A 57,546-nucleotide genomic window follows, 5' to 3' on the forward strand; every position below is an offset into this window, starting at 1 on the left:
GGCCTCCTCCTACTCGATTCGGAGAGACGACTTTCTATTTCAAGTGAGAAAGAAAATCAGCATTTACCCGGTTTACAGTTAGTAGTCAGATTAGCCTAGTAGCCAGATCCGCCCTGCAACTCAATATCACCAATAAGCGAAAGTATGTTGAAAATAGAACCCATTACTCCTCACATCGGCGCTCGTATTCACGAACTAGAGCTTTCTACATGCAGTGCTGATGAACTAGATAAGGTGTATCAGGCACTTATTGCCCATCAAGTGATCTTTCTCGACGGGCAGACTTTGTCTCCAGAACAACACTTGATGATTGCACAGCGCTTTGGAACGTTAGAACTTGCACATCCTTTCTTCCCTCGCGTGGAAAGTGCGCCACAGGTGAGTGTGATTGAAACAACCCGTGGCAATGCGCCAAAGGAAAGTTATTGGCATACCGACTTAACGTGGCGCAGCTTGCCGTCGAAAGCTTCCCTGTTGCATGCTCAACACATTCCAAGCATTGGTGGTGACACTATCTGGTGTTCTATGACTGCGGTTTTTGAATCTCTACATGAAGATATGAAAGCTAAGTTGAGAGGGTTGTCGGCGACTCATTCGCTTGTGGCCTTTGAAGGTATAGAATCAGAAGACATTGATCTCGATTGGCACAAATCCTTGATTAAAACAGCACAGGAGAATCCGCCAGTGGTTCACTCTGTTGTTCAAGTTCATCCTGAAACGGATAAAGAAACGCTCTGTATCAATGAACAGTTTACTCGTTATATCAACGAACTCGACCGCAAAGAGAGTGATGTTTTACTCAGCCAACTGTTTGAAATTGCGAGACGCCCTGAGTTTCAAGTTCGTTTCAAATGGGACAACGGCTCAATGGCGATCTGGGATAACAGGATAACGCAACATTACGCAGTGATAGATTACGGGGATACTCCAAGAAAAATGCATCGAGTAACAGTGACATAGCGGTAAGCTGAACACAGTTATCAAAAGAACACCGCGCATGCCCATCCCTGAACCAAGCACTCGTACTTAAATTTAAGCGTCAGCAGGGTGCATCATTCATCTACGCTTAATAATAAAAACAAATGCGTTGGTACATATTTGATTGAAACCTCACTGCTCGGACGTGATGTGTAATATAATCGGCGCCAAAATATAAGTATAAAAACCAAATCATAGAATTAATAAACGTCAGGGCTTAGAGAGCAAAGTATTTCGTATGAACGCGATTCGTAAAGTTTACCAGTACGCAGAACCGAATTTAACCCTCGTGGGTTGGATGGGCTTTGTCGGCTTCCCAATTTACTACATTGTGTGGGAGTTTTTGTTCCCGCAACCCTACGAAAACTTAGCGCTTCGCCTGTTTTGCTCGGTATTGTTCTTTGGCATTATATTTCGCAATCGCGTCCCATTTGAATGGCGAAAATACCTTCCGGCTTATTATCAAGTTGCCGTAACTATCTGTTTGCCAGGTTTCTTCTTCTACATGCTGCTAATGAATAATTGGTCCAACGTTTGGGTTATGTCATTCATGTCGGCTATTTTCCTCCATATTTTATTGGTGCACGTGACGAGAGTGATGTTTGCACAAACCTTTGCCGGTATTGGGATTGCTACCTTGTGCGCTTGGATTGCACAAGGCTTCTACCTCGAACTCACAATGGATTGGACGCATGTGCCAATCTTTTTGTTTATCTACTTATTCGGCAACTTGTTCTACTTCCGCAATCAGGTGGAACATGAAAACAAGGTGTCATTGGCGAAGTCTTTTGGTGCGGGTATTGCCCATGAGATGCGAAACCCTCTAAGCGGATTACTTACCTCTATTGATGTCATGCAGTCCATATTGCCGAACCCTAAAAGTGGCGATCAAAAAGGGCAATATGCGTTAAGCAATGAAGAAGTGATTCAGTTGCGTGAAGTGGGCGATGAAGCGATGGAGATCATTCATTCCGGTAACGAAACGATAGATCTGTTACTGACTTCAATTGATGAAAACCGAGTCTCTCGATCTACGTTTAAGAAGCATTCAGCGCAAGCGGTGGTTGAGGATGCGATAGACAGTTTCAATTACAAGCGCTCTGCTGATAAATCAGCAATCTCTTTAGACGTACAGAGTAACTTTGATTTCTTGGGTAGCGACACTTTGTTGAAGTACGTGATGTATAACTTGTTCAAGAACGCATTCCACCATCGCAGCCCTGAAGATTTTCATATTCATGTCACCATGTGTAGTGATGAAGTGGCCAATCAAATAATGGTTACCGATAACGGATCAGGCATCTCAAATGATGTGATTCGACGCATTTTTCAGGACTTTTATACTACTGGCCAATCGGGTAATTACGGCTTAGGTTTGCCATTTTGTCAGAAGGTAATGCGCTCGTTTGGTGGTGAAATTAAATGTCAGTCTGAAGTGGATCAATGGACACAGTTCACGATGACTTTTCCGTCTTTGTCTTCCCATTCGGTGAAAGAAATCAAGAATGAACTGACTAAACTTAAGACTGTGCTAATGGTGAGTGACCAGAAAGTTCTCACCAATAAAATGACTGAGGTAGCCCGTTTTATGGGGTTTGAGCTCACGGTGTTGGATGTAGCATCAGCGCTTAAAAATAAGGAATACCAGTTCGAATTCGACTTGATATTCGTTGACATGGAGAGCTTGGATTTAAGAGCAAGTTGCCTCGATAGGGTTGAATCGTTACTTTCATTCACTGAAGCTCGAATCATCTATTTGTATGAACATCACCCAATTAAACGTGTCCGAAACGTTGCTTTTGAACCTATTTGGGTGGAAACACAAGTTTGGCTACTGAATACCAAGGCGACCATCGAACGCTTACTTTTCGACTCCAACTATGTGATGCCATCAGTTTCTGTAAAACCGTTAGAGGCTATCAATAAGCGCACGATCATGGTGGTCGATGATAACGAATCTCTGCGCCGATTTACCGCGATGTTATTGGAAAAGCAGGGTTTTGATGTCGTGCAGAAAGAAGATGGGCAACAAGCCTTAGACGCGTTGGACAGCGATGATATTGATTTAATTCTGATGGATATCGAGATGCCAATCATGGACGGTGTTGAAGCTTCTCGTCGAATTCGAAGCGCTAACAAAGCATACTCTTCAGTGCCAATTATTGCTCACACGGGTGACAGTTCTCCTGTGACATTGGAAAAAATGGAATCATCAGGCATGTCAGATTTTATCGTGAAACCTGCCGACAAGAACCGACTATTCGATAAAATTGCTCACTGGATTTAGTGGATGTAATAGTCAGAAGTTCACGGCCATTGGGTAGACATAGATACAAGAAAGAGCTCAGCGAATGGCTGGGCTCTTTTTGTATCGCGACATGATAGCGTCCATTCAGTCCTGCCGTTGGTGTTGGTTATAAATATGGTTTGAACAAGGTTACACGAACTCTAACTCGGGGTGATGGTACGCTTCGTGACAAACCGTGAGCACATGGTCAATGTCTCTTGGCGTCATGTCGGCATTCACTGAAAAACGGATGATGTTTTTGTTCTTGCCAGTCGCAGGGCGGCAGAATACTGCACCGAACACATCACGCTGCTCTAGGAAGTCACGCACACGTTCAGTGTTTCTTTCATTGCCGCACTCTAGCGCTACAATTTGAGACTCACTGCGGATATTAAAGCCAATTCGCTTTAGCCCCGTAGTCAGCGATTTTGCCCGATTGAATAAGGCTTCTCGTTTGTCTTCCGCACCTTTGATCACCTCCAACGTTTTCTCTAAACGAACCACTTCTTGTGGTAACACTGTTGAGCTAAAAATCGCAGGGTACGCCACAAACGGCAAGGTTTTAGACAGTTGTTTAGGGCCAAGGATTGCCCCGGCGCGATAAGCAAAGGTTTTTGCCAAGCTAACGGTGATGAAGTCGACTTGGTTGGTGAGCCCCAATGCTTGCACTAAGCCTGCACCATTCTCTCCATGTGTACCCAGTGAATGGGATTCATCAACGACGACCGCACAATCAAACTCTTGCGCCATTTCGTAGATGTCGCGCAGTGGGGCAATGGTGCCTATTGTGCTGTAAACCGAGTCGACAACAATGACACCTGAGCCGTGGCGCTCTAACTGTTTGCGTAGGTGATTCATATTGTTATGCATAAACGGATGGGCAACTGCGCCGGCAGCCCGAATCCCTTCCCATAGCGACATGTGTGCAAGGAAATCAATATACACAGGTGTGCCCGGTGGGCAGATGGTTTGCAATAGCCCAATATTGGCCGCCCAGCCCGATTGAGAAAGCAAACAGCTCTCCATTCCAACATAGTTCGCAAGCTCAGTTTCGAACGCAGGTTTAGACTGATCATCTTGTAAGAAAATGGCAGACATCACCACGTTGTCATCGTGCTCACAGATCGCCGCTTGATGGGCTTGTTGGATCTGTTTGTTGTGTGACAGCGCTAAGTAATCATTGCTCTGCATCACAACGGAATTACGCTGGGGGCGTTTACCCAATACTAAATGCTTCTGGCTTTGGTTCTGGGTAATCAGGTCTTGAATATAGAAGTTCAAGCGTTCTTCGATAAAGGAAGGTAGTGGTTTGTTTTTTGTTTTATCACTCATAATAGTTCTCTTCAAATACAGGAAAACGCCAGCGCTGACGGCTGTATATTGACGATAAAAAGTGATGTGTCATTAGCCAAGTTGCATAATTTTGTGGGTGCTTGCAAACTCAGCATTTAAGGGTTTTGAGGCGAGTGGGTTTCCTTACGGTTCGGGGCTTTACCCGAATTAAGATAGGAATAATAGCCTTCTTTTTTATGACAAAAGGCTATTAGAATTCGGTATTCGAAGGCATTTAAAAAAGCGGATTTTGAAAGGCTACGTGCTACGTGCTACGTGCTACGTGCTGTTAGCTGTGAATATGGATAAGCTCGATTAAGGCATCCAATTGCTGCTTGGCTCCACCCTCTAACGAATACCCAATATTGATGCGTAAGCAATTGCTGTAAAGGTCGAGAGTGCTGAACAGGTGTCCAAGCCTAATATCAATGTTCTTCTCGGTAATGCCCTGAGCAAAGGCTGACTGGTTCAAGCTTGGGGTTTGCAGCCAAAGCACCATGCCACCTTGTGGATTACTTATCTTCACATCTTGAGGAAGGTGCTGAGCCAAATAACTTAGGTATTGTTGGCGCAAAGACAAGATCTGAGTGCACCTTCTCCTCACGTGCTTAGCGTATTGGCCAGATCCAATAAAGTCAGCAACCGCAAGCTGAGTGGGCAGGGCAACGCCGTAGCTCGCAGCTGAGAACTGAGCCTTGTATTCGTTGATAAACCTGCCCGGCAAGCACCATCCCAAACGGTAACTCGGTGACAAACTTTTCGATACGGATCCACACCATAAGACAAAACCGCCTTTGTCGTAGTATTTCGCGGGGAGCGGCGTGTGTGAGGAGTAGGACAGTTCCAGATACACATCATCTTCTTCAATGATCGGCACTCGATAATGATTCGCTAATTCAGCCAGTTTCTGCTTTTGAGTGGCTGACATGTTGATCCCTTGAGGGTTCATATGAGAGGTACAAAAGATCGCGGCATCGACTTGTTTATTTTTCAAATGCGCTTCTAGCTGTTGCAAGTCGACACCATCATCGAGCGATGGGATCTCGATGATTTTTCGCGACATTTGTCCGAGCAATTCCAGAATACCGTTAAAACATGGCGAGCTAATAGCGATGGTGTCGCCTTCTTTAGTGCAAGATTCAAGTGCGGCCTTAATCGCAGACATACAGCCAGCCGTAATCACCATCTCTTCAGGTGAAAAGTGCACATCGAGCTTGGCAAAATGAGTGGATAATGCCTGTCGTAAAATCGGCTCACCTTGTGTATCTGGGTAATGGTTAAGCCTGTTGCTCATACGCCTAATAGCGCGACGAAAACTTCGTTCCAGTTCAACGATCGACTGCTCATCATTAGTGGTGCTCGAAACCCCTAAAGGCCCATTGATTGAGTTGTGAGTCGATGAGGTTTGCCTAACGCTGGACACCTTACTCTCAAACTGTGCCCACTCTGGGGTTGAGTGAGCAGGTTTATGAGGAGAAACAAAATATCCCGCTTGCGGTCGAGAATGAATCCAACCTTGTGATTCCAGTTTTTGGTAGCAGCTCACCACGGTCGACATGCTGATCGCCTGTTGCTTGGCGCTACTTAGTCAGTTATGGCTTTGTGTTCGGTGTGGGTATTTGGGGGATGGCTTCATGGTCGATCACTGCTGGTTTATCGTCTGGGCTTTCATCGGTCTTACTTTCAACCAACGTATTAATCGGCATGGCGGTTGGCGTGTGGGTGTTCAAGGAGAGTGCTTCCGTTCGTAAGTTATTGGGTGCGATGCTAGCCATGTGTGCGTTGGCGGTATTGGTATCAGCAGCTACGGGTAATGTCACCGTTAATGGCGTGATCTTGATTATGATTGCGGCGTGCAGTTGGACCTTGATGGGCGTGATTGTTAAGGCATCGAAAACCACTCAAGCATTTGCATTTAATGTCTGGGGGATGTTGTTTGCTCCGGTGCCATTAGTGTTATTTGCCGTGATGTTACATGGTGACCAAATTATCTGGCAGGGCATCGAACAATGGGATTGGAACACGACGATTGCGGTGCTGTTTCAGGCTTACCCAACCACGCTATTTGGTTATTGGGTATGGAATAAGCTGCTAATCCAATACCCTTTAAGCACGACCGCGCCGTTAACCTTGTTAGTGCCTATCTTCGCATTGATTAGCGGTTACTTTATGTATGATGAGGTGCTGTCTGTGGCTCAGGTTGTTGCATCAATACTGTTTCTTGTCGGAATTGGTTTGATTGTGAAACCTGCGAATGTAACGAATACCAAAGCGACACAAACACTTGCTGAACAAAAATGATTGAAGAAAGCTGATATTGCATGAGCAGCTTTGAATGACAAATAAGACCTCGCACTTGTGAGGTCTTATTCTATGTCGAAGAAGTGAAGTTATTTAAATAACCAACTTACTAAGCAATCAACTAACCATACACGCAAGTAACTGGCTCTCAAGATCATCGTCTATTTCTAGACCGATCATTTCTATTCTGATTTCGATACACTCATCGAGTTCTGATTCCGTCAAGCCATCCTCTGTTAAGTTGTAACCGAAAACCTCAAAAGAACATAGGCTTTTATAAGTGAATTCGAATTAAATTCTGAAATGATACAAATCTTATATTTAATAACGCTTATTTAGTAACCTCTGTTGAGTCCCATATCAAATCAAGTGGCTGATTTTATTGGGTATCGGAGAAAAGTCTCAAAAATTATTATTTAGTTCGCTAAAGTTTTAAATTCTATTAATGGTTGTTTGTATGGAATATAACGCCATTTCGTTACTGTTGAGTAGATGGTTTTTAGCTATATATGTGAAATTTGAAGCGAGTTATCTTTCTGATTTGAAAGAATAATTAAATAGTTAAGATAAAAAAGTTGGCGAAAATCAGAAGCTTGGCATACACTTTCCTAGTAAATGACCTTATCTCATTGATTGAATAGGGTAAATGCTTTGGCGCTACTGGCGATGGTAGCAATGTTTAACATAGCTTTGAGGAAAGTTTTATGGCACTCACGAAGGCCGATTTGGCTGAGAACCTGTTTGAGACACTCGGATACAGCAAGCGGGATGCCAAGGAAACGGTGGAAGTGTTTTTCGAAGAAGTTCGTAAAGCGCTCGAAAATGGCGAACAGGTAAAACTGTCTGGTTTTGGTAATTTTGATCTTCGCGAGAAAAACGAGCGACCTGGTCGTAACCCGAAAACAGGTGAAGACATTCCAATTTCTGCTCGACGTGTTGTTACTTTTAGACCGGGACAAAAACTAAAGGCCCGTGTCGAAAATATTAAAATCGAGAAGTAGCCAAGCAATAGACCACGCCTAGCGTGGTCTTTTTGTATCTGCATAGAGTTTAAGCTAAACGCATTTCTTTAATTTTTAGTAACCTTTCTCAAACTCCATCTATTTACTGTCCGGTAAGAACTTGCTTTAGATGCGAAAACAGAGGCTAGGCCTCTGACTTTGAATCTTCACTCTAAAGGGCTTGTTGAACCTTACTTGCGATGTCTTCAGACACCCAAGGCTTCCATACCTGTGGTGAGCTTTCTAGAAAGTAATACATGGCTTCTTCGGCGTCGGCTTGGTTGTCTTCCATCCAGGCCAGCAACTCACTCATTTGTTTATTGGTAAAACCACGCTTTTCAAAGTATTGGTAGGCAAGAGGTTCGTTATTAGCAAAGGCTTCTGTGGTGATTGTGTGAACCGGTGCTGGTGGATACATGGTCACTTTAGGAGATTCACAATCAGGTTGTGTCGTACAGTTACGGAATTCCTCAATGTCAGTACCACTTCCGAAATCAACCTTCACCATTTCATACTTACCTAGCACAGGCGTAGGCGACCAGTAATATCCAAACCATGCTTTTTTGCGTTCGTAAGCTTTCGCTATCGTACCTGCTAAAGCGGCGCCTGAGCCGGGGTCAACCATTTCAAAATTGTGATCTTCTAACTTAAGCGCATCGAACAGGTGACCGGAGGTAATCTGACAAGTCCAACCCGCAGGGCAGCTATAAAACGCAAACTTCTCATCATCTTCTGGGTGTTCAAACAGCTTTGCGTTTTTAATCACACCTTCAATGGTTGTAAGCTCTGGGTACTGTTCAACAAGGTAGTTTGGTACCCAGAAACCTTCTTCACCGCCGTTGACCAAAGACTTGCCCGCGTAACGTAGACGCTTATCCGCAACACCCTTATCCAACGCTTCTTTGATGCCATTAGTCCAAAGCTCTGGCGCAACATCAGGTTGACCTTTTTCGATCATTGACGTGCCCGTAGGGACGCTATCACCGGGGATTAAGTCCGCTTCACAGCCGTAGCCGTTATTCAAAATGAATTGGTCGACATGAGCAATAAGGCTCGCCGAGTTCCAGTTCATGTCTGCAATGGTGATCTTTCCGCATTCGTCAGCACTAGCGTGTACAGAAAACGCAGCAAGTAGCGCGATGGAAAGCATGGATTTGTTATTCTGCATTGACGTAATTCCTTTTCTTGTCAGAAGCTTATTCGCTATAGAAACAGAAATGTTCGACGGAGAAAAGAGACTGAGATCTAAATTTAAACGATCTGATTATTTGGGATAGGAAGTGGAGAGGCTACTCAACAAGTACTAAAAAGGGCTGCGAGTGCAGCCCTTGTGATGTTTATTGGAATAGCCTATCTATGTGTTAAGCCGCTTTAATGTGCGTTGTAATGTACGGTTGCCATGCTTGTTGGTAAAGCTCTAAAGATTGGCGTCGTAGGCTATTGATTTGTGCCGCTTCGATATCGTTGATTGGGCGATGTTCTGCAATTGCGTGACGCTCAATGCCTTGGATAATTTCGTACAGCTCGTGCTCAGGACCACTTTTCACGTCAGCAATCGCTTTTAAGTGAAGTTGAACCTCTGCAATGATGTTGGTTTTAGGTAAACGAACCAACAAGTTAAGGTCACGGTAACCAGAGTCAGCCGGCGATTTAAACTTATTTTTCAGCTTAACAACGTCTGCTTCACGGCTTAGCGCTTCGTAAACTTCAACCAAGCTCTCTACATCGTTCGCGATGATAGTTGCACGGGCTAAGTCGGTAATTTTTGTCACATCACCATCAAGCTCAAGGGCGATTTTTTCTTCTGCGCGAGCTTGAGATTTAACGCCAGCAAATAGCGCTTCAGAATTGGTGAGTAGGGCAGTACTTTTACAGATAGTTTCTAGTTCAGCTTGGCCTTGATGCGCTTTGCTGTACAAAATATCGAAGTCGGTGTAAGGCTGAGTCGGGCGTGAGTCGAAGGCTTTGATGCCGTAAAGGCCGCTCAAACTATGACGGAATACGTTTGAAGATACTTGGTTTTGCGCAGGAGTGCGCGTTTGATCTGTTGAACTTGTTGAAACAGGTGCTGCTGCGAATGCAGGCGCTCGGCTCAATACCAAAAGCATTAGGGCCGTCGTACGGAGAAATACACTCATTAAAACTCCAAAATACAAGGTTACAAAAAACGGGTAGTCAAAAGGGGTAACCAGTAACGCACAAGAGTAAAAACAGCTTAACTAAACTCACTACATATTTAATGGGGCTAGCTAAGACAGAAACCAACTCTAACGTTTAATATTGCTTTAAAATGTGAAGATATAGACAAATAATCCAACCGTTAGTTCCGCAATTATCAGAACTTTGAACTTAGCCAGTTTCTGATTTTATCGAAATCAATTTAGTACTTTAAACCAAGCTAAGGTTGCTCTTACCTCTCTATACTGTACCCTTGCATTATGACTGTTTAACATGAACGAAAGATGAATAATCCTGAATTTTGGCACAATAAATGGGCAGCCAACCAAATTGGTTTCCACCTCGAAGATGTAAACCCACTTCTGATTAAATTTTGGGAAAATACTGAGCCTAGCTACGAGAAGAGTGTGTTTGTTCCACTTTGTGGCAAAAGTGAAGATCTGATTTGGCTAGCTTCAAAGCATGAAGATGTTCAAGGTGTCGAGTTAAGCCAGATTGCGGTTCGCGCATTTTTTGCAGAGCACCTTTATACCCCGACTGTGACTCAAATTAGCGGTCAGCACGAGCTCTACCAATTCGATGAATTGAGTGTTTACACGGGAGACTACTTCACAGCGCCTATTCAGCCTGTTGACATTATTTATGACCGAGCTTCTTTAGTGGCATTGCCTGAAGAGATGCGAGTGCAGTATGTCGAGCGTTTGAAACAACTACTGAAACCGGGTGGTAAGATTCTTTTGGTAACACTGGATTACGACCAAAACGAAATGGCTGGGCCTCCGTTTAGCGTGCCTAAGCTAGAAATCGATCAGTTGTTCGCAGGTTATAAGATCACATTGTTGAATCAGGACATCGCAGACGATGAACATCCGAAGATTGCTAAGAAAGGTTTGTCTCGCTTCTGTGAAGAAGTGTATTTGATTGAGTCAGACGCTTAAGTTCAGTCTGCTTAGTTAAGCCAACAGATAACACCAACAAAAAGACGGGCTCGATAGCCCGTCTTTTTTATTGTTCAGATTTGAACTCGTGATTGTTCAGAATTGAATAGCAGGTTAGTAAATCACTTTTACTTTTGACGCGCTCTCAATTGCATCTTCAATCGCTGTCTCAGTGCTGTTGCGACGAGTAAGCGCCACACCAAGACGACGGCGACCATCGATATCAGGCTTACCAAACAAGCGAACTTGCGTTTGTGGTGCGTCTAGCGCTTCTGCAAGGCCTTCAAAGCGAATGTTGGTTGAAGTACCTTGGCCAAGGATAACCGCTGATGCACAAGGGCCGTATTGCGTGATTGATTTGATCGGCATACCAGTAAATGCGCGTACGTGCAGTGCGAATTCCGATGAGTCTTGAGACATCAATGTTACTAGGCCTGTATCGTGTGGGCGAGGGGATACTTCGTTGAAGATAACGTGATCGCCTTTAACAAATAGCTCGACACCAAAGATACCGTGGCCACCTAGTGCATTAACCACTTGTTCAGCCGTGTATTGCACGGCTTTAAGTGCGTTGTCTGACATCACTTGTGGCTGCCATGATTCGCGGTAATCACCGTCTTCTTGGCGGTGACCGATAGGCGCACAGAAGTGAACACCGTCGACTGCGCGAACGGTAAGTAGCGTAATTTCGTAATCGAAGTCGATGAAGCCTTCAACGATTACACGACCCGCGCCAGTACGACCGCCTTCTTGTGCGTAGTCCCAAGACTTCTGAATGTCTTCCTCTGTTTTGATAACGCTTTGGCCTTTACCTGAAGAGCTCATTACTGGCTTAACAACGCAAGGCATGCCCACGAATTCAACAGCGGAAGCGAAGTCTTCAAAGGTGTCTGCAAAGCGGTAAGGTGAAGTGCTCAGTTTGAGTTCTTCTGCGGCTAGACGACGGATACCTTCGCGGTTCATCGTTAGCTTGGTCGCATTCGCAGTTGGAACGAGATTTAAGCCTTGCGCTTCTAGCTCTACCAACTTGCTGGTGGCAATAGCTTCAATTTCAGGAACCACATAATCTGGTTTTTCTAGCTCAATGATAGCTTGTAGCGCATCACCATCTAACATGTCTAATACATGGCTACGGTGCGCAACTTGCATTGCGGGTGCGTCTGCGTAACGGTCACATGCAATAACTTCCAAGCCTAAACGTTGGCACTCGATAGCAACTTCTTTGCCGAGTTCACCTGAACCTAATAGAAGTACACGAGTAGCATTTTCACGAGTAGCAGTACCAAACATAGAAATTCCTTCCGATCTTTTGAACGATTGATTGAAAACGGGGTGATCATACTTATTTCAATGATAAAAGCAAACGTTTGCGCAAGTTGTTGCGTTAATTACAGGTATAAAAAAAGCAGCCCCGTTAAATAGGGCTGCTTATTTAAAATTTTGTTAATTAGATGTACTTAGATTGCTAAGTAAGTCACTGGAATGTCGGGATTAATCGCTTCTAATGTAGACTGCGTATCCGCTAGGTGACTGATACTACCTTCGGCAATTTCAACCAACGCTGCACTTTCAATCTGTTCAAAATCGAAGCTAGCCAGTTTAAGTTGAATCAACGCCACTTGTAGAGGAGGTAAGCTCGGGTTGAACGCTGCGTTTTCAGCGTAAGCACCGGTGAAAATCTCACCCGACGTCAATTGCAGTGAAACACCACTTAGGTTTTTGGTGTAAGGAGCATGGCTGCGGTTTAGTGCTGCTAGCGCTTCTACAACAATAGGCGTTGTTTCTTCAGTCGTGTGCTTATGATCAAGCTTAGTCATTAGGCCAGTCGTCACACCTAAGTCGGCAGGGCCGAATGAGTCTGGTAGGTACTCTTGCAGAGACATTTCATCACGTTGTGGAAGCTGAACTTTAAGTTCTTTTGCTGTGGTCAGTTCGTTCATGAATTGACGACAGTGACCACAAGGGCTGAAATTGATTGTGATATCAGAGATACCTTGCTCGCCTTTCATCCAAGCGTGGCTGATTGCAGATTGCTCAGCGTGAACGGTTTGACCAAGTTGAGCACCAGCGATTTCAAGGTTTGCACCAAAATACAGAGTACCAGACAAACCACGCACGATTGCACCAACATAAAAGTCAGATAACGGAGCGTAAGAATACGCTGCGGCAAAAGGAAGTAGCGCAATACGTAGTTCGTCATCCGCTAGACCACTTGCTTGCAGTAGGCTAGCAAATTGTTCTGGAGACAATGTCGCGTCAAAGTTGTCTGCTAATACGATGTCACTCAAAAGCGCTTTCATTGATGATGGAGCACTTTCCAGCGCCAGGGTAATACGACTGTTCATGTTGAATCCTTAATTGACCTTAGGCTTTAAGTTTATGCAATGCTCAGGAATTTTCTGTGATAAAGATCACTATTGAATTGTTGTTGTTACATTGGTTTGCATAATTAGAGTGAGGTCACACTTGAAATCGATTACAAGCGCCATTTATACAGCTGATATCGCACTTATTGCTCGTAAAAGACCGTGACTTGACTGCTATTGCTAAATAATTGCGAATAAAAAGCCCAAACAGACACTGTAATAAACAGCATTCTGGTTGGGCTGAATCGCGTAGTGATCGTTTAGGTTAAGAATAGAACCAAACCACGAGCGAAAATATACTCGGTGCGATGATTGAGGTAATGACGCCACAAAGCACAAGAGCCAAAGAACTGAATGCTGCATCTTCCTGATTCTTTTCCGCACAAGTCGCGGTGCCTAAAGCGTGAGACACGGTACCCATGGTTAAACCACGGGCGATCGGGCTCTTAATACCAATGAGGTTGTAGATTGGGTAAGCAAAAATTGCCCCAAATAGACCCACAATCAATACCAGTATTGCCGCAATCGCTGCTTCACCACCTAAATGGCTCGATACTTCCATTGCAATTGGCGTGGTGACTGATTTGCCTAACAAGCTCGCAATCAAAGTTAAGTCCGCTTTAAATGCTACTGCGATCACTGCCGTTGTTGTCATCGACATCACACTGCCTAGCGTGCACGCAAAGGTAATGATGCGCCAGTTGGCTCTGATTTGAGGTAGCTGCTCATAAAGTGGGTAAGCAAGTGCAACAACCGCAGGCTGCAGCATGTAGGTAATCCAAGTGTTGTCAGCATAGTAAGTCTCAAACGGTACTCTAAAGAACGTGAGAATCGGAATGATGATACCAATGCTGATAAGCAGGGGGTTACACAGCGGCGAGTTTACTTTTTGACTTACCCAGCGAGCAAATAGGAATACCACGATGGTGAGTAGAATCCACATGATCAGTTACCTCTCGAAAGCAAGCGGTCTAAGAACCATGATAAGGATACTAACACCAATAATGTGCCACCAACGGCGCTCGCCATAATTGGCAATGCGTTCGCGATGAGCATGTCGAAGTGATCCATCAACCCAACACTGATCGGAACAAACAGTAAGATCATTAGGCGGATAATCAAGCTTGCGCCGGGTTGTACCCAGTGCGAAGGAACAATACCAATCACCATGGCGGCAAACAGAATCAACATGCCAAAAATACTGCCAGGGATTGAGGTATCCAAAAAGTGCTGTAACGCGTTACCTGCTGTAAGTGCACCTATGATTAAGGTGAAGGAGATTAAGCAGTAAACCAGTTGGATCAATCTTTCTTTCAAAGTGTTACGTCTCTTGATAATGGAATTAGCTAGCTAACTTTTCTACGTACTGATAAACCGCCTTCAAGATAGCCATTTTCTTCTCGTCGCTTTCATGTTCGTGCGCGAGGTTTTCAAGGTTGAGCATGTACTCTTCTAAACGGCACTCATAAAACTCACGACAATGGTTCGCCCATTTCAATTGCTCAGCTTCGTCGAGCGTCCATGGGAAGTTACGCGCACGGTAACGGAACAGTAACGGTTTAATTCGTTCGTCACTGAAGGTGATATCCAAAGCCGCCAAGTTGTTCGGGTCAGTTTCGCGAATGATGTTCATCGCTGTTTTATCAGCAGGTGAAAAGAAACCGTCGTAAAGGTGTGTATCAACATCATCACTCTTTTCGTACTCGCGCTCTTGTGAATACAGGCCGATCAGTTTTTCGCGGATCTCTGGGTGTTCGCGCAGCAGTGCCAAGTTTTTCAGGCATTGTTGGCGATCGATACCGATGGTTTCAGCATTTTCAGCCGTTAGCGTTTTGGCTGGAGCAAGAATAGGGCACTTGTTTAGCTGAACCAATTTGATGGGTACGGGTAGTTCGTCTTCACCCAGTTCACTGCGTTTGGTATAGAGCCTTTCTCTGAGTTCATCAGCGTCCAGTTCTAACAGTGGGCTTGGATCTTTGGCTAAATCAACCACGATAACCGCATTTTGATTGGTTGGGTGCCAAGCCATAGGCACAATCCAGCTGGTGTAGTTGCAGTCACGGCCAAACATGCCTGAAACGTGCATTAATGGTGTCATGTTTACGATATCAACCAGATCATTCAGCTTACGCTTATGACGCATGTTGTAAAGGTAATCGAACATCTTAGGTTGCGCAGCTTTCAGCTTCTTCGCTAACTCGATGGTCGCAATAACATCGGCCATCGCATCGTGCGCGTTCTCATGTTCAATGCCGTTTGCCACAGATAGGTGTTCCAGTTTGAAGCTTGGATAACCTTCTTCGTTCTCTGGCCAAACAATGCCTTCAGGGCGCAGTGCGTGAACAGCGCGCATTACATCTAATAAATCCCAACGCGAGTTGCCGTTCTGCCAACTCCACGCATATGGGTCGATGAAGTTTCGGTAGCAGGTGTAACGCGTTACCTCGTCATCGAATCGAATACTGTTGTAGCCAAGGCTTGTGGTGTTAGGTTTCGCTAACTCAGCATGGATCTTAGCGATAAACTCTGGCTCAGGGAGACCTTGTGAAGCCGCTTTTTGTGGTGTGATACGGGTGATCAGTGCAGCTTCAGGCGCAGGGAGGTAATCAGCGGGAGGTTGGCAATAGATAACCAGAGGCTCTCCAATAACATTGAAATCTTGGTCGGTACGAACACCCGCAAACTGACTCGGACGGTCTTTTGCTGGGCTAACGCCCCATGTTTCGTAATCGAAAAAGAAGTAGGTTGGCTGATTATCTGAACTCATTAAATTTCCTGAACAGCAAGCGCGGAACGTTTACTGTGGCTGAAGGTTAGTTTTGTTCAGTATCTGATAGTATGCGGTACGCGTGCAACCCAGATCACAAATAAATTGCCGGAAAACGGTGCTTTACTATTCAATCGAGTCAGTGGGGAAGGTTTTGAAACCAATTGAGGCGGTTTCTTAGTTAATACAATCTGTCTATCGTCCGTTTAATCCGATGGAGGCGAGAGTATCAACTGGACTTTCTGCTTCATAGTTAGCTCTCGGTTCTTCAAATCTTTGAATATGGCCTTCCATTCTTGAAAGGTGACCACTATCGGGTTAAAACTGTTTACGGGTTTGGTGACGCCGTAACGTACGGTTTCAACTTCCGGTTCGAACGTACCAAACAACTTATCCCAAATGATCAAAACACCGGCGTAGTTCTTATCGATGTATTGCGGGTTTTTGCCGTGATGCACACGGTGGTGTGATGGGGTGTTAAAGATGTATTCAAGTGGTCCTAAGCTTCGTATCCATTGAGTATGTACAAAGAACTGCAAACCTAGATTGAGAAGCACCACAAAGATGACCCATTTAGGGTCGAAACCTATGATGACGAGCGGCACCCAAAACAACCACATGCCTGCGAATGGGTACATTAAGCTTTGACGGAAAGCCGTACTGAAGTTCATCTGTTCTGAACTGTGGTGCGCGACGTGCGCTGCCCACATCCAGCGAACGCGATGGCTTGCTCTATGGAACCAGTAATAGCAAAAGTCTTGCAACACCATCAACACAATGAAACTCAGCACGCCCATTTCAATGTCCATTAAACGCCAACCAAACATCAAGAGATACAACTGCACGACCAATAACCCGGTGAGCAAATCGGAGAGTTGATGCATTCCCGCAAGCGTGAAGTTACACATCACTTCTGAAAGTTTATAGCTGGAATTATCTGGCAATCGACCTTGCTTCTGACCGATAAAATACTCAGCCAACATGCACACCACGAATAAGGGCGCTAATACCAGCAGTAGCCATTCTGGGTGATTGATTAATGCGTCGATATTCATGTTTTATCCTTGTTGAGACGCCATACGCGTTCTTAGTATCAAGTTTACTTAGACTTGCTCGCCTGAGATTCAATCAGCAGAATTACGTTACCAGCGAGCAAAGTGATCTTCTGTTAGGCCAAGAACACCATCGAGTTGATGTGTCACTCCATTGTTGTCTTCAATCGAGCCAGAAAAGTGACCAATGAACTGACGAAAGTTACTCTTTAACAGCCATAAATTGAGCTTTTCGCTGCGGTTATTTAAGGGCGTAAAGGTCAGGTTTATACGTCCATCTTGTGATGTTATCTGCCAAGGTAAATTCGTGTCTTGGCGACTAAACGTAAACTGTACCGGGTTAAGTAAGTGTCTGGTTCCACTGACCCACAATACGTTTTCGCAGCCTCCAGTCTCATTCACGCCCGCAGCGAGATTTAGGCCAATATCTGTGCCATTGGATTGCGTGTTGATACTTGCCCAGCGCCAACTGGTTTCACGTCTCATGTAACCCGCTGAAAAGTCATAACCAGCATGAGCTTGTTCGAGAACGAGTGATTCTCCTTTGATTTGGATTTCACCGCTGATGCGCAAAGCATTGTGCTTTTGGGTGTAAGTCCAACCTGAATAACCCGTTGGGCTGCACATCGCCATGGGCAAGCTGTCGGTTTCAGGCTCTAAAGAAATATCGGCCTTGATGAATTTCGTATTCAAGCGAACTCGCCATTGTCCGCCCTCGATATAGAAAGCAATGCTTTGATCTGCAATGCTTGTCTTTCCTTCAAATGGTGAAGGCGTTACATGCTTATCAAACCCTAATGGCCTCAACCAAGATGACTCTTCTAGATGGTTGTTTTCAATATCGTACAGATAACAAAATGCCGAGCCCAAGTAGCGAATATCCGCGATAGCGACACCAATAATGTGCGTGTCGGTGACGATGCTGACAAATTGAAATTGTTTGTAGTGGAAGTGCTTCTGCCAAAGATTTGCTTTTGCATCCATCGAGTTTCGGTAGTCAAAGCTCTCGATGTTCAGGTGTTTGGGGATGCCATCGAAATGTCCAATGATCGGCTGACCATTAGAATCAATCAAACTGTGTGGGGCTGGGTTCGTTTTTATCATTGCGATGGTTCACATTAATTTAACAACTAAAGCCATTGTGCGATGAGTAGCGTAGAATTGGGAGGTCATATTCGGACAAGAGCGCGTTACCAATCACGATTTTGTTAGTAGTGTTGTTGAAGCTGAGTAGTCATGTTTATGGGAATGGGCTCGATATAAGGAGAGACGATTGGAGATTATTGCGGAGTATAAGCCGACCGGACATCGGCATCAGTTGGGTACATTAGATATCGCGCTGCTGTTGAATACGTTAGAGCAACGAGGTATCGATATTGAAAGGCTACTCAATGATGTGGGTTTGCCGAACATGGATTGGCGAGACCCGAATGGAAAGCTGACTTACGCTGATAAACTTGCGTTATTTAGCGCGGCGAATCAGAGCTTTCCTCACGATGGCTTAGGGCTTTGGCTGGGGGAACACGCTAGCTTGAGCCACTTTGGTGTGTTGGGTTATGCGCTATCGACCAGTCAAAATGTCGGGGAGGCCATCAAGTCGGGCTTTAAATATCTGCGCCTGAATGGTCCTATTTTCTCGGTTAAATTATTTCTAGATTCCGAGCAAGCAGTGATTCAGATTGAGAACACCTTGGAAGTGGGCGATCTCCTACCTTTCTGCAGTGAGTATTTCTTGAGTTCAATCGTCTCTTTGTTCAAAGAACTGACTGGTCATGAGTTGGATATTCATACTTTGGCTTTGCCTTATGCTCGCCCTAATTACACCAAGCTTTATGACGAGCGTTTCCAGTGCCCGGTGATTTTTGAACAAAACCATTGTGAACTGCGTTTTGATGCCTCGGTTTTATCACAAACCTTATTGACTCATGATGCCGCAACACTGAAGCGCTATCTTGCGTCTTGCCAGTCGATAGTGGAAACGCTGGACTCTGAGCATCTGCTGACTAACCAAATCAAAACGATCTTTTATCAAACCGCAGGCAGTTTCCCGAATATTGAACAACTCGCGGATGAGTTTGGTTGTAGCTCTCGTACACTCAGGCGAGAGCTAGTGACCCATGAATCCAGTTACCAAATATTGCTTACCGAAGTTCGAGTGGAGCTGGCCAAAGAGCTATTACTCGGCACAACCATGAGCATTGATGACATCGGTGAAAGGCTCGGTTATAGCGACCCTGCAAATTTCAGAAGGGCGTTTAAAGGTTGGCTCAATAAAACGCCCGCTCAGTTTCGTGATGGTTTAAGTTAAGGCGTTACTTGCTAAAGAACTGCTCCCTGAAATCGGTGACTTGCTGTTGATAATAACTGTCCCAATCTTGTTGAATCCAAGTGGCATAACTTGATGAGCGCTGAGAGTCTAAGGTCGCTTTGAGCTGATCCAGTTGCTCGTGATAACTCATCACGGTTTGTTGCTGTTGTGCGACTTGTTGTTCTCGCGCGGCAATGTTGCTGGCCTGCGCTTCATCTAAGTAGGCATCTTGAAGGTCGGCTTTGACTGATGCTACTTCAGCAGGGCTATAGCTGCTGGGTATCAAAGATACTGCCAGTTCATATTTTTGAAGCTGTGTTTCGGCGTTTAACGTGCCCGTATTGTTTTGCCATTCACTAAGCAAATCTTGATAGTTGGCCAAAAACTGGCTCGCTTCGTTCTTTTCAAGGGTGTTAGCGTCAAGCGTAAAATCCAGATGAGCAAACTGGTCAGCGAATAGCTGGTGGGCCAACTCTCCCCATACTTGTTGTGCAGATTGCTTGAATAAGGCAACACGATCTTCAAGAGTCTCTATGGATTCAAGTGGGATAGTGCTTTGTGTTAATTGCCAGTCAGCCGATAGCTGCGGATAGTCGCTCAGTAACTCAAACCATATGCCCGGCAATTCTGATTTCAATCGTGCGAGTTGCTCTGCGCAGTCATCGCGTTGTTGGCAAAGCTTCCAGAACCCATCGAGTTCATCGAACAAAGCCTTGCCTTCAAGCTCACTCAAGTTTTCAGCAAGAATTTTACCGTCCAGTGCTCCGGCTTGGGCTTGATTGCTGTTCGATGCGGAGTTTTCCGAACTAGCGGTTGCAGTAGGCGTGGAATTATCGTCATTAGTTGTCGTAGAAACACGCGGCTTAGGTTCTGTGTGTTGAGCAGAAGATAGCGCTGTTTCGTTCGTTTTTGATGACCACGAATAGCAAATAATGCTCGCCGTTAAGACGAGCATTAGGATTAATATAACTCGATGCATTATTGGTTCACCGAGTTACTTGATCACGGCGCTAACAGGGAAGTGGTCTGAAAGGTTGTAGTGCTTCCATAACTCACTGCTTGTTGATCTTGGGACATCCACGCGATTGTAGTTATGCGCTTTAGCGACATACTCTGAGCTCACTACCACATAATCGAGATACTCAACGTTTTCGCCACCCGACATAGGCTCTCCCGCAAAGTTGTTGATGCGTGGGTCAAAGGTAGAAGCGGTGTAACCTGAATATTGTGGCTCTTCAGCCTGCAGGTTAGCAAACATCTGTTGATAGTCGCCTGGGAACTTGAGCTTGTTCACGTTGAAGTCACCGCTGTAAACCACAGTTTCTGATGCCGGGATATTCAGAGACTGCGCCAGTGCACGCATCTGCTTGAATTGACGTTGTCGGTAATCACGAGCGGTGTCCGTATCGAATGATGCCGTGTGGGTACCGAAAACATGGTAAGCCTGACCATTCTTGATCACTTCCGCGTAGTTAACGCCTTTATCTGCAAAGCAATCAGTGCCCGTACAATCAGGGAAAACATACTGAGCTTCGTTAACGATAGGATAGCGGCTGACAATGATCACACCACCGTCGTATATGTTAATCCCATCTTTATCGAGCATTTTAGTTTGATAAGGATACTCTTTCGCAAGTTCACGCAAGAACTCATCTCTGCCGTTGGCAAACACCTCTTGAAGCGCCAACACGTCGTAGCCTTTTACGTATTGAGGGAGAAGATCGTAGCGATCACCAATATGCGAAGCGATGGCAGGCAGCGCCCAGATGTTGTAGGTCATGACCTTGAGTGTATTGGCATCCGGCTCTGGTTGCTCATCCACTTTTGGAGGGGTGATGGTGTAATAAATATCATCGTAGCGCGCTGTAGAATCGGCTTTGAGGGCTAGCTCTGCGTTGACCCCGAAGGCATCGGTTGTGCTGCGATGAATATTACGATCGTCATGCAATGTTAGGTTGACGTCTGCAGCACTCAAACCATGTTGCAGTGTCGAGTTATACCAATGTCCCTTCATGGTTTGGTTGAGCGTGACACTCTCGCCCACAGCGTTCGATATCACAGTGTCAAACTCATAGGTCTTCCCAGATTTCACACCAGTCCAGCGGTTAAAACTGATCAGCTTCTTCGTCTCCCAAGGAGCAATCTGTTCAACATGCTGTTGCCACTCATCCCCAAGTTGAAGCAGGTCGGTACCGGTGTGGTTGGCTTGAATGGTCATCACTTGATTGGTGTTATTGGTGAGATACACGTCAGTGTCTGCTATGGCAGAGGTCGAAGCGATTGATGTGGATGCCACAAGTGCAGCTAACCAAGTCCATTGAGTTTTCATCGTTTACGTTATCCTTATTGATTGATGTCTAGAATAACGTAGTCAAGAGTTATGACATTGGAGTTATAACTCTATGGTATTTATTCAAATATTAGACATATGCCAGATTTTATAAAATTGATTAATTATTGAAAATTAACATATTGTCTTGTTGGAATGATAAATGGTCCGCGCGCGAATAATAGAGTCAGGTAATGCTTTCGAGTCGGTAGAACAGCCAATGTTGTCATGCTTAAATCAAAACTGTTTGTTCGGGGAGAGCAGAGATTGTGAGCAACTAGAAGGGATTGTGGCGACAGCTTAGATCTATCAGCACAAATTTTGCGATTGTTCTGTAATTTACTCTTGTTCAGTAAACAGAAACCTCAAAAACAGGTATGATAGTGCCGTTTTTAATCCTGAACTGGGAAAGTCATGGCAAAGTTAACACTCCAAGAGCAGATGCTTAAAGCTGGCTTGGTAAATGAGAAAAAATTAAAGAAGGCGAAGAAAGGCTCTAAAAAGTCTCGCGTTCAGTCTCGTGAAGCAAAAGCGGCAGCTGAAGAAACTAAACTGGCGCAGCAAGCGAAAGACAAAGAGCTAAACCAACAGTTGAAAGAACAACAGTTGAGCAAAGAAATTAAAGCTCAAGTGAAGCAACTGATTGAGATGAACAAGATCGAACAGAAGAACGGTGAGATCAAATACAACTTCACCGACGGTACGCTAGTTAAATATCTTTACGTAGAAGAGCTGACTCAAAAGCAACTAAGTAAAGGCATTCTAAGTATTGCTCGTCAAGGCGAGAGCTATGTTGTTATTCCAACAGCAGTAGCGAACAAGATTGCTATGCGCGACGAAGAATCTATCGTTGATACGCAGGCAGGTAGCACAGACGAAGTAGACGAAGATGACCCGTACAAAGACTTCGTGATCCCAGATGATCTAATGTGGTAATCCGTTTTACCTAGCTCTATTTTAATGGTTAGCTAAGTTTACAGGATCTAAGAATGCAGCGAACAATCACTCGATTGGCGCTGCATTTTTTTTGGCGCGAAATGACTTCAACAAATCTTGAATAACGCTTAGTGTTCTGACATGCCGTAAACAAGGCTATCATTGGCACTTGCATGATCGATAAAATCGGTATTAGCGCGCTGTTCGTGTTGGTCATAGCCATCGAAGTAACAGTCGCCAATTTCATTGCGCGGGCAAACGTGAATGTGGTCTTTGATGACCAGTTCGGTAGAGCAGCATGGGCAGTGTTTTACATGTCCAGTGAGTACCGTAGATCGATTTGGTTTCATACATCCTCCTGATAGGCACTGTAATCTGATTGCCTATTTGCACCCTAAGTTACGCAAATTAGTGTGTCGTTATGATTTCATTTTTAAGTCAATAAAAAACGATTCGTAGAGTGAATGTTTAGGTATTAATGTAAATGTAAGAGCAAGAAAAAATAAAAGAACTAGGACGAGTAGGCTTGAAAGTAGATCGGCCATATAGTCGACTTTCACTGGTATCACATTCAGCCGAAGAGGTTGAAGTAGAGCTCGCTACGACGAATATGTTGGCCAGATGAAACCAACAAGCCCTAGTGAGCTGTGCATCATTTTATCGACTTAAGCTTTCAAAGTAATTCTGAACAAATTTAACGAACACTTGGTGTTTCTTTGCCGGATAAATAACTTGCGGATAGAACAGATAAATACTGTTGCCTTGTTGCAGACATTCATCAGGCAGCACTCGCTCTAATTCTCCCAGTTCGACCTCTTTCGCAACGTAGTAACTTGCAATACGGATGATGCCACTGCCTGCCATAGCTTGTTGCTTAAGCAGGTGGTTGTCATTACTTGAAAGCCAGCCGGACACATCAATATTTACCGATTTTAAAGGCCACTCGGTTTGGTGCAGAGTTGCTAAGCATTGATGATCACTTAAGTCACTCACATTGGTAGGGCGACCAAATTGGTTAAGATAACCGGGAGTCGCGACTAAATCATGTTGATAGCTAATCAAGTGTTTCGCCACCATGTTGTCAGGTGGCGTATTGGTGGCACGAAACGCGATATCGATATCATCTTGATTGAGATTAAAGTTGGTGTAGCTACTGTTTATCTCGAAACGAATCTCAGGGTATTGCTGCCTAAACTGTTGGCAGATATCGAATAGATATACCTCAGTAAACATCTTTGGCGCAGTGAGGCGTAATAGGCCTTTGACGATGTCGTGTTGCTCAGAAACACTGCGTTCAAGCTGTAAGACTTGCGAGCGAATCGTTAAGCCTTGTTGTAACGCGCGTTCGCCTTCTTGGGTTAAACGAACACTGCGAGTGGTTCTGACCAAAAGCGGGCACTGTAAATCGTTCTCTAAACGTTTGATCTGTTCAGAAAGGTAGCTCTTAGAGATACCGAGCTTTTCGGCTGCCTTGGTAAAGTTGAGTTGCTGAGCAAGTTCTACAAACAGGATCAGTCGTTCTATTCTTTTGTGTTCGTTCATTCGCGCGTTCCTACCAATCTATTGTTCGTCATATCAAACAATCATTTCGTAACTAGCATATTCTGTTTTTTAAAAAGAACAATATGATAGAGGCATATTTCTGGTCAGCAAATCTTCTAAGCGAGAATCGATATGACGAACAGCACTGAATCTACAAACAAAACGAATGACAAAAAACGTATCCCATTATCAAATTATCTACCGAATGTTGGGCAAATTGCCTATGGCTGCATGGGGTTAGGTGGTGGCTGGAATGATAATCCAGTGACGAGTGCGGATGTTGCTCAAACACGAAGCGTAATCGGCACCGCACTAGAATCGGGCATTAACTTATTCGACCATGCGGATATCTATACCTTCAGCAAAGCTGAGCAAGCCTTTGGTCAAGCATTACAACAAGCGCCTGATCTGCGAGAACAGATGTTCATTCAATCTAAGTGTGGGATTCGTTTTGAAGGCGAGGGCAATGTTGGTCGTTATGATTTCTCGGCTGATTGGGTAGGCCAATCGGTAGACGGTATTCTCAATCGATTGAATACTGAAAAGCTTGATGTGCTGTTATTGCACCGCCCTGACCCTTTGATGGAACTCGATGAGCTAGCAAGAACGTTAGAGAACTTAAAAGCGCAAGGTAAGGTCGATTATTTTGGTGTGTCGAACATGAACAGCCATCAAATTCAGTACCTGCAATCTGCGTTTGGGCAACCCATCGTCGCGAATCAAGTTGAGATGAGCTTAGCCAAATTGGATTGGTTGAATGATGGGGTGATGATTAACTCGCAAGGGCACCATCAATCAGACTTTGCCGCAGGCACTCTTGAACATTGCCAATTGAATAACATCCAACTGCAAGCTTGGGGCTGTTTGGCACAAGGCCGATTTGCTGAGCAAGGTTTGTATTCAGAACATGAAAACGTGAAAAAGACAGCGCACTACGTGGCTCAGTTAGCGAACCAATATGGCGTAGAAAGTGAAGCGATTGTGTTGGCATTTTTGCTTCGTCACCCTGCTCGTATCCAACCTGTAATTGGCACCACAAATCTAGAGCGAATCAAAGCTTCGGCAGTCGCGACTCAGATAAACCTGTCTCGTGAAGAGTGGTACAACCTATACGTGTACTCACGTGGTCAAGCACTGCCATAAGGAATGAATATGTTGAATCAAAAGATCGCGCAACAACTGGTGTCTAACGCTCTAGACATTGCTGAGCGTAATCAACAAGCAATCGCGGTGAGCGTGTGTGATACGCACGGTGAGTTACTGGCGTTTATTCGCATGGATAATGTGAGTGTTCAAGCCGGATTGTTAGCACAGAACAAAGCTTATACATCTGCAAGAGATAGACAGCCAAGCGGTAACTTAGGTGCTTGGGCGAGAGAAACTGGTAAAGACTTAAGTTACTGGACTGACCCAAAGATCACTGGCTTTAAAGGCGGTGTTCCCATTGAATTAAATGGGCAGGTGATTGGCGCTATTGGTGTCAGCGGATTAAGTGAAGACGACGATGAAGCACTTGCCGAAAAAGTCATTCAACTTGTGTTCTAAGCTGTTGCTCGTGAAGTAATGGAAGTTAGAAGTAACAGATAATAAAAAACCGATGCATGTGCATCGGTTTTTTTGTTTAACGAGACTCAAGTGCTTGAATCAATCGAACCCATTAAGCGTTCGCTTGTTCCAGATCTTGTTGCTTGTCTTTCTTGCCTAATAGGCGGCTTGTGATCGTACCGGCTGTCATAGCACCAGATACGTTAAGCGCCGTACGTGCCATATCGATAAGTGGCTCGATAGAGATAAGCAGTGCTGCAATCGTTACAGGAAGGCCCATAGCAGGAAGTACGATAAGCGCCGCGAACGTTGCACCGCCACCTACGCCAGCAATACCGAATGAGCTCACTGTGATAATGGCAATCAGAGACAGAATGAAGTTGATGTCCATTGGGTCGATGCCAACTGTAGGCGCAACCATGACTGCTAGCATTGCAGGGTAGATACCCGCACAACCGTTTTGACCAATCGTCGCACCGAAAGAGGCAGACAGGTTAGCAATCGCTGGTGGCACGTTTAGCTTAGTGATTTGAGCTTCAACGTTCAGTGGAATTGTTGCTGCAGAACTACGAGACGTGAAAGCGAACGTCAGTACAGGCCAGATCTTTTGGAAGTACTCTTTCGGGTTTACACCAACAAAAGAAACCAACACACCGTGTACGACGAACATCAGTAGAATCGCAACGTAAGATGCAACGATGAAACCCAGTAGGCTGAGGATGTCAGAAGCACTTGATGTTGCAACTACCTTCGCCATTAACGCTGCGATGCCGTATGGCGTTAGTGCCATGATCATCTTAACTAAGCGCATAACGATAGATTGTGACGCTTCAACGAAAGTACGGATTGGAGATTCTAGTTCTTCTTTCTCTGCCATCACTTTACGAGCAGCGATGCCCGTTAGCACACCAAAGATAACAACCGCGATGATAGACGTAGAGCGAGCCCCCGCTAGGTCTGCAAATGGGTTAGTCGGAATAAAGCTGATCAGCATTTGTGGAATTGTTAGGTCTGAAACGCTACCGATGCGGCTTTCAAGTGTTGCGATACGTGCTGTTTCGCGAGCGCCTTCTGTTAAACCTTCAGCAGACAGGCCGAATGCTTGCGTTACAACAATACCAACAATCGCAGAAATCGCGGTTGTTGCTAACAGTACAGAAATGGTGATACCAGAAATCTTGCCCAGTGAGCCGCCTTTTTCAAGCTTCACTACTGCTGCAATCATTGAAACCAATACTAATGGCATGATCACCATTTTCAGTAGGCCAACATAACCACGGCCAACAATATTTACCCAGTCTAGTGTTTCGTTGATGACCGGATTGCCTTCACCAAATAACAGCTGTAGACCAAGACCAAATGCGCTACCAAATACTAAACCGAGTAAAACGAGGCGAGAAAGTGTGTTTTCTTTTTTCTGCTGTCCGTAGAGAAAAAAGAGGATACCAGTGAATACCGCTAAGGCAGCGATAGCTGAAAATGACATTTGTTTTCCTTATGAATCTCTTTAAATCGATAGGGCGCTTAGATATATGGGCGCAAATACTGTTAGCTACAGTAGCGACCTGTAACAAAACGTAAAATAAGGAAAAGTAATTTATTAGAACGATTAGTAATATCCACTCAATAGGATGGGTGGATATTCAACATTGTGATGAATAGGTGAGCTTTTTAGCGATATTTTGCCAATAAATTGAGCATGTCACTTGACGAGTAAATTTCGATATTTTGGAAATTATTTTCGAATAACCGGAACAACATTGCTTTGGCTACGTCTTCCGACTGAATAGGGCGTAGGTTTTTGAACTTACCAAGCATAAATGGAGACAGCAGAGGAAAGACACTTTGCAGGAGTTTTTCATCAGCTCTAGGTTCATCACGCTCACCCACCAGAGGCCCAGGGCGTGCGATGAAAAGCTGCTTGAAGCCAATACGTTTTAAATTTTGTTCCATTTGTCCTTTACAGCGAAGGTAGTGCGAATAGGAATCTGGTGAAGCGCCATAGCTAGAAACGACCGCTACGCGTTGAACCCCAAGAAACTTCATCGACTGTGCGACTTGGCTAACCAGTTCCACATCGATTTTGCGAAGCGCTTCTTTTGATCCTGCCTTTTTCTTAGTCGTACCTAAGCAGATAACGCCAAGATTAGGCGTCGCATTCGTGTCATCCCAACTGGTAACTTGCAGGTCGCTGTGAATGAGTGTGTGGAGCTTGTTGGAATCAAACTGTGAATCTAACGCTCGGCGAGATAGGGCATAGATATGATCAACGGCGGGTTCATCGATGAGCAACTTCATCACATGATGACCAATTAACCCGGTTGCACCAGCCACCACGACCGATGTTTTGTCTCCAGAAATGCTCATTTTAATCCCTTCTTCACTCCACAAGTGCTTGTTTAATATAAACAGTGTTTGAATTTTAAGCGAATAAAAGTTTGTTAAACGAGTGGTCAGTAGTATGTGGGGAGTCGCCTGTTTATGGAAAAAGAGATGATTTAGTTTGGCTCGACGCATAAGTACGGTCTGAAGCATAAGTACGATATGAAACATAATGGCGGTGGGAAAGATAAATGCGGTTTGAAACTTAAGTTAGGCGTTAAACATAACAAAGCCCGCTGGGCGACGGGCTTTGTTACTTTTCTTGCTTCTTACTAGGTAAAGGACAGTGGGATTTTCCTTACCTTTTTGCTAGCTTTCTTACTTGATTTATTTGGTTTTCTTTTACTTGAATTTGGAATCATTACACCTCCTAAATCGTTGTTCTGTTTTGTCTTTCAATCGATTGTCTTTCTTCGTGTAGCGTCAGTGTTGTGGGCATTCACTGTATGGGTACTTATCAATGGAGAGATTAATAAGTAATTTAGATAAGGCATAAACGATGCCAAAATGTAAGTTATTGATAAATCTATTATCAGTATTATTTGTGTTTTAGGGTTCGTCAATTTGACTGTCAATCTGAGAAAAAACCAGTGTGATCTGTTTAAATTAAGAACACTCTCTGCGGTTTCTGCCACATAGCCATAGATACAGCCTTGCTTAACACGTAAACTGAGTCGTAATTCACATAGACCAAGGACGTGCTATGAACCTCAAGCTTGATACTCTCGCTCCCACTCAGATCTATCACCTGATGACACAAACCGTTGTTCCTCGCCCGATTGCGTGGGCATTGACGGAATCTTCTGACCAAGAGTACAACCTCGCGCCTTTCTCTTATTTCACGCCTGTTTCTAGTAATCCGCCGTTACTGATGTTATCGGTTGGGAAGAAGCCGTCCGGCGAAATCAAAGATACCACTCGTAATGCCCTAGAAACGGGTAAGCTAGTGATTCACATTGCTTCTTCAAGTTCTGCCGAAACCATGACGGCGACAGCAGCTACCCTTGAACATGGTGATTCGGAAGTCACCGCGAATAACATTGATCTGGTTGAATTTGAAGGCTTCTCTTTACCGAGATTGAAAGAGTGCGCGGTCGCTTTTGGATGCACCTTGTACGAAGTAAAAGAGGTTGGAGAAGTGCCACAAAGCCTTATCTTTGCTCAAGTCGAAACCGTGTACATTTCCGAAGACGTGATCGACAAAGACAGTGAGCGTCTTAAGATCGACGCGTTAGCACTTGATCCTTTATCTCGACTAGGCGGAGGCGAATACGCCACGCTTTCCAATGTGTTTTCTGTCGCACGCCCTAAGTAGCAATACCTAAGTAGCAGCCCTATATCAACGTACCCAGAATAAGCGTTTTTAAAAACTATGTTAGATACCCAATACTCGCAGTACATCCAACACCGAATTGACCAAAAAACCAAGCCACTTGGCGCACTTGGCTTACTAGAAAAAGTCGCACATCAACTGGCTTTGATTCAGAGCCAAGGCAAAGAAGCTGCGGTTGAACACATCGAATTGAATAAGCCAAGTATCATCATTTTTGCTGGCGACCATGGCATTGCTGACGAAGGCGTGAGTATTGCCCCAAGTGCCGTCACACAACAGATGGTGTTGAACTTCTTAAGTGGTGGCGCGGCGATCAATTGTTTCTGTGCGGTGAATAATATCGATATCACGGTAGTCGACACGGGGATATTGTTGCCTGTGGAATCAGACAGTGACATGTTGATCTCTCAGCGTTTGGGTACGCGAACCAATAACTTTGCCAATGAAGCGGCAATGAGTTTAGAAACGGTTGAACGTGGGATTGAACTGGGTACAGATCTTGTCTCTAGAACCATTTCGAATGGCACCAATATCATCATGTTTGGTGAAATGGGTATCGGAAATACCAGCAGCGCATCAGCGATCTTAAGTGCATTAGCGAATCGTGCTGCAGCGGAGTGTGTTGGCCTAGGCACTGGCATCAACAATGAACAGCTTGCACGTAAAGTGGCTGTGGTTGAGCAAGGTGTCGCGCGTTGCAAAGATTTAGATGCGAAAGAAGTTAAAGAGCTTGCAGATCTTAAAGATATTAAAGAGGTACTCGCACAAGTCGGTGGCTATGAAATCGTTCAAATGGTCGGTGGCTTCCTTGGCGCTTACCAAAACAGAACACCAGTGTTGGTCGATGGCTTTATCGTGTCGGTTGCGGCGTATGTCGCGACTTTAATTGAACCAAACTGCCGAGACTATATGATCTTCGCCCATCGCTCTGAAGAGTCAGGACACAAAATTCTGTTAGAGCTGCTCGACGCTGAGCCACTGCTCGATCTTGGATTGAGATTAGGCGAGGGCACAGGTGCTGCGCTAGCTATGCCAATCATTCGTGCGGCAGCCGAGTTCTATAACAACATGGCGAGCTTCGAAAGTGCTGGAGTCACGGTTTAATGAGTGATGCACCAGAAAGATCGTTGAAAGATCGAGTTACTTATCAGTGGGAGCTTTTTGCGCTGGCGATGGGTTTCTTTTCTCGCTTGCCAATGCCGAAAAACACGCCCTATTCTACAGAGCGAATGAACCGTTCTGGTCGCTACTTTTCAACGGTTGGTTTGTTGCTTGGTGTTCTGTGTGGCGGTGTGTTCTTGCTACTTGATGTGGTACTGCCGAGTGCAGTAGCGATCTTTTTGATGATGAGTTTTAGCCTGATGCTCACTGGCGCATTCCATGAAGATGGTTTGACTGATATGGCCGATGGCATTGGTGGCGGCATGACCCTAGAACGCCGTTTGACCATCATGAAAGACAGTCGAATTGGTACCTATGGCGCGTCTGCTCTGGTTATGGCTCTGCTGGGTAAGTGGGTGCTGTTGAATGAACTCGTGAGCATGACTGGACTGTTTATGGTTATCGTGACCAGTTATACCTTTAGCCGCGCGATTGCTGCATCGCTAATTTACGACATGCCTTATGTCAGCGATTTAGATACCAGTAAAAGTAAACCATTGGCCAACAAGCAAACCAAAGGTGAACTTACCTTCTTATTGCTTGTAGGCGTGCTGCCTAGCCTGTGGTTTGGTCTTGAATTCGCTTTGGTTTTATCTGTCGTCGCCTATCTGTTCAGAACAGGTTTCAAAAAGTGGTTAACGGCTCGAATTGGCGGCTTTACTGGGGACTGCTTGGGTGCGGCTCAACAGTTAATGGAGTTGCTGACTTACCTTGTATTCATTACTGCATTTTACAATGGCTTTCTATAACGGCTTCCTATGACCAACACGAATGAAACTATTCAAGCTAATCAAATTAATCAAGCAAGTCAGCGAAACAGCCATTTGGTATTGGGCGGGGCTCGTTCTGGTAAGTCTAGTTTTGCAGAGCAACAAGCATTATGTGCGCTTGAAGCATGTTCAAATGGACGCCTCAATTATATTGCGACAGCGACATATCTTGATGATGAAATGCGAGAACGAATCGCGCACCATCAACAACGTCGTGGCGAGCAGTGGATTGAGCATGAAGTACCCGTCGAATTAGCCGAAAAACTGCAGTCTTTTGAGAAAGAAGATGTGGTATTGATTGATTGCCTAACCTTGTGGTTGAACAACATCATCTTTGAACTGGGTGATGACGCAACTAATGAACAGATTGAAGCCGTGGTTGAAGTATTGGTCAAAAGCGTCGAGCAAAGTCCGGCGCAAATTATCATGGTCTCTAACGAAGTCGGTTTAGGTGTGGTGCCGCTGGGTAAAGTGTCTCGCTTGTTTGTGGACAATGCAGGACGAATGAACCAAGCGCTAGCTCGCGTCGTTGAGCGCGTCACGCTGGTTGCTGCCGGATTGCCGCTGCACTTAAAACCATCTAATCACTTGCTTGATATTCAAGGCTAGGTCGCACACATGGTCAATGGAACAACCAAAAACATCTATTTGTTAAGACATGGCAAAGTCGAAGGAAAAGCTGCGCTCAATGGTTTATCTGATGTGCTGGTCAACTCTGATCTTCAAGAACAGATATGTGAGGCACTAACTACACAAGACATTACCTTTGATAGCGTGGTTAGCTCTCCACTAAGACGATGTGGTGATTTCGCGAGCTTGTTTGCAGAGCGTATGTCTGTGCCTTTATCAGTTGCATCGGGTTTTCAGGAAATGAACTTCGGTGAAGTAGATGGTGTCCCATTTGATGAACTTGAAGACAAGTGGGGAATGTTAGAAACCTTTTGGAAAGACCCTGCTAATCATCAATTAACTGGCGCAGAAAGTTTACAGAGCTTCCACGACAGAGTAACTCAAGCTTGGTCGCAACTTTTGAATGATTCAAGTGACAACATATTGTTGGTTACTCATGGTGGTGTGATTCGCATACTGCTAGCGCACTGCCTTAATATTGATTGGAAAAACCCGAGTTTGTACTCGAAGTTATCGATAGAAAACGCATCGATAACGCATATTCAAATCACTCAGTTTGCGCAGAGCTTTATCAGCGTTAAATCGATAGGGATACCTGTTCTCTGAGTGTTCAAAAAACACAGTTTAAGAATTAACAATCTTTTAGATCTGTAAATAGAAACAGAAATATAAATAGAAGTATAAAGCGGCGTTCACAGCCGCTATACCTGATTGGTATTACTACCTACGTGAAAGGAATTTAGTCATGACAACACCAAGTTGGGATCTAAGCATTGCTTATAGCGATCTTAATGATGCAAAAATCGAACAGGACATTGAACTCATTCAGCAGTGCATTGAGCTGTTGAACCTACACGTTGAAAAGCGTCATATCATTCTAGCGATGCAAAACGCGATTCAGACTTCAGAAGCGGCAGGCACGTTACTGAGTACAATCAACACCTTCGCTAATTGCCACGCATCGGTCGACGCGACACACACAGAAGCGAAAGCATTGCTTGGTCGTGTAGCGAAGCTGAACTCTGAAATGTCTCAAGCGTTTAGCCCTTATGAAGACACGCTGATTCACGCTGAACCAGAGTTTATTGATGCGGTTTTAGAACACGAGAGTGCAGATGTTGCAGGCCAACGCTTCGCGATTGAGAGTTCACGTAAGCTTTCAAGCAGCCGACTCAGTGTGGCTGAAGAACAGCTGTTAGCAGCAATGAAAGTGGATGGCCGTGATGCATGGGGTCGTTTATACGATAACCTAACCGGATCTTTAAAACTGTCGCTAAAGCTGGACGGTGAAGAGGAAGCCCTAGGCTTTTCACAAGCCGCGAGCCTGTTGTACGGCAGCGAATTCGACAAACAAGAACCAGCATGGCGCGCGGTTCAAGGTGCGATGAAAACGCACCAAGAGTCTTTTGCTTCGATTCTAAATGCATTGGCGGGTTGGCGACTGACTGAAAACAAAAAGCGTTCGAAGATTAGCGATGTGCATTTCCTAGATCCAAGCCTACACGGCAGCCGCATTGTGCCAGAAACGCTAGACACCATGATGTCGGTAGCGAAAGCTAATCGAGCTGTTGGTCAGAAAGCAGGTTTGTTAATGGCAAGAGTTCACGGGCTAGATGAAATGAAGCCTTGGAGTCACTTAGCTGCGATGCCGCCGCTGGGTGACGCTGAATCTAAGGTTTACCCATTTGATGAGGCGATCGACGTGATCAAAACTGCGTTCGCTGAAGTAAATCCAGAGATGGCTGATTTTGTCGCTTTGATGGTTGATAATGGTTGGATTGATGCCGCACCAGCAGCCAACAAACGTTTAGGCGCTTACTGCACCAAGTTTGCTGCTACACGCACTCCGCTTGTGTTCATGACATGGAGCGGTAGCCGCTCAGATTTAATGACATTGGCACACGAGTTAGGCCACGCGTTCCACAACTGGGTGATGAAAGACATGCCGTTGTGTCAAACACGCTACCCAATGACGCTAGCAGAAACCGCTTCGATCTTTGCTGAAAATATCGTTAGAGACCATTTGTTAAAACAAGCTCAAACACGTAACGAGAAACTTGAGATGTTATGGGAAGAGTTGTCTTCTTCACTCGCTTTAATGGTGAACATTCCAGTGCGTTTCGAATTCGAAAAAGCCTTCTACGAGCAGCGTGAAAAAGGCGAGCTAACGGCTCAGCAGCTGTGTGACTTGATGGAAACGACTTGGAAAGAGTGGTATGGCGATGCAATGACAGAAGCTGACCCTTACTTCTGGGCGAGCAAACTGCATTTCAGCATCTCTCAAGTAAGCTTCTACAACTACCCATACTTGTTCGGTTACCTGTTCAGTAAAGGTGTTTACGCTCAGCGCGATGCGAAAGGTGAGCAATTCTACGGCGATTACGTTTCGTTGCTTCGTGATACGGGCAGCATGATGGCGGAAGAAGTCGTTCAAAAGCACTTAGGAATGGACCTGACTCAAGCTGATTTTTGGCAACAAAGCATCGACATGGTCAAAGTTCAAATCGATGAATTTGAAAGATTGCTCGATCAGGAAGATTAATTGATCTCAATCTGTTCATAGCAGGTAAGAGCTGTGTTAGCTTACGTGGCTCTTATCTTGCTGGCATAACCTGAGAAAAGCCGAAACAACCAAAAGTCTCTTTAAATAGAGAAAGTTATTTGGAACAGATGTCGGTTAGTAAAGTCAGCAGGTAATATAAAAATATATGGGTAGTATTTGTGAGTGATAACGGAGTTTCTGTTGATAAGTGCGATCCTAGCAACACAATTTCTATGTACAATTTATTAACATACGGCCGTGCAATTAAGGAGTAGCGCATGACGAAGACCCTCTTTCGCCAATCATTTCTTTTTGACAGCCTAGATCTTGAGCAAGAAGTGTTTGCAGGACAGACCGTACTGAGTAACGGTGTTCAAATTAAGCTTCATCAACGCGGTGTCTTGGAAGTGATTCCCGCGGATTTTAATTCTGAAACCAAGAACATCATTTTTTCAACCGGTGTTCATGGCGACGAAACTTCACCAATGGAGCTGATCGATAAGCTCATTGAGGATATTGAAACAGGTTTCCAAGTAGTAAACGCGAGATGCTTGTTTATCATAGCTCACCCAGAAGCCACTAACGCGCATACTCGTTTTCTTGATGTGAACATGAATCGTCTGTTTGATGAAAAGCAGTACGAGAGCAATCGAGAAGTGGATATCGCGAAGAACTTGAAGTTCTTGGTGACTGAGTTTTACAAAGAAACGGAACCTGCCACTCGTTGGCATCTAGATTTGCACTGTGCAATCCGTTTATCTAAGCATTACTCGTTTGCAGTGAGCCCTAAAGTTCGCCACGAAGTACGCAGTAAAGAGCTGTTTGATTTCATTAACAGTGCGCACGTGGAAGCAGTGTTGTTGTCAAATGCGCCAACCAGTACATTCAGTTGGTACAGTGCTGAAAACTTCGAAGCGCAAGCACTGACAATGGAACTAGGGCAGGTCGCGAGAATTGGTGAGAACCAACTTGATAAGCTAACGGCTTTTGACTTGGCGATGCGTAACTTGATTGCTGAAGTTGAGCCAGAGCATTTACCTAAGCGAACCATCACTTATCGCGTGAGCAGAACCATTGTTCGTTTACATGATGACTTCGATTTCATGTTCTCAGATTCTGTAGAGAACTTTACCGCGTTCAAGCACGGTGAAGTATTCGGTCATGATGGTGATAAACCGTTAATGGCTAAGAATGAAAACGAAGCGGTGGTGTTCCCTAATCGTAATGTTGCTATCGGTCAACGAGCGGCCTTAATGGTGTGCGAAGTTGAAACACGATTCGACCACGGTCAGCTTGTGTACGATTAATACCGAGCTGGGTTAAAGCGACGAAAACAACCGCTCAACTGGTTGAAATATCAAGGTTCACATTACGGTGTGAGCCTTGAGTTTATTTAGGGATACAGGTAAGGTTACGCGAACAATTTCAAAGTAGCTTGATATGGATTTCCAACAACTTCTTCACCAAAAACAGCGCAAATGGACCCGAGCCATTTATCTGATAGCAGCACTGCTTGTCGCGCTGAGTGCGATTTACCTAATGGTTGGCGATCTTTTCATTTCCCCTCTGGGCACCTTGTCCACGTTAGAACAAAAACTACTGGTTGATTTACGCTTACCTCGACTATTGGCGGCTATTGCTATCGGGGCAGGGTTAGCCGTATCTGGCGCAAGTTTACAAGTCTTATTGGGTAACGTATTAGCAGAGCCCGGTGTGCTCGGCATTTCTGGTGGTGCAAGCTTGGCGATGGTTATCGTACTGTTCTTCTTGCCGTTTGCTCCTACCCCAGAACTGTTCATGATTGCCGCCGTTTTAGGGTCACTTTGTTTTACCGTGATTCTAGTGAGCATGGTAAAAACCATGCGACTCACCACGGCTAAATTACTGCTAGTGGGTGTCGCGTTAGGCATTCTTTCTGGCGCGATGGTGACATGGGCGTTCTATTTTAGTGATGACTTAAGTCTACGCTTATTGATGTATTGGCTGATGGGCAGCTTAGGTGGCGTCACTTGGTATCAACACTCGCTCACGTTGGTGATGATCCCCGTGATTATTTGGCTGTGCCTGCAAGGTAGTAAGCTAGATAAGTTAATGATTGGCGAAACGCATGCCGCACAGTTAGGCGTAAACGTACCGAGATTGCGCTGGCGTCTAATTTTCGCCGTGTCTATTTTAGTCGGCTGCGCGGTAGCTTTAGGTGGCGTGATCAGCTTTGTTGGCTTGGTTGTGCCACACTTGTTGCGTTTAGCGATTGGTACTGATAACAAATACCTTCTTCCTTTGTCTGCCGTTGCTGGCGCTGCGTTGTTGGTGTTTGCTGATATCTGTGCAAGAACCTTATTAGATTCCGCAGAGCTGCCTTTGGGTGTGATGACCACCAGTATCGGTGCGCCTATCTTCATTTGGATGTTAATTAAAAATCATGATTCAAATTAAGAGCCTGAGCGTCGGCGCTCGTTTATTACCACTATCATTTGAGCTCAAGCAAGGGCAGGTGACTCACGTTATCGGCCCTAATGGCAGCGGTAAAAGTACCTTGCTCGAAGCGATATCTGGAATTGGTGATGGTTACAAAGGCGATATAAAGATCGACGGGCAGGATTTGTCGGAGCTGTCTTTACAAGATTTATCATTGCATCGCGCTTACTTGTGCCAAAGCGCAAGGCCAGCCTTCAACTTAGAAGTGTTCCAATATCTTGCATTGTCACTGCCAAGCTCCTCACACGGCCTTGATGCTGAAATCAACGCAGCTTTGGAAGAAATCAGCCAGATGCTAGACATTGCAGACAAACTTCATCGCTCAATTCAGACACTGTCTGGTGGTGAATGGCAACGCGTACGTTTGGCGGGAATGTGCCTGCAAATTTGGCCGACACTTAACCCATACGCGAAGCTGCTGATCCTCGACGAACCCGCAGCTCCGTTGGATATTGCTCAAGAAGCCTTGTTGTACAAGCTTATCGAACGAGTGGCTGAGAAGGGCATTGCGGTTATTATGGCTAACCACGACCTGAACCGAACCTTGAGGCATGCCGACCAAGTACTGCTGCTCGAAAAGGGCGTACTACAAGCATCTGGCAGTGCAGAGCAAGTGCTTGTGCCTGAACAGCTAGAATCCGTATTTAACACGCAAGTAAAAAGCATCTCGGTCGACAATCAAACTTATCTGCTGTTTGGTTAACTTAAGCTCATCAATACAAGGCAATCTATATGTTTAGATATATTCAACGACGACGAATCAAGAAAGTAATCAAATCACTTTCTGCAAAGTTGGTGAAAGCGTACGGAAGCAGTGACTTTTTCTCTATTGGGCAAGTAGAAACGAGTTCATGTGAATTAAGTAAGCGCCAACAACTGGTTGCCTTAGCATTGTTTGCTGATCCACAAGACCTTGCTGCTGAAATTGCTCCAGCCATTCAATTGCTGCGTAATAATGTGTCTAATGACTTCTTCGGTGGTGAGGAATATAACGCGCGTGATGTACTTAATTTGTTGGGCGGTGGCGGTTGGAAGGGCGGTCGTATGGACGATGATATGTCGAATCGATTTGGCATGAATAGCCGCTATTAGTTTAGCTCGTTCAAATTAACGTTTAATGATTTATCCATTTATAAACGTATACGCTCAATAGCTTAGCGACTTTACAGCAGTCTCAACAACGTAATAATAATGATGATAAAAAGCACTCAATATCATTATTTATGCGAGCGTTTTACTCCAATTAATTCAATGAAAAAATACCTTCCTAGCGATCTATTTTCTTAGGGAATGCGTAATTTTTGTCGGTAAAAATTGATAATTCGAACCAATATCATCTATCTACAACGCATTTGTTTGAGTTGTGTGATGCTGATTCCTATTAATATAAAACCCGCTGTTATTGATAAAATTGACGTATATATTTTTCGTTGTTCTTTAAGTCGGAAACTATAAACCTTCGAATTACAGTGCTGGTTGGTTAGTAACCAATTGGTTTTGTGTTTAGGGTAAAATAATAGAGAGTGGGAAAGTGACAACAATAAATAATAATATTCTAAAAATAGCAGTGGGTATGGCTATGCTATCGAGTGTGCCGTCAGTGGCAAATGCTCATGGTTGGTCTGAGTTTCCAAGCGCGCGTCAGAACACGTGTTACGAGCAAGGCGGGATTTGGTCGGGTACACCACCTAATGCTGCGTGTGCTCAAGCAAAAGACATTTCGGGTTCATACCCGTTTGTTCAACGTAACGAGTACGCGAAAAATGTCCAAGATTTCAATAATATCAATGCTGTAAAAGCGGCGATTCCTGACGGCACGTTATGTTATGCCAACGATTCGCAAAAACGCGGCATGGGTGCGCCTCATACTGGTTGGACTCGTACCGAGCTAAATACTGGTACGTTTGAATATGTATTCAATGCGACAGCGCCACACAACCCTTCTTTCTGGGAGTTCTACCTAACGAAACCAAACGCGGACCTAAGCAAAGGCCTAGCGTGGGGAGACTTAGATCTTATCCAAGAAGAGGGTAACGTTCCGGTTAATGGCGGCAAGTACCGCATTAATGTCACTATTCCTTCAGACCGTTCTGGCGATGCGATTCTATTCGTTCGTTGGCAACGTGATGATGCTGTGGGCGAAGGCTTCTACAACTGTTCAGACATCACTATCGCGGGTGGCACAACCCCTCCACCAGAGCCTACACCTCAACCTGATCTAGTCCGTGGCGACCTGTTTGTTTCTGACCAGTTTGGTACGCCAGAAATTGGTGATACGGTTAAGTACGACATCATCAACAAGTACGGTGAAGTCGCGCGTAGCTTCGACATCGTTATCGACGCTTCAAACGTTAACGATTGGGCTCGCTTGTTGGCTTCAGAGATTAACGGCTGGCACGAAGAGTTTAAAGATGGCGCGATCTTCATTGGTGATTGGCACGCTGAAATGCAGCACTACATGTACTTCCAAAACGATCCTTCACGTAACTTCTTTAACTCAAAAGATAGCCGTGCTTCTGGTCAGTTAACGCTGATTGATGGTGGCGACGGTGGTGTTGAACCATTAAAAGGCGACATCTACGAGCTAGTGAAGAGTGACAACGTAGTGAATGCTGGCGACAAAGTTGTAATTGCAACAAGCGAAGCGGCGACATTGACTCAAACTCAAGGTACTTCTGTAAGCATTCAAAATAACGGCACGGCTTCTATCGTAGTTGATACCACTGGCATCACTGCAAACGAAACTTTATCGTTTATGGCTAGCTCGATTGAAAGCGACAGTTTTGAAACCTTCACTTTTGAAGTAATTGCTGATGACGGTGGCGTAACACCAGACCCAGACCCAGACCCTACGCCAGATCCAGGTACGTGGGACTCATCAGCGACTTACCTTGGTGGCGAAGTCGTGACTTACTCGAACCAGTCATGGAAAGCACAATGGTGGGTTCAAGGTGGTACTAACCCTAAAGCGACTTACGAAAATGACAAATGGGGCGTTTGGCGTCCAGCCAACTAATCTTAACTATTGTTAGTTAATTAGCCTTGCAATAATAACCAAGACACCACACTTTTTGACGAGTGTGGTGTCTTTTTTAGCGTCTGCATTTGCGGTTTTGAATGTCATCAGCCTAGAAAAAGTGATTCAGGAACGGAGTCTTAATCACTCAGCACGGCTCTATAACAAGATGAGAGTTATATAGAAAACAAGAGCTATATAACGTTTTGTAATGTGTTGAAGAATTATTCCAGAGTAAGGTTTTGCTTAATCTCATCGTTAAGATACCCCTGATCAAAATCTGGTGTCATGAATTCGACGAAGGAGGAGTCTAGATAGCTGGTTTCTAGATAACTCGGCTCTAGATAATGGGAGTCTAAGTGATCAGCACTTACGTAGGTGGGAATCGCAGAAAACAAAACGATACTGATCGCTGCAGCGATATTAATGGCTTTGTTACGTTGAGAAGTAATTTTCATAGTAGTGCCCTCGAAAGGTGGGCAAATCCATCTGCCTATGAGAATTGAATCTGAGATATTTAGAAGTCGTAAGACAAACCAAGTGTGATGATGCTGTCGTTGTCGATCGGGCCCATCGATTGGCCGTTCAAGTAAAGGTCACCTTCGTTGGTGTTGAAATAGGTGTATTTCACGTAGGGTGTCCAGTCGTCGATGCTTTTAGAGAGAACGACTTCGTGCTCATTGGTACGGTAGTCGCCTTGATGAAAGATTACGTTGTCATCGTTGTGGGTAAACCCGCCATTGGATCCATCACTGTTTTCGTGAGTGTATTGATAAGCTAAATCCCAGCCTGCGAGTGAGTACCCCGCACCGGCGATGAACTTATTGGTGTTGATCGTGGTGTCGCTTACATTCTCGAGTACTTGCCCTGACTGGTTATATCCCAATCCACCGAATACATTGAAGTTGTCGTTCACTTGATAATCGATAATACCTTCGATTAATAACTCTTCACCGTTGTCCCATTTACCGAGTTCACCGTATAGGTTGAACGTGAAGGATTCGCTGATGTGAAAGTCGTGTCCGTAACCCGCGGCTAGCCAACCCTGGTCATCAAAACCTATATAGACTTGTCCATTTTCTGAGGTATCGATTAATGCGCCAGCTTCTGTGGTGTAGACACCGTTATCAGCAGCATTAGAGGCAACGTTTTGTTCGATGTAAACTTGAGTCGAAGTCGCAAACGCTGCGCTGCTGAGTAACGTAAGTGGTAGAGCAATAAGGTTAAGTTTTTTCATGGATTCTCCAGTGTCGTTCTATTGAATTAACTTGCTAGAGAGTATGTGATTAAACTGAATTTATATTAATAGGGTTAACTTTAGTTAAAACCTCAGTTTCATTTATGTTTCCTTAATGCTGATTTGATTGCTTCACGGGTTTTGATGTGCTGTTCGTCTTTAGCGTAGCGGCGGTGATAGAGCATTCGAAACGTGATCGGTCTTAATTTGATGGGGATAGGGTGAACGCGTAAGCCAAGCGCTGGTGCAAGCATTTCTGCAAAAGAGCGAGTAGAAGCGGCGATATAATCTGTCGTGCTTGCCAAAATCAGCATGCTTGAAATTGAGCTGGTTTCAATTCTGACTTTTCTCGGCTCGATATCGCTCTCTGATAAAAACTCGACCGTGTTCATGTTGGCGCGTTTGATCTTGAGCGCAATATGTTCCTCTTGGAAATACTCTTCTTTACTTAGTGTCTCACCAATTCGAGGGTGGTTGATTCGAGTCAGACACACGGGCTCCTCATCGACGATGGTTTCTTCAATCAATGAGTGTTTCTTACTCGAAAGTACATCAATGACGATATCTACTTTTTGTGCAGTAAGCGCATCAAACAGTTCTTCCTCTTCGAGTGGCGCTTCCGTAAAGCTTACGCCTTCAACCTGGCTAACGAAATGAAGCAAGCTCTCTGTGCAATAGACTTTAAGGTCATTCTTTTGCTGCTCAACCGTTCCAATGATGTTCAATGGGTCTTCTATCTTATTAGCGAGTGATACCGCTGCTCCAGTGGGCGCGATACCTCGTCCTTCTCTCACAAATAAAGCCTTGCCCACGACACCTTCGAGTCTCTTAATCGCCGCGCTTACCGCGGGTTGAGAAATATCGAGCTGCTCTGATGCCACGGTGATAGAGCTGTGTTTGTAAACGGCCAAAAATGTCGTCAGTAGATTAAGGTCCAAATTCAGTTCCCTCTATTCTTATTGCCACTCATCCAAATCATGGTGGAGTCGTTATTAACTCATAAATGAAATGGAGGTTTTAAGTAAAGTTTACACTATATATCAAGGTTCTGTTTATTAATAAACTTGTTTGCATCGGAGTGAGGAAGGAACTTCATTCATTTACTAAATACTCAGACCGATAGGTGAAACTATGAGAACTTTCGCAAAATTATCAATCATCTCTACAGCAATGATCATCACGACCACCGCTTTTGCTGCTGACCCAATGATGCAATACAACACCAAGCAGACTAACTCTGATATTCAAAAACTCGAGAAATTTGAATATCACGAGGGTGAAACCCTTGAAGAGTATCTGAGCACTCAACCTAAGGGGAACTTGTACTCTTCAGAAGAAGAAGTGCTTTCTGTGTTAATGGGCGGTGTAAACAATGGTGACTATCGCAAAGAAACCAATTCAGGTTGGAAAGAAGGCCTGATGTTTGAGGGCATTGCACCTTATGGCGATCACATGGTGTCGGGCGCAAACTGGTTCCCACGCACTGAAGAAGTTCAACCGGATGAAATGCGTGTCACGTTCATGGGGACATCACCAATGATTCGCCCGGGGCAGGCAAACACCTCGATATACGTAGAACTGGGTAACGGCTCTAACTTTGTTTTTGATTTAGGTGAAGGATCAATTGCGAACTACGTAGCGGCGGGTGTCGCGATGAATGAACTCGACCATATCTTCATTACTCACTTGCACGTAGATCATTACGGCTCATTACCTTATCTGTATCAATTTGGTGGTTGGAATGGCCGCTGGGAAAAGCCGCTTAACATTTATGGCCCGAGTGGTGCGACTCCAGAATATGGCACTCGTCATATGATTGAAGGCATGCAGCAAATGTTGAACTGGCACACCGATGCATTTGATGTGTTCCCATCAGGCAACGACATAGTGGTACACGAGTTTGATTTCCGCGACGACGGTGGCGTTATCTATGACCAAGACAATGTGGAAGTGATTCACTGGCGACGCAGTCACGCAAAAGATGGCGCGTCTGGTTACCGCTTGAATTGGACTCAAGATGACGGTCGAGTACTTTCGTTTGTTTGGACAGGAGACGGTCGCCCAACCGAGTTGGATTTGAAATACGCAAAAGGTGCAGACTTGTTCATTACTGAGCTGCAAACCGAAACGTTCGGTGTGTCTTCGATTATTCAAGGTGTGCCGCCATTCTTAGCACGTTACACCGTTGATACTCACCATACACCAGCGTACGCGGCGGGTTATGTGGCGAATGAAGTACAACCGCGCTTGTTCATGACAACGCACATGACATTCGACCCATATCTCAATGAGGAAACCGTTGCAGAGGTTCGACACCATTGGCAAGGGCCTTACCACTTCGGTGCGCCAGATGGCATTGTCGTTAACATGACTAAAGATAATGCGTGGGTTCGTGAAGGTATTTTACCTGATTTCCCGAATGCGCGAGCGCCACAATTTGATATGGCCGATGGGTCTGACTTTAGAATCCCGCTGCCGAAAAACAGCCGTGAAGACATACAAGAACAAGAGATTCGTGATTTAGAGTTGGATCCAAAACTGTACTACCCAGAAGGCTACCACCCAGAGCTGTTAACTGAGTGGCCAGTCGACCGTGACATCGTGATCCCAGCTGAACAAGTACCAGAAGCAATGAAGCAAGGTATGAACACCAAGCAAGAATACATGGATAGAGTGCGTGCTCACCACAACCTTGAGCGCAAGTCGGTAAGCCGTCCAACTGAGCCTGGTGAAGGAGCAGGAACCGACAACAAATAGGGTATTTGCAGTGAGGGCTGATATTGCCCTCACATCCTAAAAAGTTAGGTAAATAAACCCATTCTATTACTCAATCATAAAAACTATTGCTTACAACATCTTTGCTTAGAATATCTGGAGTTCATTATGAAAAAATCAATTTTAGCGGTCGTCATTCTATCTTTAGTGTCAGCGTCTGTTTTCGCTAACGGACAATCCAATGCTCACAACTATCAACCTGGTGCGACGAATAACTCAGAACGTTTAGCGGATATTGATCCTAACTACGAACTGACCTTACCTTCAGAAAAAGAAGGCTACACCATGTATGACAACCAATCCATGTCTGATGGCGGGACCTACACAACGTATGTCAAACCGAATCCTTCCGATGCAATGCATGTCGCCGATGAAGGCTCGCTAAAAATAACGCATGGAGAAGGTGGTGTCATTATGACGGAATACACCACAAAGAATGGCCAACACACGTTTTCAGTGATGTGCGGCTACACCTCGGGTCCATCGTACTGGGCTGACGGAAAACCAGCGAAGGTATGTGAAGAGGCGCAAGCACTAGCGGTTGCATTGGAAGCAAAAGGTGAATGGGAGGTGAAGCCAATGACTTACACCATCGCACCAGCAAGAATCGTAGTTGATAAGTGATTTTTGTCTATAGAACGCTCGTTATATCGAGCCTCGTTATCCAATCATATTGATTATTTGTAGTGAGACAGAGGGGTACTCAGGCTGAAATGGTCTTGAAGTTCCCCTTAACTTAGCTCATCTCACAAGAAGCTAAGTCAGCCAACTAATCAAATTTGTATTCGAAAATACAGAAGGTCTATCCCATGAAAAATACCATTAAGCTACTGGCTATCGCATGTGTTTTACTTACTCCAATGCATGTCGCCGCTGCCGAACATAATCATAGTCACAATCATTTTAACCCTGAATTAGAGAAACTTGGCGACGATATTATTGGTCTAACCGTGTGTTACAAAAATGGTCATCTATCAGATGAGAATCAAGAGCCTGCGTTTATGAACCTTATCAACCATGCCAATGTCGAGGGTGAGGAGTTGGGGATGTACTACATGGATAAGTTGGGTCCTAAAGCGGAGCAAATTATGAGTGATGACGACGCTCGTCGCTTATGGACTCAAGATTATTGTGCTGATTTGACTGACACTTATTTGGATTCAGATAAGTTAGCTCAAAGATCAAAGGAACATCAAAGTCATTCACACGGCCACGATCATGGACATCACCATAATCACGATCACCATGGACATGGTGACTTGACACCGGAGGTACTTGAGCAAGATATTGAGAGAGGGCGTTTACTCAGTATCAATTAAGCCCAATAAGATAAGTTCATCTAACCTATTGTTAAATATTTACTATTTGTTAGTGTGTTTAGGTGCACATTAAGGATGTGTTTCATATTTAGCGATGAAAATAGTAGGAGTTGCGATGAGTATTATAGTGAGACGGTCTGAACCGTCAGATGCAAAGGGAATAAAAGAAGTTTACGAATGCACTAATGCTTATACCGGTACGCTGCAACTCCCAAATCCATCTCTGGAAAGCTGGCAAAAACGAATCTCTAATATGCCTGACAACGTGTACTCGTATGTCGCGATGATCGACGATGAGATTGTTGGCAACTTGGGAATGGAAGTGTGTGTGAACCCAAGAAGACGACATGTTGCTTCATTTGGTATGGGTGTTAAAGACGATGTGTTAGGCAAAGGTGTGGGTAGTCAACTGCTCGCAACAGCAATCGATCTGTGTGATAACTGGATTAACATCAAGCGAATGGAGTTAACGGTGTATACCGATAACGAAAGAGCGATCAGTCTGTATAAGAAGTTTGGTTTCGTGATTGAAGGAGAGTCCGCAGGGTTCGCTTTCAGAAATGGCGAATATGTGGCGGCTTATCATATGGCACGACTGGTATAGCGCTTAGCTACACAGTTAGAATTTACGGACAGATAATAAAACGCCACGTTATTTGAACGTGGCGTTTGCTATTCAAGTTAGCTGAAGCTTTTAACCGCTTCAGTCTTAACCTTACTTAAGCCGTTAGTGGCTCAAGGTTCGCAGGGCGGTAGTGTACAGATTTTAGTACCTTACCTTGGCGAACTGTCTTGCCTTCAGATACGAAATCTTCCGCACACTTAGCGATGATGTATTCGCCTTTTTGAACCGCCATCAGTTTGATGTTCTGCTTAGCATAGAAAGCTTCTGTTTCAGCGTATTCAGTTTCGTTGCGACACACTTTGCTCATGTTGCTTGAGTGTACTTCGTCCCAGCAAGGCAAGAAGTCAATTGAGCGGTTTTTAGAAACATTCAACAGTAGGTCGATCAGGTAGCTGATTGCTAGATTGTCTTCAACCTTAGCTTGACCAAGGTGAACCAAGCGTCCCATCAAAACATAAACGCTGTCTACAATAGCGTCCGCTTGTTCGATTTTAGAGTCAGCTTCTGCAAGTTCTGTTAGTTCTTCGATCGCTAGAGAGGTATGTAGCGTATCGCCTTTTTCGTCCATTGTTTCAGGATCAGCAACAGGCAGATCAAAAGTACTGCGGAACTCTTCAATGTCGCGGTAAAGGTGATCATAGATTTCTTGGCTTAGTTGAGAAAGGTTCATTTTCCTATCCATTCTGTTTCGTTAATGGATTATTTTACCAAAGCTAGGAATAGGGTGCTAACGCAAAGTCGAAGAAGTCGACTTTTATTCATTGGACCAATGAGGTATTTTGCATACAAACTAATTGATTATTATGTTTTTTTACACTTTACTCTTCTTAATATACCAAATATTAATGTTGCCATTAATGTCAGCAGTAGTGGAATCCCATTTATGAACCAAGCCAGTGAAAGCGAAATTGTTATACGCCGCTTGTATCAAATCACCAATGATTATCGAAAGGGCTTCGATATTCAAATCGCTCAGCTGCTTATTATGGGGCTTGAACGCTTCAACCTTGATATTGGTATCTTATCGAAAGTCGATGGCAATACTTACGTTGTTGAACATTGTGTTACGCCTGAAGGGGTAGAACTCAATACCGGTGACACTTTTGATTATCGTTCAACCTATTGCGAAATTACCTGTAAATCGATTGGCCCTATCTGCATTGAGCATTGTGGCAAACACGATAAGTATGCGAAGCACCCTGCTTACCAGTCTTTTGGCTTGGAGTCTTATATTGGGGTTCCCATTTTCGTTAATGATGAGCTTTATGGCACCTTAAACTTTTCAAGTCCAGCGCCCTATCATCGTGAGTTTAAAGAGTTCGATGTCGACGTGATGAGACTAATGGCATCATGGATCGAAGTGGAACTGGTTAGAAGACAGCAAGAACGAAAGCTAAAAGAACTGAATGAGAAATTGGAGTATCAAGCTCTGTACGATCCTCTGACACACTTGCCAAATAGACGCTGTTTGTTCAAAACATTGAATGCGGAAGTGGAGCAGTTAAAAGGATCTTTAGGAAAGGGGACCTTGGCCGTTGTCGACATCGATTTCTTTAAACAGGTCAACGACACCTATGGCCACCAAATGGGTGATGTTGTCTTAAAGAAAGTGGCGAACGTGCTGAGCAATAACACTCAAGAGGGTGAATTTGTGGCGCGTTTTGGTGGTGAAGAGTTCATTCTTTGGTATCCAAATAAAACACCAAGTTGTGTTGAAGATAAGTTCATGACTCTTTTGCAAGAGATGAAGAAAATCACGCTTGATAGAAAGCCAGTCACTATATCAATTGGTGCGTGTCATTTTGAGTTGAGTACAGGGGATAGCAAAGGGGAAAGGATGTCGGCGTTAGATAAGCTAATCAAAGTTGCCGATGAGTGTCTGTACATTGCGAAACAAAATGGACGAGATCAGTTCATTTCTCGTCCATATCATCAAGAGCGCTCAGGAATATGAGCCACCTTGTTAGCGATTAACTGAACTATTAGCTAAACAAGTAAGGGAACAGTTTACGGCGTTCTTCTGGCGTTAAAGACTCGACTCTCGCGATGTTAGTATCAGGAATCGCTTCAGGGTTAGGGTAGTGCTTCAGTACCTTTTCCATACTCGCTTCACGAATCAAATGGTAAACCGGGTACGGAGAACGGTTCGTTAGGTTTTCATCGTCTTCTGGATCCGCACCACCAAAACAATAGTCTGGGTGGAAGGTTGCTACTTGGTAAACGCCTTCCCAATCTTCTTGCTTGATCAACGCTTCAATCCAATCAATGAACATGTTGTAGTCGAAGAAATCTTGCAGCATGTTAGGTACAACAACCAAAGTCGTCTCTAATTCCGCGACTGGCGTGTTATCTAACTCTACGAAATGCGTCATGATGTCTTGCAACAACGCTTCTTCCGTATTTGCTTCACTCACAAAGATCTTAATCTGTTTATTACGTTGTGGCTTGGCTGCGAATGGGCACAGGTTTAGGCCAATAACGACATCGTCTAACCACTGTTTTACTTGGTCGTGGATGGTTTGAAGATCTGTGCTTTGAGTGTTCGACATAACAGGTTCCGAAATGAAATTTTGCGTAGGATATCAGAACGGACGTCAATCAAAAGCAATAATTGAGTTACAACCTTAGTCGTACTTATGCTTGTGCAAGTTTAGACGCCGATACTTGTAGCTGTTTCAACTGGTAGACCCAAGCAAATATCGCGACATAGAAGATTGAACCGCCCGCAATCACGCCATTCCAACCGAACAGCTGCCAACAATATAAGAGTAAGAAACCACCTAAGCTCCCGCCTATGTAATAGTGTACTAAGTAAAGAGCGGTTGCCGTTGCCTTAGCGCTCGGTGCTTTTTGACTTACCCAAGAGTAGGCAAGGGTATGGGCGAAGAACGCGCCGCCACTTATCAATAACAAGCCTGCTAGCATGAACGGAACTTTGTCGACGGCAGAAATTAGCATTCCGATTAAGCTAATACACACGCCCATCAATATTCCGCTTAACGGGTCAAAGCGAAGTGTCCATTTGTTGGATAGCTTAGAACTTACCGTTCCGGCCAGATAACATAGGAATATCAGTGAAGCTAAACCAACGGGTACCGAGTGAGGCGCAGATACTAGCCTGAAGCCCATTACTGAATACAAGTTAACGAACAGGGCAAAGTTAGCGCCACCAATCAACATCGCGAGCCACAAGGTACGGTTTCTTAAGTGCATCACAACCGAGCGGTTATGATGAAAGAACAACCCTTTCTGAGGTTTGAAGTTTTGTTGGTCAGGCAGGCTATACGCAATATAGAGTGCGCCAAGCAAAGAGCCGACAACGAAAAACAAAACCGTTGCGTGCCAGTCAAAATAATCCGTAATCAAGCCACCCAATACACGCCCGAATATTCCACCTAGTGAGTTGGCTGCAATATAGCCGCCAATCGCGACAGCAAATGCTTTGGGTGTTAACTCCTCAACCATATAGGCAACCGCCACACCAGCAAACGCCGCCACAGCGATGCCCATAAATGCGCGGGCAATCACGAGTTGCAACAAGGTAGTCGTGAACACCATGCTTAACCCTATTAATGGGATAGCGAACAGACTGAACAGAATAATGGGTTTACGACCAAAGGTTTCAGAGGCAATTGCCCAAGGTACCAAGCTAATCGAAAGGCCGAGTGTTGTAGCAGCAAATAACCAGTTGATCTGAGTTTCAGATACTTGGAAGTGCTCCGCCATGTGCGGCAAGATAGGCTGAAAGAGGTAAAGGTTACAGAAAATGATAAATGAACCAATCGCCAATGATTGAGTGATACGTTTGTATTGAGGACTGCCTTTATCAAACATTTACGTTGTGCCTGCGCGAGTTAGTAAGCTATTTGTGAACAAGTTATCAGTACAGGTGTGATTAAAGAAATATATTAAAAATATCACCTCTATATATTAAATATATCGCCATGCTTGAATCAAAACCACTTCGACATTTTCTGGCTGTTGCTCAGTTTGGTAACTTCACCCAGGCGGCCAAAGCGCTGCATATCGCACAGCCTGCATTGAGTATCTCCATTAAAAAACTAGAACAGACACTAGAGTTGATTCTATTTCGTCGAGGCGATAAATCCGTCACTTTAACGGAGGAGGGCAAAGTACTGTTTGAGCATGCAAAGCGAATCGCCCAGCAGTTTGATGATGCTCAGCTCGCGATGAATGAACTAAAGGGGCTAGAAAAAGGCGAGGTTCGATTAGGCGCTCCAAGTATGATGGGCAGTTACTTTTTCCCCCAAGTAGTGATGGCATTTAAAAGCCAATACCCAAACCTAAAGTTGACCTTGATTGATGCAGGCACCGCATCTATTCGTGAAATGCTGTTAAACGGCGAACTCGATATTGGCGTAATTAATCATGAGAACGTTCCAGATGATTTGGAAACGGATCATCTGTTAAGTTCTGAGATGGTCGCCGTTGTCGGTAAGGAGCATCCGCTAGCACAACAGCCTTCGATGACCTTTGAAGAATTCTTTGCTCAAGAGCTGATCATGTTTAAATCGGGCTATTTCCACCGCGATTTTATTGATGCGACCTGTAAGAAGTACGATCTTGATATGACCATTGCGTTTGAAACCAACTTGCTCCCGATGATTCTTTCTATCGTTAAACAAGAGTTTGCGATCACCGCGCTGTTGAGCTTAGTGACGGAATATGAGAAAGACGTGATAGGCGTGCCATTTAAAGACCCTGTAAAACTGAATCTATCGTTGGCCTGGAGAAAGGAAGGGTATTTGTCGAAAGCTGACAGAACCTTTATTGATTTCGTTAAGCGGTATGTGTGATTTAGTAAGATTTAAATAAACAAAGCCCGAACATCCTAGGTTGGACATTCGGGCTTTGTTTGTAGAAATATAAGTATCTTAGATCACGTTAAGTGTTCTTTGAGTTATACATCTTATCGAAGTTCTTCTGATTCCAGCCGACCATCACTTGATCGCCGATTTTAAGCACGGGGATAGAACGAGCACCCATTGCTTGCAATTCTTTACGGCCACGCTGCATCTTTGCATTCGTCAGGCGGTAAACAATTTTCTTAGAGTCTAAATACCTTTGGGCATCTTTACAGTGCGGGCATTTGTCTGCGACGTACAATACAACACGTTTCATTTTTTCATTCTCTTGGTGAATCTCGCTAAAGTGTAACGAATCCTAGGTGATTAGAAAAGTGTGATCAGTTACACTATGCGGCTCAATTTTCAAGACCACAACGTATTGTCGTGGTGTAACTTGTACGGTCTTTCAGCATGCATCCTTCTTTACGCTATATTCAAGGCTATCCTAAGCACATTCTTGATCCTGTTACTCAACTTGTAGAGTCGGGTAAATTGGTGCCTTGGTTTGAAGCTCGCTACCCAAAGAATCATGAAATAAAAAGCGAGAAAGCCCTGTTTGACTATGCGATTGAGATAAAAAATCGCTACATGAAAAAAACACCACCGATCAGCAAAGTGATTTACGACGGCAAGATACACCTAATCAATAATGCGTTAGGTCTGCATTCTTACGTTGCTAAGAATCACGGTGGAAAGATCAAATCAAAGAATGAAATTCGTATCGCCAGTGTTTTTAAAAATGCACCAGAACCTTTGCTAAGAATGCTGGTGGTACACGAACTGGCGCATATCAAAGAGAAAGAGCACGACAAAGCCTTTTACCAACTATGCTGTCACATGGAACCGGAATATCATCAACTTGAGTTGGATGCCCGTTTATTCATGATGTATTTAGATTTAAAGAAGTAGCCCAATGAGCCAATCACAAAATAGAACGACGCTAAGCCTGTCGAAAAACAGCACTTCATCAGCAAAAACAAAAGGCAACCAAGCTGATGTTAAGCCAAGTACAGCTAAGCCAAGCAGCGACAAGCGTATTTCTACAAAGAACACATCTGATAAAAGCCGCAAGAATAGTGCACCTAAAGGCGCGGGCAATAACAAAGCAAAGCGACCTTTTGCAAAAGATAGCAGAGGTAAACCGGGTGCCAATAAAGGATCATCGAATAAGGGTTCTTTCAATAAAACGGCTTTTAACAAGAACGCAGCTCAGAAAAGACGCTCGGCTGAAAAACCTCAAGGTGGATTACACCCAAGAAACCAGCACACTGGCCGCTATAACTTCGAGTTACTAGTTGCAGCCTTGCCTGAGCTAAAAGAGCATCTGATCAAGAATCCGGTTGGCGAAGACACCATTAATTTCTCTGATCCATTGGCTGTTAAGCTACTCAACAGAGCTTTGTTGGCGCATCACTATGGCGTTAAACATTGGGATATTCCTGCTGGTTACTTGTGCCCGCCAATTCCTGGTCGTGCAGACTACATTCACAGAGTGGCCGACATCCTTAATAGCGATGGCCAAGGTGAACCCTATAACCACGCGTCTGTGAAAGCATTAGATATTGGTGTCGGTGCAAACTGTATCTACCCAATCATTGGTGCGACAGAGTATAAGTGGCGTTGTACAGGGACAGATGTTGATTCAGTCTCCATCAAAACAGCGAACTTCATAGCGGAAAGCAACCCTAATCTAAAAGGTAAGATCCGCGCTCGCCTACAAGCTGACTCTGAATCTATCTTTAAGGGCGTGATTAAGGATAATGAACGTTACGATGTCACTATTTGTAATCCTCCATTCCACAGCTCTCTTGAAGAGGCTGAAAAGGGGTCACAACGTAAACTGGATAATCTAGCGGCGAACCGTGCTAAGAAAGCCGGTCAGTCATTCAAGCCTGAAACGAACAAGAAGCCAGTTAAGTTAGATAAATCAACTAAGCAAGCTAAACCAACCTTAAACTTTGGTGGTCAAAAAGCCGAGCTTTGGTGCCCAGGTGGTGAAGCCGCTTTCATTATGAAGATGGCAAGAGAGAGTCAACTTTTTGCTACTCAAGTTTTGTGGTTTACGACATTGATTTCTAAGAAAGACAACGTCGATATGGTTCGTTCAGAACTGGGTAAGCTGCGAGCTAAACAAGTGAAAGTCGTCGAGATGTCACAAGGCCAGAAGGTAAGTCGCTTTATCGCATGGACCTTTATGGACGACGAGCAAAGACAAGAGTGGATCGCGCTAAAATAGTGGCTGTACTTAGTTAAGATACTAAGCAGAAATACGAACGGGCTTGTTGTTTACGCAACAAGCCCGTTTTTAGTGTTTTGCATATAAGCTAAGCAGAAAGCAACTCATCTAACTTACTCTGATATTTCTTCTCAAGAGCTCTGTTACCGGCTTTGTTTTCGAGATCGACCAAGATTTGAAGCGATGGAATTTGATAGCCATAACGCTGGTGGAATTTGAATAAACGAAGTCGAGCTTCGTTGTAATCGGCGTCACTTACTTCAATTTTTGATAACTGTAGTATTGATTTTACGCGGTTTGGATCGTGGTCAATCGCTCTGCTGAAGTAGTACTTCGCTTGGTCTGTATTGCCAGCCTTAAATGCACAAAACGCCGCGTTTTCATAACTTGCAGACACCAAGTAGTAGTAAGGTTGGTCGATAGCGCGATTAAAGTATTTATCAGCTTGCTCGTATTCGCCCTGTTTACACAAGAAGGTACCGTAGTTGTTCAATACATTACCGTTTCTTGAATCAAGACTGAGTGCTTTGCGGTAAGTGGTTCTCGCTTCGTCTACTTCGCCCACTTGTTCGTAGTAATGCGCCATTGAAAGCCGAGCACGGTAGTAGCTAGGTGCGTGTTTAATCGCGAGCTCAAGGTTTTCACGTGCTCTTACCATATTACCTTGTCCCATATAGCCCAAACCTAATTCGATTCGAGATTCAGACATCGCGATAGGATCACTTTCAATCTTTGGCGGTCCTTCAGTAACAGAGACACAACCGACCAACGAAAGCGAGGCAAGTAGTACCACACTTGATAACGAAAGAGGGCGGGACAACGAAATCGGATTTGAAAATGATAGCTTGGCAGGCATGTGAAGCTCCTTATGAACACCAACCCATCATATGAAATCAAACCCATTGAAGTCGTAAATCTATCATGGAATGCGACCCACACACCATAAAAAAACCGCGTCCAATTCGTCGTTTTATCAACAACATACTGAACACGGTTTATGTGTTTGTGAATCGGAAGAAAGAACTTAATCGTCTTTGGTAAAGTTGTCTTCGCTGAAATGATCCAGATCGTAAGGCGTTTGTTGGTAAACGCAGTAGTTTAGCCAGTTTGAGAACAACAAGTGTCCGTGGCTGCGCCAGCTTGCAACCGGTTTGTTGTCTGGATTGTTATTCGGGTAGTAGTTGATTGGTATCACAGGCTCCATGCCTTCACCCAAATCTCGAATGTACTCATTGTGAAGTGTGTGAGAGTCGTACTCAGGGTGACCCGTTACAAACACGTTTCGTTTATCTTTGGTCGCCGCTAGGTATACGCCCGCAACATCAGAAGTCGCAAGAACATCAAGGTCAGTATGTTCCGCTAAGTACTCTTGAGAGAAGTCCGCATAGCGAGAGTGCGGAGCCAAGAATGTATCGTCGAAGCCACGTAAAATAGGGTGGTATGGGTTATGTATCTCGTGGTTGTAAACACCAGACAGCTTCTCTTTTCGAGTGCGTTTTGGCAAATCATAGAGTAATTTCAAACCAGCCTGAGCTGCCCAACACACGTATAGAGTTGAAGTAACGTGCTTGTTTGCCCATTCCATGATGGTTTTCAGATGGTCCCAGTAGATCACATCTTCAAATTGAACCAAGCCAAGCGGCGCACCAGTGATGATCAATCCATCAAAGTTTCTGCCTTTGACCATTTCAAATTGGCGATAAAAGTTATCAAGGTGTTCAGTCGGTGTGTTTTTACTTGGTCGGTCATCAATGCGCAGCAGCTCTACATCCACTTGCAATGGGCTGTTCGATAGTAGGCGTAAAAATTGAGTTTCAGTTTCAATCTTCTTCGGCATTAGGTTGAGGATCAAGACTCGAAGTGGACGAATTTCCTGTGTCGATGCTCTTGATAACGGCATAACGAAGATGTTTTCTTCACGAAGAACATCGGATGCTGGCAATTGGTCTGGAATGCGAATAGGCACAGCTTTCTCCCTAAGCTAGATATGTAGACGTCTATACATCTAAATCTATAGTAGTTTGATACGCTTGTCGATATGCAAAATGGATAGATGTAAATTATTTGTGTTTTCTATCAGAAGCAATCCACGCGCTTCGAGGGGAGTCTCATTGTATTCAGTGATTGTCTGAGTCGTGTGTAAGTACTTGGTTTTCGTATGCTGAGCAGAGGCAGTTATCAGAGCAACTCGTTACTATTTACGATAAACTCATGTTTTCAAATTAGCCTGTACAGTGACAGATGAAGTTAATACTCATTCGAGGGTTGCCCGGTTCTGGCAAATCAACAAAAGCAAAAACCTACGATGCATTGCATGTCGAAGCCGATATGTATTATGTGAATGAGCAAGGTGAGTACCATTTTGATCCTAGGCAGCTGCAACAAGCTCATCAGTGGTGTCAAAACACAGCTGAAAACGGCTTAAAGCAAGGGTTTGATGTGGTTGTTTCGAATACCTTTATTAAGCATTGGGAAATGAAAGCCTACCGCCAACTTGCACTCAAATATAAAGCAGAATTAATTATCGAAGTGTGCCGAGAGCAATATGGCACTATTCACGACATTGAACCTTCAGTAATTAAGCGTATGGCGAAAGACTGGCAAGAATAGCCTCGTTCTTCTTCTGCTTGCGTGGCTGAATGGCAAATAGAATTAAATTAATAGAACAACTTCAAGGTAACGATTGAAATGGCAAAGCGCTCTGTTGTGGTCGACATGACTTCTTATGGTATCTATTCCACATGGGATTCAAAATCTAAAGATCTTCCAAAAATCCAAGAGTTCACCACCACCGTTGATGCTGAAATCGACGTAGAGTTTGGCTATATCCTGAATATCAAAAAAGCCAAAGGTGAGAAGATCCGTTACTGCATTTATCACCCAAACATCACCACAGACAAAGGTGAAGTGCTCGAACCGTTTGATGGTGAGGAGTATGTCGGTAACAATGACTGGGATTTCTACTTAGGTGACACTATCTGGGCTCCTGTCTCGAACAAGCTAGGAAAGTGGCGCATGACGGTTGAGCTAAAAGGCAACATCATCGCCGACAAGACATTCGACCTAGTAGCAAAAGACGAAGGCCAATTCTGGAAGCGTAGAGGGTTTTAGGTTCGACCTTCTATGTTCACCTAAACAACAAAAAGCCGAGCATCGTGATGATGTCTCGGCTTTTTTCATTGTGCTAGATAGAAGTGACTACCCAACTAATGGATTCGATTATTGCGTTACGTAAGCCACAACAAACTCAGTGATTGCGACCATGTCTTTCACTGCAATGTACTCTTCAGTGGTGTGAACTTTCGCCATACCAGTAGAAAGGTTAACTGTTGTCAGGCCTTTTGCGTTGAAGTTGTTTGCATCGCTACCGCCGCCAGTGCGTTTAGTGTTCGCTGTGACGCCAAGCTTCTCAAACGCCGATTTGATAGAAAGAATGTGCGGATGATCGTCTGCAATAACGAATGCATCGTAAGCACGAGTTGATTCGATTTCTACTTCAGCGCCGAACTGCTTAGCACTTTCTCGGAATGTAGAGATCATATGTTCAACTTGAGCCGTTAGCTTTTCGCCGTTTAGAGAACGTGCTTCAGCCACGACTTTAAGCTCTGGCATTACGATGTTAGTTGCTTGACCACCTTCAACGATACCAACGTTTGCTGTCGTTTCTTCATCGATACGAAGTAGGTTCATCTTAGTGATAGCGTCTGCAGCAACTTGAATTGCGCTGATGCCTTCTTCTGGTGCTAAACCAGCGTGAGCAGGGCGACCTTTGATTTTAGCAACAATCTTCTGCTGGCCAGGCGCTGCGTTTACGATAGTGCCAATTGGACCGCCTGTATCAAGTACGATTGCGTGCTCAGATTGAATGTAAGACATATCGAAGTTCAAAGAGCCGAACAGACCGCCTTCTTCGAATACAGTAAATGCAATCTCGATAGTTTTGTGCTCTTGTCCTTCAGCTTTAATGCAACGAACCGCTTCCATGATAGCTGCGATACCAGACTTGTCGTCACCACCTAGAATTGTGTTGCCTTTTGAACGGATGATACCGTCTTCGATGATTGGCTCAATGCCGATGCCTGGCGTCACTGTGTCCATGTGGCAGCTGAACACTGTGCTACCTGGAAGAGTGCCATCTAGACGAGCGTAGATGTTGAAACCATTAGACACTTCTTCAGGAACCGCCAGTTTGTGAACTTCAAAACCTAGTTCACCGAGTTGCTCAGCCAAAGCTTCAGCAATCGCTTTTTCGTTACGAGATTCACTATCAATTTTCACTAGATCGCAGAAATGTTCTACAAGACGTTGTTCATT

The 57,546-nt window shown here is 44.5% G+C and carries 55 protein-coding genes and 3 pseudogenes (1 of these 58 only partly in view); 30 read left to right on the forward strand and 28 right to left on the reverse strand.

Features of this window, described 5'->3' with window-relative positions:
- Positions 1–144: 144 nt before the first annotated feature.
- Complete coding sequence (locus AB4167_RS10920; RefSeq protein ID WP_372136524.1) at positions 145–960, forward strand: TauD/TfdA dioxygenase family protein; 816 nt, start codon at positions 145–147, stop codon at positions 958–960.
- 256 nt (positions 961–1,216) lie between these two features.
- Positions 1,217–3,265 (forward strand): response regulator, encoded by a 2,049-nt coding sequence (locus tag AB4167_RS10925; RefSeq protein WP_136982157.1) that lies wholly within the window; start codon positions 1,217–1,219, stop codon positions 3,263–3,265.
- Positions 3,266–3,415: 150 nt separating this feature from the next.
- On the opposite strand, the gene cqsA is transcribed toward AB4167_RS10925, so the two are convergent.
- Both cqsA and AB4167_RS10935 read right to left on the reverse strand, forming a co-directional pair.
- Positions 3,416–4,597, reverse strand: coding sequence for an alpha-hydroxyketone-type quorum-sensing autoinducer synthase (gene cqsA / locus AB4167_RS10930; protein WP_372105025.1), 1,182 nt, complete (start codon positions 4,595–4,597; stop codon positions 3,416–3,418).
- A gap of 289 nt (positions 4,598–4,886) precedes the next feature.
- Positions 4,887–6,176: pseudogene (locus AB4167_RS10935) on the reverse strand (PLP-dependent aminotransferase family protein); the annotation flags it as partial.
- Here AB4167_RS10935 and AB4167_RS10940 point away from each other — a divergent pair.
- Positions 6,167–6,898: pseudogene (locus AB4167_RS10940) on the forward strand (DMT family transporter); the annotation flags it as partial. The pseudogenes AB4167_RS10935 and AB4167_RS10940 sit on opposite strands and share 10 nt — an antisense overlap.
- A gap of 117 nt (positions 6,899–7,015) precedes the next feature.
- On the opposite strand, the pseudogene AB4167_RS10945 reads toward AB4167_RS10940, so the two are convergent.
- Positions 7,016–7,153, reverse strand: a pseudogene (locus tag AB4167_RS10945) (GTP-binding protein); the annotation flags it as partial.
- Between the two features lie 449 nt (positions 7,154–7,602).
- On the opposite strand from AB4167_RS10945, the gene ihfA reads away from it, so the two are divergent.
- Positions 7,603–7,899: an integration host factor subunit alpha gene (ihfA, locus tag AB4167_RS10950; protein WP_004734853.1), complete on the forward strand. Its 297-nt coding sequence runs from the start codon at positions 7,603–7,605 to the stop codon at positions 7,897–7,899.
- Positions 7,900–8,071: 172 nt separating this feature from the next.
- Here the strand turns inward: ihfA and AB4167_RS10955 are convergent, their stop codons facing one another.
- Together AB4167_RS10955 and AB4167_RS10960 are read right to left on the reverse strand one after the other, a co-directional pair.
- A complete protein-coding gene (locus AB4167_RS10955) occupies positions 8,072–9,067 on the reverse strand; it encodes an ABC transporter substrate-binding protein (RefSeq protein ID WP_102427801.1) in 996 nt (331 codons plus the stop codon).
- A gap of 193 nt (positions 9,068–9,260) precedes the next feature.
- Complete coding sequence (locus AB4167_RS10960) at positions 9,261–10,037, reverse strand: RelA/SpoT domain-containing protein (RefSeq protein WP_017059130.1); 777 nt, start codon at positions 10,035–10,037, stop codon at positions 9,261–9,263.
- Positions 10,038–10,361: 324 nt separating this feature from the next.
- Here AB4167_RS10960 and AB4167_RS10965 point away from each other — a divergent pair, with 324 nt between their 5' ends.
- On the forward strand, positions 10,362–11,015 hold the full coding sequence (locus AB4167_RS10965; RefSeq protein ID WP_229647254.1) for a thiopurine S-methyltransferase: 654 nt from the start codon (positions 10,362–10,364) through the stop codon (positions 11,013–11,015).
- Positions 11,016–11,129: 114 nt separating this feature from the next.
- On the opposite strand, the gene purT is transcribed toward AB4167_RS10965, so the two are convergent.
- From purT to AB4167_RS11000, 7 genes are all read right to left on the reverse strand, one after another.
- Entirely contained in the window at positions 11,130–12,305 is a 1,176-nt protein-coding gene (gene purT / locus AB4167_RS10970; RefSeq protein ID WP_372136525.1) for a formate-dependent phosphoribosylglycinamide formyltransferase, read from the reverse strand.
- 167 nt (positions 12,306–12,472) lie between these two features.
- Entirely contained in the window at positions 12,473–13,360 is an 888-nt protein-coding gene (gene cdd, locus AB4167_RS10975; protein WP_372136526.1) for a cytidine deaminase, read from the reverse strand.
- Positions 13,361–13,646: 286 nt separating this feature from the next.
- Entirely contained in the window at positions 13,647–14,324 is a 678-nt protein-coding gene (locus AB4167_RS10980) for an LrgB family protein (RefSeq protein ID WP_017059134.1), read from the reverse strand.
- A 2-nt stretch (positions 14,325–14,326) separates the two neighbouring features.
- Positions 14,327–14,698: a CidA/LrgA family protein gene (locus tag AB4167_RS10985; protein ID WP_004734867.1), complete on the reverse strand. Its 372-nt coding sequence runs from the start codon at positions 14,696–14,698 to the stop codon at positions 14,327–14,329.
- A 25-nt stretch (positions 14,699–14,723) separates the two neighbouring features.
- The gene (sbcB, locus tag AB4167_RS10990) at positions 14,724–16,148 is read right to left on the reverse strand and encodes an exodeoxyribonuclease I (protein ID WP_017070926.1); all 1,425 of its coding nucleotides are present in this window, start codon (positions 16,146–16,148) and stop codon (positions 14,724–14,726) included.
- 206 nt (positions 16,149–16,354) lie between these two features.
- Positions 16,355–17,203, reverse strand: coding sequence for a sterol desaturase family protein (locus AB4167_RS10995; RefSeq protein WP_280532941.1), 849 nt, complete (start codon positions 17,201–17,203; stop codon positions 16,355–16,357).
- 87 nt (positions 17,204–17,290) lie between these two features.
- Entirely contained in the window at positions 17,291–18,304 is a 1,014-nt protein-coding gene (locus tag AB4167_RS11000; RefSeq protein ID WP_372136527.1) for a DUF2804 domain-containing protein, read from the reverse strand.
- Positions 18,305–18,473: 169 nt separating this feature from the next.
- On the opposite strand from AB4167_RS11000, the gene AB4167_RS11005 reads away from it, so the two are divergent.
- Positions 18,474–19,508: an AraC family transcriptional regulator gene (locus AB4167_RS11005; RefSeq protein ID WP_372136528.1), complete on the forward strand. Its 1,035-nt coding sequence runs from the start codon at positions 18,474–18,476 to the stop codon at positions 19,506–19,508.
- Positions 19,509–19,512: 4 nt separating this feature from the next.
- Here AB4167_RS11005 and AB4167_RS11010 read toward each other — a convergent pair whose 3' ends face one another.
- The gene (locus AB4167_RS11010; RefSeq protein WP_372136547.1) at positions 19,513–20,463 is read right to left on the reverse strand and encodes a chromosome partitioning protein ParA; all 951 of its coding nucleotides are present in this window, start codon (positions 20,461–20,463) and stop codon (positions 19,513–19,515) included.
- A gap of 39 nt (positions 20,464–20,502) precedes the next feature.
- Entirely contained in the window at positions 20,503–21,837 is a 1,335-nt protein-coding gene (locus AB4167_RS11015; RefSeq protein WP_372136529.1) for a sphingomyelin phosphodiesterase, read from the reverse strand.
- Between the two features lie 414 nt (positions 21,838–22,251).
- On the opposite strand from AB4167_RS11015, the gene AB4167_RS11020 reads away from it, so the two are divergent.
- Positions 22,252–22,773 carry a DUF2058 domain-containing protein gene (locus tag AB4167_RS11020; protein WP_010441213.1) on the forward strand — a complete coding sequence of 174 codons (522 nt, stop codon included), beginning with the start codon at positions 22,252–22,254 and terminating at the stop codon, positions 22,771–22,773.
- Between the two features lie 128 nt (positions 22,774–22,901).
- On the opposite strand, the gene AB4167_RS11025 is transcribed toward AB4167_RS11020, so the two are convergent.
- Both AB4167_RS11025 and AB4167_RS11030 read right to left on the reverse strand, forming a co-directional pair.
- Positions 22,902–23,123, reverse strand: coding sequence for a hypothetical protein (locus tag AB4167_RS11025; RefSeq protein WP_017059142.1), 222 nt, complete (start codon positions 23,121–23,123; stop codon positions 22,902–22,904).
- Positions 23,124–23,430: 307 nt separating this feature from the next.
- Complete coding sequence (locus AB4167_RS11030; protein WP_102393873.1) at positions 23,431–24,315, reverse strand: LysR family transcriptional regulator; 885 nt, start codon at positions 24,313–24,315, stop codon at positions 23,431–23,433.
- A gap of 132 nt (positions 24,316–24,447) precedes the next feature.
- On the opposite strand from AB4167_RS11030, the gene AB4167_RS11035 reads away from it, so the two are divergent.
- Both AB4167_RS11035 and AB4167_RS11040 read left to right on the forward strand, forming a co-directional pair.
- Positions 24,448–25,458, forward strand: a complete 1,011-nt coding sequence (locus AB4167_RS11035; protein WP_372136530.1) for an aldo/keto reductase family oxidoreductase — start codon at positions 24,448–24,450, stop codon at positions 25,456–25,458.
- A gap of 9 nt (positions 25,459–25,467) precedes the next feature.
- Positions 25,468–25,860 carry a heme-binding protein gene (locus tag AB4167_RS11040; protein ID WP_017066157.1) on the forward strand — a complete coding sequence of 131 codons (393 nt, stop codon included), beginning with the start codon at positions 25,468–25,470 and terminating at the stop codon, positions 25,858–25,860.
- A 112-nt stretch (positions 25,861–25,972) separates the two neighbouring features.
- Here AB4167_RS11040 and AB4167_RS11045 read toward each other — a convergent pair whose 3' ends face one another.
- Together AB4167_RS11045 and AB4167_RS11050 are read right to left on the reverse strand one after the other, a co-directional pair.
- Positions 25,973–27,346, reverse strand: coding sequence for an L-cystine transporter (locus tag AB4167_RS11045; RefSeq protein WP_372136531.1), 1,374 nt, complete (start codon positions 27,344–27,346; stop codon positions 25,973–25,975).
- A gap of 185 nt (positions 27,347–27,531) precedes the next feature.
- A complete protein-coding gene (locus AB4167_RS11050; protein ID WP_017059149.1) occupies positions 27,532–28,227 on the reverse strand; it encodes an NAD-dependent epimerase/dehydratase family protein in 696 nt (231 codons plus the stop codon).
- 718 nt (positions 28,228–28,945) lie between these two features.
- Here AB4167_RS11050 and AB4167_RS11055 point away from each other — a divergent pair.
- From AB4167_RS11055 to AB4167_RS11105, 11 genes are all read left to right on the forward strand, one after another.
- Positions 28,946–29,557 carry a flavin reductase family protein gene (locus AB4167_RS11055; RefSeq protein ID WP_017065519.1) on the forward strand — a complete coding sequence of 204 codons (612 nt, stop codon included), beginning with the start codon at positions 28,946–28,948 and terminating at the stop codon, positions 29,555–29,557.
- Between the two features lie 57 nt (positions 29,558–29,614).
- The gene (cobT, locus tag AB4167_RS11060) at positions 29,615–30,679 is read left to right on the forward strand and encodes a nicotinate-nucleotide--dimethylbenzimidazole phosphoribosyltransferase (protein WP_372136532.1); all 1,065 of its coding nucleotides are present in this window, start codon (positions 29,615–29,617) and stop codon (positions 30,677–30,679) included.
- Positions 30,679–31,485 (forward strand): adenosylcobinamide-GDP ribazoletransferase, encoded by an 807-nt coding sequence (locus tag AB4167_RS11065; protein WP_372136533.1) that lies wholly within the window; start codon positions 30,679–30,681, stop codon positions 31,483–31,485. Before cobT ends, AB4167_RS11065 begins: the two co-directional genes overlap by 1 nt.
- A gap of 9 nt (positions 31,486–31,494) precedes the next feature.
- Positions 31,495–32,115, forward strand: a complete 621-nt coding sequence (cobU, locus tag AB4167_RS11070; protein WP_136978788.1) for a bifunctional adenosylcobinamide kinase/adenosylcobinamide-phosphate guanylyltransferase — start codon at positions 31,495–31,497, stop codon at positions 32,113–32,115.
- A 9-nt stretch (positions 32,116–32,124) separates the two neighbouring features.
- Entirely contained in the window at positions 32,125–32,742 is a 618-nt protein-coding gene (gene cobC / locus AB4167_RS11075) for an alpha-ribazole phosphatase family protein (protein WP_136978786.1), read from the forward strand.
- 139 nt (positions 32,743–32,881) lie between these two features.
- Entirely contained in the window at positions 32,882–34,678 is a 1,797-nt protein-coding gene (locus AB4167_RS11080) for a M3 family oligoendopeptidase (RefSeq protein WP_372136534.1), read from the forward strand.
- 278 nt (positions 34,679–34,956) lie between these two features.
- Entirely contained in the window at positions 34,957–35,985 is a 1,029-nt protein-coding gene (locus tag AB4167_RS11085) for a succinylglutamate desuccinylase (RefSeq protein ID WP_017059157.1), read from the forward strand.
- 133 nt (positions 35,986–36,118) lie between these two features.
- A complete protein-coding gene (gene btuC, locus AB4167_RS11090; RefSeq protein ID WP_372136535.1) occupies positions 36,119–37,114 on the forward strand; it encodes a vitamin B12 ABC transporter permease BtuC in 996 nt (331 codons plus the stop codon).
- Entirely contained in the window at positions 37,101–37,859 is a 759-nt protein-coding gene (gene btuD, locus AB4167_RS11095; protein ID WP_372136536.1) for a vitamin B12 ABC transporter ATP-binding protein BtuD, read from the forward strand. Before btuC ends, btuD begins: the two co-directional genes overlap by 14 nt.
- A gap of 29 nt (positions 37,860–37,888) precedes the next feature.
- A complete protein-coding gene (locus AB4167_RS11100; RefSeq protein ID WP_102320089.1) occupies positions 37,889–38,248 on the forward strand; it encodes a DUF6559 family protein in 360 nt (119 codons plus the stop codon).
- A 487-nt stretch (positions 38,249–38,735) separates the two neighbouring features.
- On the forward strand, positions 38,736–40,172 hold the full coding sequence (locus AB4167_RS11105; protein WP_137001062.1) for a lytic polysaccharide monooxygenase: 1,437 nt from the start codon (positions 38,736–38,738) through the stop codon (positions 40,170–40,172).
- Between the two features lie 224 nt (positions 40,173–40,396).
- Here AB4167_RS11105 and AB4167_RS11110 read toward each other — a convergent pair whose 3' ends face one another.
- The 3 genes from AB4167_RS11110 to AB4167_RS11120 all read right to left on the reverse strand — a co-directional run bounded on the left by AB4167_RS11110 (position 40,397) and on the right by AB4167_RS11120 (position 42,347).
- On the reverse strand, positions 40,397–40,630 hold the full coding sequence (locus AB4167_RS11110; protein ID WP_017068278.1) for a hypothetical protein: 234 nt from the start codon (positions 40,628–40,630) through the stop codon (positions 40,397–40,399).
- Positions 40,631–40,689: 59 nt separating this feature from the next.
- Complete coding sequence (locus AB4167_RS11115) at positions 40,690–41,409, reverse strand: hypothetical protein (RefSeq protein ID WP_017068279.1); 720 nt, start codon at positions 41,407–41,409, stop codon at positions 40,690–40,692.
- A 98-nt stretch (positions 41,410–41,507) separates the two neighbouring features.
- Complete coding sequence (locus AB4167_RS11120) at positions 41,508–42,347, reverse strand: LysR family transcriptional regulator (RefSeq protein WP_017068280.1); 840 nt, start codon at positions 42,345–42,347, stop codon at positions 41,508–41,510.
- Between the two features lie 193 nt (positions 42,348–42,540).
- Here AB4167_RS11120 and gntH point away from each other — a divergent pair, with 193 nt between their 5' ends.
- The 4 genes from gntH (at position 42,541) to AB4167_RS11140 (ending at position 46,107) form a co-directional block, all read left to right on the forward strand.
- Complete coding sequence (gntH, locus tag AB4167_RS11125; RefSeq protein WP_017068281.1) at positions 42,541–44,166, forward strand: guanitoxin biosynthesis MBL fold metallo-hydrolase GntH; 1,626 nt, start codon at positions 42,541–42,543, stop codon at positions 44,164–44,166.
- Between the two features lie 126 nt (positions 44,167–44,292).
- Positions 44,293–44,808, forward strand: a complete 516-nt coding sequence (locus AB4167_RS11130) for a hypothetical protein (RefSeq protein ID WP_017068282.1) — start codon at positions 44,293–44,295, stop codon at positions 44,806–44,808.
- A gap of 185 nt (positions 44,809–44,993) precedes the next feature.
- Positions 44,994–45,503, forward strand: coding sequence for a hypothetical protein (locus tag AB4167_RS11135; protein ID WP_372136537.1), 510 nt, complete (start codon positions 44,994–44,996; stop codon positions 45,501–45,503).
- A 115-nt stretch (positions 45,504–45,618) separates the two neighbouring features.
- Positions 45,619–46,107 (forward strand): GNAT family N-acetyltransferase, encoded by a 489-nt coding sequence (locus AB4167_RS11140; RefSeq protein ID WP_017068284.1) that lies wholly within the window; start codon positions 45,619–45,621, stop codon positions 46,105–46,107.
- Between the two features lie 115 nt (positions 46,108–46,222).
- On the opposite strand, the gene AB4167_RS11145 is transcribed toward AB4167_RS11140, so the two are convergent.
- Entirely contained in the window at positions 46,223–46,798 is a 576-nt protein-coding gene (locus tag AB4167_RS11145) for a nucleoside triphosphate pyrophosphohydrolase family protein (protein WP_372136538.1), read from the reverse strand.
- A 213-nt stretch (positions 46,799–47,011) separates the two neighbouring features.
- Here AB4167_RS11145 and AB4167_RS11150 point away from each other — a divergent pair, with 213 nt between their 5' ends.
- A complete protein-coding gene (locus AB4167_RS11150; RefSeq protein WP_372136539.1) occupies positions 47,012–48,082 on the forward strand; it encodes a diguanylate cyclase domain-containing protein in 1,071 nt (356 codons plus the stop codon).
- 28 nt (positions 48,083–48,110) lie between these two features.
- Here the strand turns inward: AB4167_RS11150 and AB4167_RS11155 are convergent, their stop codons facing one another.
- Entirely contained in the window at positions 48,111–48,677 is a 567-nt protein-coding gene (locus tag AB4167_RS11155) for a DUF1415 domain-containing protein (protein ID WP_372136540.1), read from the reverse strand.
- Positions 48,678–48,762: 85 nt separating this feature from the next.
- Complete coding sequence (locus AB4167_RS11160; protein WP_372136541.1) at positions 48,763–49,962, reverse strand: MFS transporter; 1,200 nt, start codon at positions 49,960–49,962, stop codon at positions 48,763–48,765.
- Between the two features lie 110 nt (positions 49,963–50,072).
- On the opposite strand from AB4167_RS11160, the gene AB4167_RS11165 reads away from it, so the two are divergent.
- Positions 50,073–50,945 (forward strand): LysR family transcriptional regulator, encoded by an 873-nt coding sequence (locus AB4167_RS11165; protein ID WP_017066171.1) that lies wholly within the window; start codon positions 50,073–50,075, stop codon positions 50,943–50,945.
- Between the two features lie 88 nt (positions 50,946–51,033).
- Here the strand turns inward: AB4167_RS11165 and AB4167_RS11170 are convergent, their stop codons facing one another.
- Positions 51,034–51,270, reverse strand: coding sequence for a glutaredoxin family protein (locus AB4167_RS11170; protein WP_016786183.1), 237 nt, complete (start codon positions 51,268–51,270; stop codon positions 51,034–51,036).
- A 137-nt stretch (positions 51,271–51,407) separates the two neighbouring features.
- On the opposite strand from AB4167_RS11170, the gene AB4167_RS11175 reads away from it, so the two are divergent.
- On the forward strand, positions 51,408–51,905 hold the full coding sequence (locus AB4167_RS11175; protein WP_004734935.1) for a YgjP-like metallopeptidase domain-containing protein: 498 nt from the start codon (positions 51,408–51,410) through the stop codon (positions 51,903–51,905).
- 4 nt (positions 51,906–51,909) lie between these two features.
- Complete coding sequence (rlmF, locus tag AB4167_RS11180) at positions 51,910–53,232, forward strand: 23S rRNA (adenine(1618)-N(6))-methyltransferase RlmF (protein WP_372136542.1); 1,323 nt, start codon at positions 51,910–51,912, stop codon at positions 53,230–53,232.
- An 88-nt stretch (positions 53,233–53,320) separates the two neighbouring features.
- On the opposite strand, the gene pilW is transcribed toward rlmF, so the two are convergent.
- Together pilW and metA are read right to left on the reverse strand one after the other, a co-directional pair.
- Positions 53,321–54,088: a type IV pilus biogenesis/stability protein PilW gene (gene pilW, locus AB4167_RS11185; RefSeq protein ID WP_372051078.1), complete on the reverse strand. Its 768-nt coding sequence runs from the start codon at positions 54,086–54,088 to the stop codon at positions 53,321–53,323.
- 168 nt (positions 54,089–54,256) lie between these two features.
- Positions 54,257–55,198 carry a homoserine O-succinyltransferase gene (gene metA, locus AB4167_RS11190; protein WP_017059174.1) on the reverse strand — a complete coding sequence of 314 codons (942 nt, stop codon included), beginning with the start codon at positions 55,196–55,198 and terminating at the stop codon, positions 54,257–54,259.
- Between the two features lie 275 nt (positions 55,199–55,473).
- Here metA and AB4167_RS11195 point away from each other — a divergent pair, with 275 nt between their 5' ends.
- Positions 55,474–55,842, forward strand: coding sequence for an ATP-binding protein (locus AB4167_RS11195; RefSeq protein WP_372136543.1), 369 nt, complete (start codon positions 55,474–55,476; stop codon positions 55,840–55,842).
- A gap of 78 nt (positions 55,843–55,920) precedes the next feature.
- Complete coding sequence (locus AB4167_RS11200; protein WP_019824122.1) at positions 55,921–56,343, forward strand: DUF3859 domain-containing protein; 423 nt, start codon at positions 55,921–55,923, stop codon at positions 56,341–56,343.
- Positions 56,344–56,451: 108 nt separating this feature from the next.
- Here the strand turns inward: AB4167_RS11200 and AB4167_RS11205 are convergent, their stop codons facing one another.
- Positions 56,452–57,546, reverse strand: the 3' portion of a protein-coding gene (locus AB4167_RS11205) for a M20/M25/M40 family metallo-hydrolase (RefSeq protein ID WP_372136544.1). It continues 12 nt past the right edge of the window; 1,095 of the gene's 1,107 nt are visible here — the last part of the coding sequence; the start codon falls outside the window, past its right edge; it ends in the stop codon at positions 56,452–56,454.

The sequence above is a fragment of the Vibrio sp. 10N.286.49.E11 genome (assembly GCF_041469505.1).
GTDB lineage: Bacteria > Pseudomonadota > Gammaproteobacteria > Enterobacterales > Vibrionaceae > Vibrio > Vibrio crassostreae_C.

Bases quoted from the DNA above. Each gene is read 5' to 3' on its own strand.
- btuC (WP_372136535.1), top strand. From the start codon at position 36,119: ATGGATTTCCAACAACTTCTTCACCAAAAACAGCGCAAATGGACCCGA.
- AB4167_RS11105 (WP_137001062.1), top strand. From the start codon at position 38,736: ATGCTATCGAGTGTGCCGTCAGTGGCAAATGCTCATGGTTGGTCTGAG.
- AB4167_RS11055 (WP_017065519.1), top strand. From the start codon at position 28,946: ATGAACCTCAAGCTTGATACTCTCGCTCCCACTCAGATCTATCACCTG.
- AB4167_RS11015 (WP_372136529.1), bottom strand. From the start codon at position 21,837: ATGAAAACTCAATGGACTTGGTTAGCTGCACTTGTGGCATCCACATCA.
- AB4167_RS10960 (WP_017059130.1), bottom strand. From the start codon at position 10,037: ATGAGTGTATTTCTCCGTACGACGGCCCTAATGCTTTTGGTATTGAGC.
- AB4167_RS11145 (WP_372136538.1), bottom strand. From the start codon at position 46,798: ATGAACCTTTCTCAACTAAGCCAAGAAATCTATGATCACCTTTACCGC.
- AB4167_RS10965 (WP_229647254.1), top strand. From the start codon at position 10,362: ATGAATAATCCTGAATTTTGGCACAATAAATGGGCAGCCAACCAAATT.
- AB4167_RS11045 (WP_372136531.1), bottom strand. From the start codon at position 27,346: ATGTCATTTTCAGCTATCGCTGCCTTAGCGGTATTCACTGGTATCCTC.
- AB4167_RS11150 (WP_372136539.1), top strand. From the start codon at position 47,012: ATGAACCAAGCCAGTGAAAGCGAAATTGTTATACGCCGCTTGTATCAA.
- AB4167_RS11085 (WP_017059157.1), top strand. From the start codon at position 34,957: ATGACGAAGACCCTCTTTCGCCAATCATTTCTTTTTGACAGCCTAGAT.
- AB4167_RS11195 (WP_372136543.1), top strand. From the start codon at position 55,474: ATGAAGTTAATACTCATTCGAGGGTTGCCCGGTTCTGGCAAATCAACA.
- AB4167_RS11080 (WP_372136534.1), top strand. From the start codon at position 32,882: ATGACAACACCAAGTTGGGATCTAAGCATTGCTTATAGCGATCTTAAT.
- ihfA (WP_004734853.1), top strand. From the start codon at position 7,603: ATGGCACTCACGAAGGCCGATTTGGCTGAGAACCTGTTTGAGACACTC.
- AB4167_RS11020 (WP_010441213.1), top strand. From the start codon at position 22,252: ATGGCAAAGTTAACACTCCAAGAGCAGATGCTTAAAGCTGGCTTGGTA.
- purT (WP_372136525.1), bottom strand. From the start codon at position 12,305: ATGTTTGGTACTGCTACTCGTGAAAATGCTACTCGTGTACTTCTATTA.
- AB4167_RS11175 (WP_004734935.1), top strand. From the start codon at position 51,408: ATGCATCCTTCTTTACGCTATATTCAAGGCTATCCTAAGCACATTCTT.
- AB4167_RS11200 (WP_019824122.1), top strand. From the start codon at position 55,921: ATGGCAAAGCGCTCTGTTGTGGTCGACATGACTTCTTATGGTATCTAT.
- AB4167_RS10920 (WP_372136524.1), top strand. From the start codon at position 145: ATGTTGAAAATAGAACCCATTACTCCTCACATCGGCGCTCGTATTCAC.
- AB4167_RS11160 (WP_372136541.1), bottom strand. From the start codon at position 49,962: ATGTTTGATAAAGGCAGTCCTCAATACAAACGTATCACTCAATCATTG.
- AB4167_RS10955 (WP_102427801.1), bottom strand. From the start codon at position 9,067: ATGCAGAATAACAAATCCATGCTTTCCATCGCGCTACTTGCTGCGTTT.
- pilW (WP_372051078.1), bottom strand. From the start codon at position 54,088: ATGCCTGCCAAGCTATCATTTTCAAATCCGATTTCGTTGTCCCGCCCT.
- AB4167_RS11140 (WP_017068284.1), top strand. From the start codon at position 45,619: ATGAGTATTATAGTGAGACGGTCTGAACCGTCAGATGCAAAGGGAATA.
- AB4167_RS10980 (WP_017059134.1), bottom strand. From the start codon at position 14,324: ATGTGGATTCTACTCACCATCGTGGTATTCCTATTTGCTCGCTGGGTA.
- gntH (WP_017068281.1), top strand. From the start codon at position 42,541: ATGAGAACTTTCGCAAAATTATCAATCATCTCTACAGCAATGATCATC.
- AB4167_RS11100 (WP_102320089.1), top strand. From the start codon at position 37,889: ATGTTTAGATATATTCAACGACGACGAATCAAGAAAGTAATCAAATCA.
- cobU (WP_136978788.1), top strand. From the start codon at position 31,495: ATGACCAACACGAATGAAACTATTCAAGCTAATCAAATTAATCAAGCA.
- AB4167_RS11030 (WP_102393873.1), bottom strand. From the start codon at position 24,315: ATGAACGAACACAAAAGAATAGAACGACTGATCCTGTTTGTAGAACTT.
- AB4167_RS11110 (WP_017068278.1), bottom strand. From the start codon at position 40,630: ATGAAAATTACTTCTCAACGTAACAAAGCCATTAATATCGCTGCAGCG.
- AB4167_RS11040 (WP_017066157.1), top strand. From the start codon at position 25,468: ATGTTGAATCAAAAGATCGCGCAACAACTGGTGTCTAACGCTCTAGAC.
- cobC (WP_136978786.1), top strand. From the start codon at position 32,125: ATGGTCAATGGAACAACCAAAAACATCTATTTGTTAAGACATGGCAAA.
- AB4167_RS11000 (WP_372136527.1), bottom strand. From the start codon at position 18,304: ATGATAAAAACGAACCCAGCCCCACACAGTTTGATTGATTCTAATGGT.
- cdd (WP_372136526.1), bottom strand. From the start codon at position 13,360: ATGAACAGTCGTATTACCCTGGCGCTGGAAAGTGCTCCATCATCAATG.
- btuD (WP_372136536.1), top strand. From the start codon at position 37,101: ATGATTCAAATTAAGAGCCTGAGCGTCGGCGCTCGTTTATTACCACTA.
- AB4167_RS11115 (WP_017068279.1), bottom strand. From the start codon at position 41,409: ATGAAAAAACTTAACCTTATTGCTCTACCACTTACGTTACTCAGCAGC.
- AB4167_RS11035 (WP_372136530.1), top strand. From the start codon at position 24,448: ATGACGAACAGCACTGAATCTACAAACAAAACGAATGACAAAAAACGT.
- AB4167_RS10925 (WP_136982157.1), top strand. From the start codon at position 1,217: ATGAACGCGATTCGTAAAGTTTACCAGTACGCAGAACCGAATTTAACC.
- AB4167_RS11135 (WP_372136537.1), top strand. From the start codon at position 44,994: ATGAAAAATACCATTAAGCTACTGGCTATCGCATGTGTTTTACTTACT.
- AB4167_RS11130 (WP_017068282.1), top strand. From the start codon at position 44,293: ATGAAAAAATCAATTTTAGCGGTCGTCATTCTATCTTTAGTGTCAGCG.
- AB4167_RS10995 (WP_280532941.1), bottom strand. From the start codon at position 17,203: ATGAATATCGACGCATTAATCAATCACCCAGAATGGCTACTGCTGGTA.
- cobT (WP_372136532.1), top strand. From the start codon at position 29,615: ATGTTAGATACCCAATACTCGCAGTACATCCAACACCGAATTGACCAA.
- AB4167_RS11155 (WP_372136540.1), bottom strand. From the start codon at position 48,677: ATGTCGAACACTCAAAGCACAGATCTTCAAACCATCCACGACCAAGTA.
- rlmF (WP_372136542.1), top strand. From the start codon at position 51,910: ATGAGCCAATCACAAAATAGAACGACGCTAAGCCTGTCGAAAAACAGC.
- AB4167_RS11170 (WP_016786183.1), bottom strand. From the start codon at position 51,270: ATGAAACGTGTTGTATTGTACGTCGCAGACAAATGCCCGCACTGTAAA.
- AB4167_RS11165 (WP_017066171.1), top strand. From the start codon at position 50,073: ATGCTTGAATCAAAACCACTTCGACATTTTCTGGCTGTTGCTCAGTTT.
- AB4167_RS11010 (WP_372136547.1), bottom strand. From the start codon at position 20,463: ATGCTCGTCTTAACGGCGAGCATTATTTGCTATTCGTGGTCATCAAAA.
- AB4167_RS11025 (WP_017059142.1), bottom strand. From the start codon at position 23,123: ATGAAACCAAATCGATCTACGGTACTCACTGGACATGTAAAACACTGC.
- AB4167_RS11065 (WP_372136533.1), top strand. From the start codon at position 30,679: ATGAGTGATGCACCAGAAAGATCGTTGAAAGATCGAGTTACTTATCAG.
- AB4167_RS11050 (WP_017059149.1), bottom strand. From the start codon at position 28,227: ATGAGCATTTCTGGAGACAAAACATCGGTCGTGGTGGCTGGTGCAACC.
- sbcB (WP_017070926.1), bottom strand. From the start codon at position 16,148: ATGAGTTCAGATAATCAGCCAACCTACTTCTTTTTCGATTACGAAACA.
- cqsA (WP_372105025.1), bottom strand. From the start codon at position 4,597: ATGAGTGATAAAACAAAAAACAAACCACTACCTTCCTTTATCGAAGAA.